At 35.2% G+C, this 57,671-nt stretch carries 48 protein-coding genes and 1 riboswitch (2 of these 49 cut by a window edge); of the genes, 23 read left to right on the top strand and 25 right to left on the bottom strand.

Annotated elements, in window-relative coordinates:
- The 5 genes from P700755_RS06050 to P700755_RS06070 all read right to left on the bottom strand — a co-directional run.
- On the bottom strand, window positions 1–468 hold the 5' end (the start) of the coding sequence (locus P700755_RS06050) for a vanadium-dependent haloperoxidase (RefSeq protein ID WP_015023848.1). 876 nt of this gene lie to the left of the window's left edge; only the first 468 of its 1,344 coding nucleotides appear in the window; the start codon lies at window positions 466–468; its stop codon lies beyond the left edge, outside the window.
- Between the two features lie 3 nt (window positions 469–471).
- Entirely contained in the window at window positions 472–3,717 is a 3,246-nt protein-coding gene (locus P700755_RS06055; RefSeq protein WP_015023849.1) for a VCBS repeat-containing protein, read from the bottom strand.
- Window positions 3,710–7,063 carry a VCBS repeat-containing protein gene (locus P700755_RS06060; protein ID WP_041758174.1) on the bottom strand — a complete coding sequence of 1,118 codons (3,354 nt, stop codon included), beginning with the start codon at window positions 7,061–7,063 and terminating at the stop codon, window positions 3,710–3,712. The genes P700755_RS06055 and P700755_RS06060 overlap by 8 nt, the downstream gene beginning before the upstream one ends.
- A gap of 406 nt (window positions 7,064–7,469) precedes the next feature.
- Window positions 7,470–9,059, bottom strand: a complete 1,590-nt coding sequence (locus tag P700755_RS06065; RefSeq protein ID WP_015023851.1) for a RagB/SusD family nutrient uptake outer membrane protein — start codon at window positions 9,057–9,059, stop codon at window positions 7,470–7,472.
- A gap of 17 nt (window positions 9,060–9,076) precedes the next feature.
- Window positions 9,077–12,133: a SusC/RagA family TonB-linked outer membrane protein gene (locus P700755_RS06070; RefSeq protein WP_015023852.1), complete on the bottom strand. Its 3,057-nt coding sequence runs from the start codon at window positions 12,131–12,133 to the stop codon at window positions 9,077–9,079.
- Window positions 12,134–12,687: 554 nt separating this feature from the next.
- On the opposite strand from P700755_RS06070, the gene P700755_RS21085 reads away from it, so the two are divergent.
- Both P700755_RS21085 and P700755_RS06075 read left to right on the top strand, forming a co-directional pair.
- Window positions 12,688–12,831 carry a hypothetical protein gene (locus P700755_RS21085; protein WP_342626346.1) on the top strand — a complete coding sequence of 48 codons (144 nt, stop codon included), beginning with the start codon at window positions 12,688–12,690 and terminating at the stop codon, window positions 12,829–12,831.
- A gap of 170 nt (window positions 12,832–13,001) precedes the next feature.
- The gene (locus tag P700755_RS06075) at window positions 13,002–14,003 is read left to right on the top strand and encodes an NADP-dependent oxidoreductase (protein ID WP_015023853.1); all 1,002 of its coding nucleotides are present in this window, start codon (window positions 13,002–13,004) and stop codon (window positions 14,001–14,003) included.
- A 505-nt stretch (window positions 14,004–14,508) separates the two neighbouring features.
- On the opposite strand, the gene P700755_RS06080 is transcribed toward P700755_RS06075, so the two are convergent.
- Together P700755_RS06080 and P700755_RS06085 are read right to left on the bottom strand one after the other, a co-directional pair.
- Entirely contained in the window at window positions 14,509–14,982 is a 474-nt protein-coding gene (locus P700755_RS06080; RefSeq protein ID WP_015023854.1) for a CBS domain-containing protein, read from the bottom strand.
- A gap of 159 nt (window positions 14,983–15,141) precedes the next feature.
- Complete coding sequence (locus P700755_RS06085; protein WP_041758651.1) at window positions 15,142–16,722, bottom strand: amidohydrolase family protein; 1,581 nt, start codon at window positions 16,720–16,722, stop codon at window positions 15,142–15,144.
- A gap of 412 nt (window positions 16,723–17,134) precedes the next feature.
- On the opposite strand from P700755_RS06085, the gene P700755_RS06090 reads away from it, so the two are divergent.
- On the top strand, window positions 17,135–18,913 hold the full coding sequence (locus P700755_RS06090) for an ABC transporter ATP-binding protein (protein WP_015023857.1): 1,779 nt from the start codon (window positions 17,135–17,137) through the stop codon (window positions 18,911–18,913).
- 106 nt (window positions 18,914–19,019) lie between these two features.
- On the top strand, window positions 19,020–20,255 hold the full coding sequence (gene serA, locus P700755_RS06095; protein ID WP_015023858.1) for a phosphoglycerate dehydrogenase: 1,236 nt from the start codon (window positions 19,020–19,022) through the stop codon (window positions 20,253–20,255).
- A gap of 144 nt (window positions 20,256–20,399) precedes the next feature.
- Here serA and P700755_RS06100 read toward each other — a convergent pair whose 3' ends face one another.
- Window positions 20,400–21,041: a 2OG-Fe(II) oxygenase gene (locus P700755_RS06100; RefSeq protein WP_015023859.1), complete on the bottom strand. Its 642-nt coding sequence runs from the start codon at window positions 21,039–21,041 to the stop codon at window positions 20,400–20,402.
- Between the two features lie 290 nt (window positions 21,042–21,331).
- On the opposite strand from P700755_RS06100, the gene P700755_RS06105 reads away from it, so the two are divergent.
- Window positions 21,332–21,784 carry a 6-pyruvoyl trahydropterin synthase family protein gene (locus P700755_RS06105; RefSeq protein WP_015023860.1) on the top strand — a complete coding sequence of 151 codons (453 nt, stop codon included), beginning with the start codon at window positions 21,332–21,334 and terminating at the stop codon, window positions 21,782–21,784.
- Here the strand turns inward: P700755_RS06105 and P700755_RS06110 are convergent.
- From P700755_RS06110 to P700755_RS06120, 3 genes are read right to left on the bottom strand one after another with little or no spacing between them, the layout of a single operon-like run.
- Window positions 21,781–24,108, bottom strand: a complete 2,328-nt coding sequence (locus P700755_RS06110) for a transglycosylase domain-containing protein (RefSeq protein ID WP_015023861.1) — start codon at window positions 24,106–24,108, stop codon at window positions 21,781–21,783. The genes P700755_RS06105 and P700755_RS06110 overlap by 4 nt on opposite strands.
- A 16-nt stretch (window positions 24,109–24,124) precedes the next feature.
- Entirely contained in the window at window positions 24,125–24,622 is a 498-nt protein-coding gene (locus P700755_RS06115; protein WP_041758175.1) for a gliding motility lipoprotein GldH, read from the bottom strand.
- Window positions 24,609–25,772, bottom strand: coding sequence for a PSP1 domain-containing protein (locus P700755_RS06120; RefSeq protein ID WP_015023863.1), 1,164 nt, complete (start codon window positions 25,770–25,772; stop codon window positions 24,609–24,611). The genes P700755_RS06115 and P700755_RS06120 overlap by 14 nt, the downstream gene beginning before the upstream one ends.
- Before the next feature lie 176 nt (window positions 25,773–25,948).
- Between P700755_RS06120 and P700755_RS06125 the strand changes: the two genes are divergently transcribed.
- The 3 genes from P700755_RS06125 (at window position 25,949) to P700755_RS06135 (ending at window position 29,248) form a co-directional block, all read left to right on the top strand.
- Window positions 25,949–27,109, top strand: coding sequence for a beta-ketoacyl synthase N-terminal-like domain-containing protein (locus tag P700755_RS06125; protein ID WP_015023864.1), 1,161 nt, complete (start codon window positions 25,949–25,951; stop codon window positions 27,107–27,109).
- A gap of 74 nt (window positions 27,110–27,183) precedes the next feature.
- The gene (bioB, locus tag P700755_RS06130) at window positions 27,184–28,272 is read left to right on the top strand and encodes a biotin synthase BioB (protein ID WP_015023865.1); all 1,089 of its coding nucleotides are present in this window, start codon (window positions 27,184–27,186) and stop codon (window positions 28,270–28,272) included.
- Between the two features lie 79 nt (window positions 28,273–28,351).
- Window positions 28,352–29,248: a cupin-like domain-containing protein gene (locus P700755_RS06135; protein WP_015023866.1), complete on the top strand. Its 897-nt coding sequence runs from the start codon at window positions 28,352–28,354 to the stop codon at window positions 29,246–29,248.
- Here the strand turns inward: P700755_RS06135 and P700755_RS06140 are convergent.
- The 3 genes from P700755_RS06140 to P700755_RS06150 all read right to left on the bottom strand — a co-directional run bounded on the left by P700755_RS06140 (window position 29,234) and on the right by P700755_RS06150 (window position 31,929).
- Window positions 29,234–29,725 carry a regulatory protein RecX gene (locus P700755_RS06140; RefSeq protein WP_015023867.1) on the bottom strand — a complete coding sequence of 164 codons (492 nt, stop codon included), beginning with the start codon at window positions 29,723–29,725 and terminating at the stop codon, window positions 29,234–29,236. The genes P700755_RS06135 and P700755_RS06140 overlap by 15 nt on opposite strands.
- A gap of 93 nt (window positions 29,726–29,818) precedes the next feature.
- Window positions 29,819–31,360, bottom strand: a complete 1,542-nt coding sequence (locus P700755_RS06145) for an Rne/Rng family ribonuclease (protein WP_015023868.1) — start codon at window positions 31,358–31,360, stop codon at window positions 29,819–29,821.
- A gap of 278 nt (window positions 31,361–31,638) precedes the next feature.
- Window positions 31,639–31,929, bottom strand: a complete 291-nt coding sequence (locus tag P700755_RS06150) for an HU family DNA-binding protein (protein ID WP_015023869.1) — start codon at window positions 31,927–31,929, stop codon at window positions 31,639–31,641.
- Window positions 31,930–32,063: 134 nt separating this feature from the next.
- Between P700755_RS06150 and mutY the strand changes: the two genes are divergently transcribed.
- From mutY to P700755_RS06180, 6 genes are all read left to right on the top strand, one after another.
- Window positions 32,064–33,134: an A/G-specific adenine glycosylase gene (mutY, locus tag P700755_RS06155; protein ID WP_015023870.1), complete on the top strand. Its 1,071-nt coding sequence runs from the start codon at window positions 32,064–32,066 to the stop codon at window positions 33,132–33,134.
- Between the two features lie 34 nt (window positions 33,135–33,168).
- Window positions 33,169–33,624: a single-stranded DNA-binding protein gene (ssb, locus tag P700755_RS06160; RefSeq protein ID WP_015023871.1), complete on the top strand. Its 456-nt coding sequence runs from the start codon at window positions 33,169–33,171 to the stop codon at window positions 33,622–33,624.
- Window positions 33,625–33,642: 18 nt separating this feature from the next.
- Complete coding sequence (locus tag P700755_RS06165) at window positions 33,643–34,977, top strand: gliding motility-associated protein GldE (RefSeq protein WP_015023872.1); 1,335 nt, start codon at window positions 33,643–33,645, stop codon at window positions 34,975–34,977.
- 1 nt (window position 34,978) lies between these two features.
- Window positions 34,979–35,536 carry a gliding motility lipoprotein GldD gene (gene gldD, locus P700755_RS06170; RefSeq protein WP_015023873.1) on the top strand — a complete coding sequence of 186 codons (558 nt, stop codon included), beginning with the start codon at window positions 34,979–34,981 and terminating at the stop codon, window positions 35,534–35,536.
- Window positions 35,537–35,639: 103 nt separating this feature from the next.
- Entirely contained in the window at window positions 35,640–36,434 is a 795-nt protein-coding gene (locus P700755_RS06175) for an MBL fold metallo-hydrolase (protein ID WP_015023874.1), read from the top strand.
- A 137-nt stretch (window positions 36,435–36,571) separates the two neighbouring features.
- Complete coding sequence (locus P700755_RS06180) at window positions 36,572–37,483, top strand: DMT family transporter (protein WP_015023875.1); 912 nt, start codon at window positions 36,572–36,574, stop codon at window positions 37,481–37,483.
- Between the two features lie 200 nt (window positions 37,484–37,683).
- On the opposite strand, the gene trhO is transcribed toward P700755_RS06180, so the two are convergent.
- From trhO to P700755_RS06205, 5 genes are all read right to left on the bottom strand, one after another.
- The gene (trhO, locus tag P700755_RS06185) at window positions 37,684–38,712 is read right to left on the bottom strand and encodes an oxygen-dependent tRNA uridine(34) hydroxylase TrhO (RefSeq protein ID WP_015023876.1); all 1,029 of its coding nucleotides are present in this window, start codon (window positions 38,710–38,712) and stop codon (window positions 37,684–37,686) included.
- 454 nt (window positions 38,713–39,166) lie between these two features.
- Window positions 39,167–40,345 (bottom strand): homoserine dehydrogenase, encoded by a 1,179-nt coding sequence (locus P700755_RS06190; protein ID WP_015023877.1) that lies wholly within the window; start codon window positions 40,343–40,345, stop codon window positions 39,167–39,169.
- 3 nt (window positions 40,346–40,348) lie between these two features.
- Window positions 40,349–41,359: a homoserine O-acetyltransferase MetX gene (gene metX / locus P700755_RS06195; protein ID WP_015023878.1), complete on the bottom strand. Its 1,011-nt coding sequence runs from the start codon at window positions 41,357–41,359 to the stop codon at window positions 40,349–40,351.
- Window positions 41,352–41,816 (bottom strand): OsmC family protein, encoded by a 465-nt coding sequence (locus P700755_RS06200; protein ID WP_015023879.1) that lies wholly within the window; start codon window positions 41,814–41,816, stop codon window positions 41,352–41,354. The genes metX and P700755_RS06200 overlap by 8 nt, the downstream gene beginning before the upstream one ends.
- A gap of 11 nt (window positions 41,817–41,827) precedes the next feature.
- The gene (locus P700755_RS06205; RefSeq protein WP_015023880.1) at window positions 41,828–43,132 is read right to left on the bottom strand and encodes an O-acetylhomoserine aminocarboxypropyltransferase/cysteine synthase family protein; all 1,305 of its coding nucleotides are present in this window, start codon (window positions 43,130–43,132) and stop codon (window positions 41,828–41,830) included.
- Window positions 43,133–43,371: 239 nt separating this feature from the next.
- Window positions 43,372–43,472, bottom strand: a riboswitch (SAM riboswitch).
- 421 nt (window positions 43,473–43,893) lie between these two features.
- Between P700755_RS06205 and recA the strand changes: the two genes are divergently transcribed.
- From recA to P700755_RS06240, 7 genes are all read left to right on the top strand, one after another.
- Window positions 43,894–44,916 (top strand): recombinase RecA, encoded by a 1,023-nt coding sequence (recA, locus tag P700755_RS06210; protein ID WP_015023881.1) that lies wholly within the window; start codon window positions 43,894–43,896, stop codon window positions 44,914–44,916.
- A 131-nt stretch (window positions 44,917–45,047) separates the two neighbouring features.
- Window positions 45,048–45,470, top strand: coding sequence for a hypothetical protein (locus tag P700755_RS06215; protein ID WP_015023882.1), 423 nt, complete (start codon window positions 45,048–45,050; stop codon window positions 45,468–45,470).
- Complete coding sequence (locus P700755_RS06220; RefSeq protein ID WP_015023883.1) at window positions 45,471–46,022, top strand: RNA polymerase sigma factor; 552 nt, start codon at window positions 45,471–45,473, stop codon at window positions 46,020–46,022.
- Window positions 46,023–46,025: 3 nt separating this feature from the next.
- Window positions 46,026–47,390, top strand: coding sequence for an outer membrane beta-barrel protein (locus tag P700755_RS06225; RefSeq protein WP_015023884.1), 1,365 nt, complete (start codon window positions 46,026–46,028; stop codon window positions 47,388–47,390).
- Window positions 47,391–47,466: 76 nt separating this feature from the next.
- Window positions 47,467–48,423 (top strand): HU domain-containing protein, encoded by a 957-nt coding sequence (locus P700755_RS06230; protein ID WP_015023885.1) that lies wholly within the window; start codon window positions 47,467–47,469, stop codon window positions 48,421–48,423.
- A 44-nt stretch (window positions 48,424–48,467) separates the two neighbouring features.
- On the top strand, window positions 48,468–48,986 hold the full coding sequence (locus tag P700755_RS06235; protein WP_015023886.1) for an acyl-CoA thioesterase: 519 nt from the start codon (window positions 48,468–48,470) through the stop codon (window positions 48,984–48,986).
- A 5-nt stretch (window positions 48,987–48,991) separates the two neighbouring features.
- Complete coding sequence (locus P700755_RS06240) at window positions 48,992–49,429, top strand: hypothetical protein (RefSeq protein ID WP_015023887.1); 438 nt, start codon at window positions 48,992–48,994, stop codon at window positions 49,427–49,429.
- A gap of 607 nt (window positions 49,430–50,036) precedes the next feature.
- On the opposite strand, the gene rpmA is transcribed toward P700755_RS06240, so the two are convergent.
- The 3 genes from rpmA to P700755_RS06255 form a co-directional block, all read right to left on the bottom strand.
- Window positions 50,037–50,297, bottom strand: coding sequence for a 50S ribosomal protein L27 (gene rpmA, locus P700755_RS06245; protein ID WP_015023888.1), 261 nt, complete (start codon window positions 50,295–50,297; stop codon window positions 50,037–50,039).
- A gap of 23 nt (window positions 50,298–50,320) precedes the next feature.
- Window positions 50,321–50,818, bottom strand: a complete 498-nt coding sequence (rplU, locus tag P700755_RS06250; protein ID WP_015023889.1) for a 50S ribosomal protein L21 — start codon at window positions 50,816–50,818, stop codon at window positions 50,321–50,323.
- Between the two features lie 88 nt (window positions 50,819–50,906).
- Window positions 50,907–51,347 carry a DUF4199 domain-containing protein gene (locus tag P700755_RS06255; RefSeq protein WP_015023890.1) on the bottom strand — a complete coding sequence of 147 codons (441 nt, stop codon included), beginning with the start codon at window positions 51,345–51,347 and terminating at the stop codon, window positions 50,907–50,909.
- A 161-nt stretch (window positions 51,348–51,508) separates the two neighbouring features.
- Between P700755_RS06255 and P700755_RS06260 the strand changes: the two genes are divergently transcribed.
- Both P700755_RS06260 and P700755_RS06265 read left to right on the top strand, forming a co-directional pair.
- Complete coding sequence (locus P700755_RS06260; protein WP_041758176.1) at window positions 51,509–52,828, top strand: M16 family metallopeptidase; 1,320 nt, start codon at window positions 51,509–51,511, stop codon at window positions 52,826–52,828.
- 11 nt (window positions 52,829–52,839) lie between these two features.
- Entirely contained in the window at window positions 52,840–54,900 is a 2,061-nt protein-coding gene (locus P700755_RS06265; protein ID WP_015023892.1) for a M16 family metallopeptidase, read from the top strand.
- A 49-nt stretch (window positions 54,901–54,949) separates the two neighbouring features.
- Here the strand turns inward: P700755_RS06265 and P700755_RS06270 are convergent, their stop codons facing one another.
- The 3 genes in view from P700755_RS06270 to hemA are tightly spaced (at most 40 nt apart) and all read right to left on the bottom strand, a layout consistent with a single transcriptional unit that may run on beyond the window.
- Complete coding sequence (locus P700755_RS06270; protein WP_015023893.1) at window positions 54,950–55,600, bottom strand: uroporphyrinogen-III synthase; 651 nt, start codon at window positions 55,598–55,600, stop codon at window positions 54,950–54,952.
- A gap of 1 nt (window position 55,601) precedes the next feature.
- Window positions 55,602–56,510 (bottom strand): hydroxymethylbilane synthase, encoded by a 909-nt coding sequence (gene hemC, locus P700755_RS06275; RefSeq protein WP_015023894.1) that lies wholly within the window; start codon window positions 56,508–56,510, stop codon window positions 55,602–55,604.
- A 40-nt stretch (window positions 56,511–56,550) separates the two neighbouring features.
- On the bottom strand, window positions 56,551–57,671 hold the 3' portion of the coding sequence (gene hemA, locus P700755_RS06280; protein WP_015023895.1) for a glutamyl-tRNA reductase. 130 nt of this gene lie beyond the right edge of the window; only the last 1,121 of its 1,251 coding nucleotides appear in the window; the start codon falls outside the window, past its right edge; the stop codon is at window positions 56,551–56,553.

Here is a 57,671-nt window from a genome sequence, read left to right on the forward strand (position 1 = left end):
TGTAGAGACTGCTAAGCCATATTCCTTAGAATCTTCAAATTCTCTTGGATTTTTAGCTTCCCATACGCTGTATAAACTATCTCTGTGCTTTTCGATTTTGTCTTCAGAGAAAATTAACTGCTTGCTTAAATTTATATGTGCAATGATTGCCGCAAGTGGATAGTTTATTAATTTTTGTGGATCTGCTTTTGGAATCCCTTTTAAATGTTTTATTTGATTTTTTAAAGAGTGATAAAGCGTGTCTTTTTGTGCTATAATTTCGTAAGCAGCAATATTTGGATATACAAAAACTCTACTTGCCACAGGTGGCGAAAAGATATCATGAACCATCACTTCCATCACCTTATCTACAGATGAATGAAAATCTTCAGTGGTGACTATAATAGGTTCTGATGTATCCTTACAAGAGAACACTAAAAATAAAATCATAAGTAACACTAAAGAGGATTTGTACGTTTTTCTTACCATCTTCTATTTTATTAATTTATATACTTGCGCACTATCATTATTAATAGTTGTTAATAAATATGATACTCCTTTTAAAGTGATAATATTTAAATTTTTAATCGCTTTTTGACTGAAATCTAACCCAATAGTGCTCCCTAAATCAATGTGAGTCTCGTTATAAATTAATGCGCCAGGAAATGAATCGAATCTTCCGTGAAATGGAATAACACCGAAATAATTTCCAGCAGCTAATACTTCTTGCTTTTCATCTCCATTAAAATCATATTTTAAAAAGGTCGAAATAGGCGAAACTTGTAATTCATTTTTGAAGGGTATAAACTCATATATATTATTTTCATTTTTTAAATATCCAGAGGCCAAGGTATGTACCTCTAAAACAGTCGCATTTTGTAAAACGGATTTCTCAAAAATATCTTCAATCGGTATTCCTGCAAAGCTTTTATAGGTTGTAAATTTCTTTTTTAAACTTACGATCTGGCTTGCTAATTCATCCAACCCTAGTACCGGATAATAATTACCGTTTTTATAGTTGCATACAATAGTTTCTGTACTTCCATTTCCATCAAAATCTGCATAATACATTTTTAATGGATAGTCTTTAGAGGCTTTAAATTTAGTATTTGTTCCCCAATTTCCCAGCAAATAATCTGTGTCTCCGTCGGCATCAATATCAAAAGGTATAATTTGTTGCCACAATCCGTTTAATTTGGAATCCGTAAGTTTTTCTTCGATGAACCTACCATTGGTATTTTTAAAAAATTTAGGCGACATCCATTCTCCTACAAGAATTAAGTCTGTAAAACCATCTGCATCATAATCTTCCCAAATGGCATCTGTAATCATCCCCATATTTTGGAACAGTTGGTTTTTTAAAATTGAAAACTTACCATTCTCATTTTTTAAAATATATGAATTAGGAATTTTACCAAAGTCGTTAGAGACAGCATTGTTTCCAATAAAAACATCCAAATCTCCATCACTATCATAATCATTTGCTTTTATAACTGATGCGTTTTCAAAGTATTTTGGAAGTTCTTGTTTTATAAAACCAGTATCAATTTGGGTGTAATAGGTGTCTAATAAAGGAGTGCTTTTATTATAAAAATCCGCGCCTCCTGTACCAATAATCAAGTCATTTTTTGCATCGTTATCAAAATCTGCAATAAGCGCAACAACGTCCTCATTTCTGTTATCTTTAGCAAAGGTTTTTATTTCTCTTTCTACAAACATACTATCTGTTTGCATAAAAATTCTAGACGATTCAAATTTAGAACCACCAAAATACACATCTTTTTTCCCGTCGTTATTTAAATCACCTACAGCCGTTGCAGGTCCTAGATCCGACACTTGATAAGGAATTAATTTTTGTCGATTAAAATCTATGTAATTATCTTCTTCATGTGTAAAATTGATACCCAAATTGTCATCTACTTTTTTAAACACTGCTTTTGTTTTTGAGACTAAGGAGGTATACTTGAAAGGCTTTGTATCTTCTGGGCTGATCACTAATCTTTGATTTAGAGCTACATCATTTATAACTTGCTCGGTTTTATCAGGCCAAACAATTTTTAAAGAATCTATTTTCAAAATATCGCCAAAACCAAAATGAACCATCGGTTCTGACGAGGCTTGGAAACCTCTCACAGTGTACAATTCTTTGTATTGTAAGGTTCCTTGATAATAGGCATAAACTTTAGTCCCAATACCAAACGTATTGGGTTTAGGATATTTGAATTCTAGCTGGAGATAACTTGCCTTTTCATCGGTTTGATTTACATACACGGATACCTCTTCATTGATGTTATTCACCACCAAATCCAAATCACCATCATTATCTAAATCTCCCATTGCCGTAGCACCCGAAATCCCCTTTTTATCATCTAGCCAAGTACTAGATTTATCTTCAAATTCTAAATTTTTGGTGCCTTTAAAAATATAGTTGTGCGCCTCTCCAGAAGGCATTAGTTGTAATGCTTGTTGATCTACTAATTTTGTATTGTCTATTTTATTCTGAATTTGATCACTGGAAACAAAGTTGATGTAATCTAAATCGTTGGGTCTTTTGTTAATGCCATTAGAGATAAAAAGATCTTGTTCTCCATCTTGATTATAATCCGCAAATAAACTGCTCCAACTCCAATCTGTTGATGCTATACCGCTTAATAAAGCGGTTTCTAAATATCCTGAATTCTGTTGATTTATATAGAGCATGTTTCTACTATACTGATAATGATACCCGTATTTCTCGATCTTCATTTTTTGAATTTGGATATTTTCATCTCCCTGAGATCTTTTTAAAACGTCTTCATCTTCAGCTAACATATCCAAAGAAATAATATCTGGCAATCCATCATGATTGATATCAGCGGCATCATTCCCCATAGAAAAACGAGAGGTATGTCCAAAATATTCTTTTAATTGGTTGGTAAATGTACCATCTCTATTATTTATATAGTAGTAGTCATCCTCATGAAAATCGTTACCCACATACATATCTGGATATCCATCCTGATTAAAATCGCCTACGGAAATAGCTAAGCCGTAGCCATTTATACCTCCGAAAATTCCTGCGGTTTCGCTTACATCTGAAAAGGTTCCGCCATCATTTCTAAGTAATTTATCACCAGTCTGATCATTGCGCTTGTTTCTTAAATCCGCTTTTCCAAATGATTCTTGAGTATGAATTGCATGGTTAAGAAGATAGATATCTAAATCTCCATCAAGATCATAATCTAAAAATGCAGCAGATGAACTATAAGAACCAAAGTCTAACTTATATTTTTTAGCAGATTCTGTAAATGTTTCATCTCCATTATTAATGTACAATTCATTATGACCATAAAAACCATTAATACCCACCACTGCACAGACATAAATATCTAGAAGACCGTCACCATTTACATCTCCCATTACCGCGCCTGTATTCCATGAGCTATTCCCTTCAACACTTGCTTTTTGGGTAATCTCTTCAAATTTTAAGTTTCCTTTGTTTATAAAAAGTTTGTTTTTAACTTGATTTCCTGAAAGAAAAACATCTAACAATCCATCATTATTAATATCGCCTAAAGCGACACCACCTCCATTGTAATAGTATAGATAATCTAGAATATTCAGCTCGTTAGACTCGCTAATGGTATTGCTAAAGGCTAGTCCTGTGATCTTAGAAGAAGTGGTTTTAAATAACAAATCATTGTCACAACTTATAAATAAAACCGCTAAGCATAGTATGATATATTTATTATTAGTCATTGATAGCGAATAGTTTTGGTGCCTGATTGTTAATTGCACTAATTACATAGGTTTTACCATCTTTGTCTTTGATGGTCTTTAAGTGTTTTACTTCGTTTTTAATTACAAAACCTGACGTATTGTAGTCTTGCCAAGTAAAACCTAATTTTCCATCGCCCAATAAAACGGATCCATAATTGGCATCTAAACGAGAATATTGAGGTTTAAATTCGAAATTATTTCCAGCCATTATAAGGTCTAAATTTCCATCTTTATTTATATCGGCACAAATGATCCCACAAACACATGAAAACTGAACTCTACTTGGTAATTTTTTTACGGTAAAGTTATTATTGCCTTCATTAACAGCTATAATAGTTTCTGAAATGTTACTTTTTTTCATAATGGAGTTCTCTACTTTCTCTTTTGCAAATAATTCATCAATCGACTTTTTGGCATATACAGAAGCTTTTAAATTTTGTTTTTTCAAAGAAACCACTTGCCCTGTTAGTTCTTTTTTCATGTGGATTGGATAATCTTTTCCTTCCTGATGGTTGGTTGTGATTTGTTCAATAGTCCCATTGTTGTCAAAATCATTCATCCACATTTTTATAGGGTTTTCCTCAGATGTTTTATGAGCTGTATTGTTTCCTTGGTTTCCAAAAATAAAGTCGATGTCTCCATCTTTGTCCAAATCAGCTGCTTCTACGACGTTCCACATGCCGTGTAATTTATCTAAAGAAGAAGATTGTTTGATGAGTCTTCGCCCATTATTTTTATAAATTTTAGGCGTATCCCATTCCGATGTTGTGATTAAGTCTTTTACCGAGTCATTATCAATATCTACCCAAATGGCATCAGTAATCATTCCTGCGTCTTTTAGTTCATAGGTCACTTTTTCGGTTGAGTCTTCAAAAGTTCCATCTCCATTATTTTCTAAAAATTGATGTGAAGGATTAATTCCATAGGCTCCTACTACAGATCTAGCCCCCACAAAAACATCGATATCCCCATCATTATCAAAATCATACGGAGCAACTACTGCTATATTTTTTCTAAGAGAGGGGAAGTTTTGTTTCGACAGTTCAAAATCACCTTTTCCATTGTTAAAGTATAATCTTACTGTATAGTTTATTTGTTCGCTATTTTCATTACCCCCTGTTCCTATTAACAAATCAAGGCTACCGTTCCCATTAGCATCAAAAAAAGAAGCGGTCGTATCTTCATAAAAATCATCTTTTAAAAAAGCTTTTTGGTCTGATTTTTCTATTTCACCATTTCCAAAATTTAAGTACAATACCCCAGCTTGATCTTTGGCACCACCAATATAAAAATCTTCATTTCCATCATTATTAACATCACCAACAGCAAGTGCAGGTCCTTCTTGCGATACCATTTTAGCAATCAATCCCTCATAATCAAAATCTGAATGACTGTTTTCCTCGTGTTTATTAAATTTATTTTCTTTGATTTCTGTTAGTAAGGTTTTATTTTTTTTGAATTGATAGGGCTTTTGAGTTTCGGTTGCTTTGGATTGCTGTAGTGTTAGTGTCGCATTTGTTTTGATATTAGTTAATTTCTGTGTTTTATCATCTGGCCAAATAACTCGTAAAGAGTCAATGATTTTTGTGCTGCCTAAGCCTATCGTCATCACATAATCCATAGAGGATTGAAACCCTCTAGATGGTATTTGCTCTTGTACATACACTTTGTTATCATAATAGATTTTCACAGTACTCCCAATGGCAAATTTGTTCTTTTTTTCTCCTTCTAATTTTATTTTTAAATAGGTGTTGTTTGTCAAAGAATCTGTATTGTTTTGATATACAAAGGGCTTCATATTCACATTATTGATCACCAAATCTAAGTCGCCGTCATTATCTAAATCACCATATGCAACTCCGTTGGATAAACTCGGAATTTCAAAACCCCATTCTTTATTGGCATTTTTAAAAGTAAGGTCTCCGTTGTTTTTATAGGCATAATTAGGTTGTGGTTTTACAGGCATCTTACTGATAATAGAATCAATGGCTTGTTTTTTCCCTGTTAATGCCATTTTTTGAATGATTTCATTAGCAAAAAAATCTACAAAGTCTAAGTCGGTTAAATCGTGATTTATACCATTGGTGACAAAAATGTCTCTGTAACCGTCATTATCCATATCAAAGAGCAAACCTGCCCAACTCCAATCTGTTTTAGCAACGCCACTAAAATAGGCGATTTCAGAAAAAGTGTTGTTTCCATTATTTAACTGAAGTGTATTTTGTATGTATTGCTGAGAAAAACCTTTGCTTTGTTTTAATTTAAATACGTTATAATTTTCAAATTCCATTATAGATTTTACGCGTTGGTCTGCTTCTGGTAACATATCTGTAATAAATATGTCTGCATTCCCATCGTTATTGATATCGGCTATATCCACACCCATAGCAGAAAGGCTAAGGTGAGAAGTCCATTTTTGGATCTCTTCTTTAAAGGTGCCATCTTGATTGTTTATGTACAAATAATCGCGTTCGTAAAAATCATTGGACACATATATATCCGGATACAAATCTCCGTTGATGTCGGTGACCATGACGCCCAAACCGAAGCCAATCAAACTTCCATATATCCCTGCTTCTTCGCTAACATCTACAAATTTCCCGTTGTCATTTCTGAGTAACATATCTCCAACACCTCTAAATATTTCAGGCACATTTCCCCAATCTTGAGCTCGCTTATCCCTTTGTTCTGCATAGCCTAAACTACTTACAGGAATATTACTATTGTTTAAAATATAAGCGTCTAGATCGCCATCTTTATCATAATCAAAAAAGGAAGCATGTGTTGAGAAGCCAGTTTTATCGAGGTTATATTCTGCTGCTTTTTCTGTGAAGGTTAAATCTCCATTGTTGATATACAAATCATTGTCATGGTTATTTCCTTTCATATTACCTGCATTACTAACGTAGATGTCCAGTAATCCATCAGTATTAATATCTACCATCACAACCCCTGTAGACCAAGGTTTGTTACCCTCAATACCAGCATTTTTAGAAATATCCTCAAATTCTAAATCTCCTTTATTTAAATACAATTTGTTAGCAACCATATTACCAGTTAAGTAAATATCTGCTAAACCATCATTATTGATATCTCCTATAGCAACGCCACCACCGTTATAAAAATTACGATATTTAAAGATGTTAAAGTTCTTTTGGTTTTTAACCTTGTTGAAGAAATCGATACCTGTTTTTTCTGAATTTAATAAGGTGAATAGAGTTTCAACTTCATCTGAAGTGGGCGTTATTTCTTGTTCTTTTTTACAAGCGTTGAGAAGAAAAGAAATCATTAATACTGGTAAAATCCTTTTTAATATAAATTGCATGCGTGTAAAATTATATAAACAATGAACTAAATACATTAAAGTTTTACTCCTCTACAAGTTTGAAAATTTGGAGAAAAATTAGTCAAAATCCCTTTATTGACAAGTAATAAATTGAGATTTATTTAAAAAAAAGAGATTGGTTTTGGAATGCTCGATATAAGTTATTTTTTAGGTTTTCAAAAAAATATATGCTAATATGAAGTTGTTTAAATAGATGACTTCATCAAAATTAAAAGCTTAATACACAATGATACTATTTTTTAAATAACTAATTATAGATAACTAGGATAGATTCATATACAAATTTAAAGTAAATAAATAGCAGTGTTATTAACTCCTAAAAATAATAAAGAGGGTGTTTAAAACACCCTCTTTGACTCAAATAAACAAAAAAATATACAAAGTTTTAGTAGCCTTCGTTCTGTACCAAATTTGGATTGGCAAGGACATCAGATATCGGTATTGGAAAAACAATTGACGTTGGACTTGATGCCTCTTTAAGATTCCAAGCTTTTGTGTATTGGCCAAACCTTATCAAGTCTTGTCTTCTTACTAATTCAGCGTACATCTCTCTACCTCTTTCAGCTAATAATTCTGCTTCACCAAAAGTCGTCAATGGGGAAGCACCTCTTATAGTTCTTAACTCATTAATCATAACTGTGGCATCGTTACCCATTCTAAACATCGCTTCTGCCTTCATTAAATAGGAGTCTGCATATCTATAATTAATAACATGCGTTCTGTTGGCTCCACCTACTTCATTAGGATGGTACTTTAACATTCTAGTTCCATCAGTTTCTAATATCGCATTATCAGCAGGAGCCGTATATTCTGCTTTGGTTACTTCTTTGGTAAAGACTAAAGGAATACCACCTACATTATCTCTTGCATTTAGCGGTGTACCATCTTCTTCGTATTGTTGTCCAATTAAGAAACCATAGCCTATTCCTAGATTATCAGCATTTGCTGTAGTTGCATCTGGCACAAAACCTCTTCGTTCCTCTTGCCCATCGCCCACATAATTTGTGTCAGGGTCTCCTTCAAATAATTGATAAAATTCTGATAGCGTTGTAAAGCCATTCCATCCACCTCCACCATTATCAGGAGAATTAAGATTGTAATGTAAGGTAAGCCATGTTCTCCATCCTGCATCTGCTGGAGACCACCATAAGGTTTCTACATCATTACTAGGTCTAAATATATCAAAAAAGTCACCAGAAGCAGCTAAAGCGTAGCCGTCTGCCGTAATTGCATCTACTGCGCTTATGACAACCTGCATATCTGCATCAGCCGCGTTTGTTCCTAAATAAATGTGTTTGTTCAAATGAAGCTTTGCCAATAAATGATTGGCAGATGCTTTTGTAGGCGATGATTTCAAATCTATACCACTACCAGCAGTCACTGTTGGTAGGCCTGCAATAGCATCGTTTAAATCTGCTACTATAAAATCAATTGCTTCTTGACCTGTAAACACCGTTGGAATTGTACTATTTGGTAAATCTACATCTCTAAAAGGAACTTGTCGCCACATATCCAAAACCCAGGACATTGCCCAAGCTCTGTAAAAGCTAGCTTCTGCTTTAAGTTGAACGATTTCTCCACCTGAGGTAGTTATGCTTTTCTCGTTAAGAACACGTGTTGCATTAATGGTAACGCTGTTAAGTTGTTCCCAGCAGAATCTTATATCCTGTAAGTCAGCATCCCATGTGTGTCTATGAATCGCTAACCATCTACCATTATCTCCCCAATCTGTTCCCCTAGTAGCCACTACATATTCATCTGAAGAGACCTCGTTTAAAGCATACAGCCCATTTTGACTTCCCAAATCTCCTGTAGCAATAGTGTTCCTAATATTAGCCACTTCACCTTGAATATCTGAAACACCTGCAAAACCATCTGTTATCAGTGAATCTGTGCCTTCAATTTCCAAATCTGTGCAAGAAAAAGCGACTGGAAGTAAAAGCGTTAAATAAAAATATTTTTTAATTTTTTTCATGAGTATCAATTTTTTTTTTAAAATGTAACATTAACGCCAAGAGAAAAGGTTCTTGGTCTTGGAAAAGCTAGATAATCTATAGAAGCGGATGGCAATCCATTAGCTGGAATATTAGTAGTGCTTACCTCAGGATCTAATCCACTGTAACCTGTAATTAAGAATAGATTTTGACCACTAGCACTTACACGTAAACTTTGAATGTCTCCTTCACCACTAAGCGGAAAATTATAGGAAATCTGAGCTGACTGCAATCTTACAAAATCACCTTTTTCTAAAAAGAAGGTACTAGGGTTGGTTGAAGATAAAACGATACCATCATCAACAACGCTTTGTAAATTGTTTCTACTTCCTATCTGAGGAGTTGCAAAAAGGGCATTAGCGGTATTGTTATACACGTAGTGTCCAAACTGTCCTGCGAAAAATACGGAAGCATCCCAATTCTTGTATTGAACACTTGTCGATAATCCAGCGTTAAAATCGGGTAATCCAGATTTATCGAGTATGGTAGGGTCTGCAGCTACTTCAGTTCCATCTACCTCACGTAAATTATAGGTAAATAATGACCGACCATTCGTTAATACTTGCGTAGTAGCACCAGTTAGACCTTGACCAAACAAATTACCCGCTTGAAGATCTGGACCCGTATATTCTGTCAATTCATTTCTGTTGTAGGCGATGTTAAAGTTTGCATTCCATATAAGAATGTCAGAGCGCACAATGTCATAATCTATGGCAAGTTCTAAACCTTCATTGATAAGTACGGCGTCAATATTGTCAAAAACAAAAGGCTGAATTGCCGGTTGAATTGACGGTGAATTTAACAAGAGATCTCTCGTCTCTTTCCGGTAGAAATCAAAGCTACCTGATAAGCGGTCATTTTTAAAACCAAAATCGATTCCAAAACCAAATTGCGTCGTTTCTTCCCATCTAAGATCTGGTTGTGCATCTGCGACAGCAACATTGGCTGGTGCAGTAAGTTGTGAATTTTGCGTAATACCTAAAGTATTCCATCTCGTTCTGTTTACAAAACTGCCATAACCGAGCCCATCTTGATTACCTGTAAGACCCCAGTTTAATCTCATTTTTAGTGTAGAAAACATATCTTCACTAATAAAATCTTCCTGATTTAACTTCCAAGCAAAAGCAGCGGAAGGAAAATACCCGTATTGATTCTCAGGTCCAAACCTTGAAGATCCATCTGCTCTAAGTGTCGCAGTAAATAAATATTTATCCTGTATCGAATAGTTTACACGTCCAAAAAAGGATTGTAATTCATCTGTATTGTCAAAAGTATCAACCGAAAGCGCATCAATAGGTATACTCGGCAAACCTGCAGTTGATTGGTTAAGGGAAGGAAACAAATTAAGTATTCTAAATTCATCTGCTGTACCACCTTCAAAAGTTCCTATACCATAGGCCTGATAATTTCTAGCGAGATTTCTAGTATTACTGTATGCCGTCTCAGTGATAGCTCTTATATCACTCAAGCTACTAGAATTATACCCTTGGCCCAGAATATTTTGCCCGTTTCTATTAAAATCTTGGTATGAGAAACCCACAAGGGCATCTAACCTAGAATTTTCAAACTCTTTCTTATAATTTACTGTAAATTCTAACAGTTGGCTCTGTGTATCTAAATTACTAATCGCGGCGCGACCGTTGCCTATTGCACCATTATCTACAGCAAGAATTTGTGGGCCTAAAACTTGACCTCTTTCAGAAGTAGAATTGTCTAATCCCAAAGTCAATTTTGCAGAAAACTCATTTGTGATTTCATAATCTAAAGATAAATTACCCAAAAATCTGTTGGTGTTTGTATTGTCATCATAATATTCCAGAAGGTTGGCCGGATTTCTATCTGGGGCCGTATCAAAATCTGGATTATTAGTTAAGGTCGGGTTTGAGTAATAAGCAGCGGCCAATAAATCCCCTGTACTACCTGAATTCCTACTTATAAACGGTACTTGGTCATTTATTCTAGAAAACGTTCCTTGAAAAGAAACTTTTAATTTGTCCTTTAGAAAACGATGGTTTGCATTTACTCTAGCTGTAATACGCTCCAACTGCGTGTCTTCTATAATACCTAGTTGATCTGAATAGTTTACGGTTGCTCTTACATTTCCTTTTCCATAACTCCTAGAGTACGATAAGTTCGTATCTGTTGATACGACAGTTCTAAATATAAAATCTTGCCAGTCAATAGCACCACCAAGATCTGCACCACCTCTTTGAACAAACTCATCCGTAGATAAAAGGTCAAACCTATTCCTAGTTTCAGACATAGTTACATTAGAGGAAAAATTAAATTGCCCTTCTGTGCCTGCAGATCTTCCTGATTTGGTGGTAATAATTACTACCCCATTCGCTCCTCTAGACCCATAAATAGCAGTAGAAGAAGCATCTTTTAAAATACTCATACTTTCTATATCATTCGGATTCAAGAAGTTCAATGGATTTCTAGAACCACTAGACCCTACACCAATGTCAGCTCCCGATGCAGAAACACTTTCATTTGAAACTGGTACACCATCAATAACAAATAAAGGACTGTTATTTGCTCTAGCAGAGCCTGTTCCTCTAATTCGCACTACAATTCCCGCACCTGGCTCACCACTTGACTGTGTAATTTGAACACCGGCAGATTTACCTTGGATTAACTGTTCAGGAGAACTAATAGCACCTTGATTAAAATCTTTTGCTGAAACTGTGGAGACAGCACCTGTTGCATCTTTAACTGTTGTAGTACCGTAGCCAATAACTACGATCTCATCTAATTTAGAAGCATCTTCAAGTAGTGTTATATCGAGGACAAGTTGTCCAGAATAAATCACCTCCTGTGTTTTATAGCCTAAGTAACTAAATACAATAATATCGTCAATAGACACGTCATTAAGCGTGTAACTACCATCCATGTCAGTTTGAACACCATTATTTGTGCCTTTAACCGATATATTAACTCCCGGTAATGTATCGACCTTATCGTTAACAGTACCTGAAATGCTTTGAGAGTGAAGTAATCCTCCTAAGAAAAGGAACATAACACAAATAATTTTCGTTAATAAATTTTGTTTCATAATTAAATTAATTAGTTAGGGTTTAGAGAATTATAAAACAAACATAATATATTTAACAGATTTATCAAAACTTTTTGAAAAAATAACGATAAGGTTTTCGTAAAATCCATATAAACCCCTAAATTATAGATATATCAAATTAAATAATAGGTTATATGTGAAAAATTGTAAGTCTTTTATGAATATATATAAAATAATTTATGTTGCCAATCTCATATTTTGGTTTTCAGAAGTATGAATACCGTTGCAAGGTAAAATGTAATAAATAGAGTTTTAAATCAGCTTAATCATATGTATAGGGTCATTAAGTCTTATTTTTAATATATGAAACTACAGAAACAGCCTACATTAGCAGACACGATTTGTGATTTGCAATCAAAGAAGATAAAAAGGCAAAAGGTGTAGTTATCGGTGATAAAATTAAGGACACTGGTGTTAAGGCTATAAAATAAATTTAAGCTAAAGGCATTGCTATCGTTATGTAGACAGAAGATAATCAAGACACTGCTCAAACATTAGGATTTGGAATTCATCTCACCAACTTTAAAGCCAGTATGTTACCAGAAGATAAATTGAAAAAAGTTAAAGCGCTACAAGACCAAGGCAAAGAAGGTGCTGTGTCAGGTGATGGTTTAAATGATGCTTCAGCATTAGCTAATATTGCGATAAGTAAAGAACGGATATACTATAACGATTGACTAGAAAAAATAAAAGCCTAAACAAATGCTTTTATTTAGGCTCCAGAAGTCCGTTCCGTATGTATTTGCTAAATTTGAACTTTAGAGCAACAATCCATAAATTTTGGACATATACTTTATGTGCAAACCAAGCTATTCTAAGCTTGGATTAACTATAAAATTAAAACAGAATGAATACGACTAGAACGATTAATCTAAAAAGCAGACCCAAAGGGACCCCCAACTTATCAGATTTCGATTTTACTACTTCAGAAGTAAAAGAACTACAGAAAGGAGAAGTGTTACTTCAGACAACCTATGTTTCTGTAGATCCCTATTTAAGAGGGAGAATGAGCGATGCCAAGTCTTATATTGAACCTTTTGAGCTCAATAAACCGATTGTTTCTGGGGTTATTGCTAAAATCATAGACTCCAAGAGTGATAATTTTAGTGTCGGTGATTTCGTCTCTGGGGTTTTAGAGTGGAAAGAAACTCAAGTCGCCAAAGAAGATAGTTTAAAAAAAGTAGATCCTAGCAAAGCTCCGCTTTCTGCTTATTTAGGTATTTTGGGAATGACAGGATTGACGGCTTACCTTGGACTTACAGAGATAGGAAAACCGAAAGAAGGAGAGACTCTGGTCGTATCTGGCGCCGCAGGAGCGGTTGGAAGCATCGTAGGACAAATTGGAAAAATCCTCGGCTTACACGTCGTAGGAATTGCTGGAAGTGACGAAAAGGTGGATATGATTAAATCTGACTTTGGTTTTGATAAAGGCATCAATTACAATACCACCGAAAACATGACTCAAGCCATCGCAAAAGCTTGTCCTAATGGAGTAGATGTTTATTTTGATAACGTTGGAGGTGAGATCTCGGAGGCGGTCCTCTTTAAGATTAATAAATTTTCAAGAACAGTTAATTGTGGAGCCATCTCTGTCTACAATAACACAGAGTTGCCAAAAAGCACTAGTGTTCAACCTTTTCTAATTAAGAATAGCTCTTTGATGCAAGGCTTTGTTATCTTCGATTATGCAGATAAACATCCTGCTGGAATTAAGCAATTAGCGAAGTGGTTGCAAGAAGGTAAGCTCGAGTATACCGAAACGATTCAAGAAGGATTTGAAACTATACCACAAGCCTTTTTGGACCTTTTCGAAGGGAAAAATAAAGGGAAAATGGTGGTGAAACTTTAAACCATACTGTCAACAAGTTTAAAATGAATCGTGTATAAAAATAGACCTTCATCAATGTGATGAAATCAAGAACGTTAATGAATAAAATAATTTTGATCAATAATACCAAATTAGACCTATAATGACGCAATAAATCGTTTCTTTTTCGCCTGCTTTTCATCAAAAATAATTACCGTAGCTAAGGCTATGCTAATTATTTTTGATTTCAATCAATCAAAAAATAATTCAATTTATTCATACGGCATTATAAATATAATTTGGTATAAAAAGAGCCTCGGAAATCGAGGCTCTTTTTGGTAGTGTTGGATTGTTTTTAAAAACATTTTAAATAAAACTTTAAGTACAGCTGATTTTGAGTCGGTTAATAGGATTGATAAAAAAGTATAATATTGAACAAAAAAACATACTACTACCAGAGGCGATTTGTACCAATTTATACTATTAAAATACCCAGATTCCTATTTGGGATGAAAAAAGAAAACACTTATTAAGCATAAAAAAGGATTCACTTTTTATGCTTCCAGCTAAACCCTTTTAGCATCAAAGCAGCTCTTAAGATGTCTTTCTGACTTACAATACCTATAATTCTATCATTTTCTACCACAGGGAAACGGCGTCTTTTAGATTTTAAGAAGAGGTTTGCAGCATCAAACAGACTGACGTCTGGAGAAATGGTATTCACTTCTTTAGACATGTATTTTTCAACACTCACATCTTCCATCGGCATATTGTAATATCGACTTTCAGAAATTTGCTTAACGCAATCGCCTTCAGAAATAATTCCTATAACGCGCTTTTGGTCATCAACAACGGGACCACCAGAAACTCTAAACTTTATGAGTATCTCTACCACTTCGATAATACTTTGAGCTTTATTGAAAAGTATCATGTTTTGAGACATACAGTCTCTAACTGTTATTTTTTCTGCTTGTTTATTAACCTCTCCAACTTGTTGACCTTGAAAACTTTTAATGCCCATGATATATAATTTAATATTAAATTAATCATAAATATGACAATACAGCAATTTAAAAGGTTAAAAAAAATTAATAATATAAAATATATTCTGTTTTTTTATGGATTTTAGAGTGTTCGTTTCAATTAAACAAGAGTTTCCTAATACTTTTTAGCAAAAATATTATTTCATACCGGGTTGTTTAATTTCATAACCTGTTTTGTCTTTGTTTTGTTTTACCATTTTTTTGACATCTTTAAGTAATTGTTGGGCATCATAAATGATTCCATCCTTAATGGTGTATTTTACACCTCCCACTCTAGTCACTTCGTTATCTTCTGTTAATTTGATGGTACCAGTTCCATAGAGAACCTTTAAGTTTTCCAATGGATTTTCTTCTACGATAACAAAATCGGCTAATTTACCAATTTCAACTGATCCAATTTTATCTTCCATACCCAAAGCTTCAGCTCCATTTAGTGTAGCAGACATCATGACTTCCAATGGATGAAAACCAGCTTCTCTAAGTAATTCCAATTCGCGGATATAAGCGAATCCATAAAGTTGAAAAATAAAACCAGAATCGGATCCAGCGGTCACTCTTCCTCCCCTGTTTTTATATTCGTTCACAAAAGTCATCCATAATTGATAGTTTTTTCTCCAGTCCGTTTCTTGTTCTGTTCCCCAAGAATGCCAGTAAGACCCATGCGATATTTTACTAGGTTGGTAGAATTCCCAAAGCGATGGCATGGTATAGTCTTCGTGCCATTCTGCACGTCTGGTTCGCATTAAGTCACGACTCGCTTCATAAATATTAAAGGTAGGATCTATGGTAAAATCAAGCTCAATCAATTCGTTCATCACTTCATTCCACCTCTCAGAATAAGGTGGTGCAGCCTGTTCCCATAATTTTCCAGCTTCAGAAAATCGATCCTGCTCATTGTTATAATTATAGTCTAATTTGTAATGCTGAACGGTTCTATCGGTAAATAGGGCTTCTGGTAGTCCATACCAATGTTCCATACTCGTCAACCCTGCTCTGGCAGAATTTATTACATTCCACCTGGCGACGTCCATTTGAGCATGGTGCATAGCAGAACGCAAGCCCAGACTTTTATTTTCCTCTAAAGCGGCTTGCATGATTTCTGGCTTTGCTCCAAAAAATTTAATGCCATCAGCACCTTTCTCAGCGTTATCCTGAACCCATTCCTTAGCTGCTTCAACTGAACTTATCTTTGATTTACTGCCCTGACCGAAAGCGGTATATGCTAAAATTCTTGGAGCTGTTATTTTATTTTTGGCAGATTTTGCTTTGTGTTCCAGCACCCAGTCCAACCCATTACCAGCCGAAGGATCTCGTATGGTCGTTACCCCATGACCCATCCATAATTTGAAAACATATTCTGCAGTAACACCTTGGGCTTCTCCTCCAATATGTCCGTGCATATCTATAAAACCAGGCATGAGATACATACCAGAAGCATCCAATTCCTTTCCGCCAGGTTTAAGTTTTGGTCTATTGCTATCCTGTATTTCTACACCAGGATATCCCACTGTTTTAATTTCCGCAATTTTATTCTCTTCCACAACAATATCTACTGGTCCTAATGGAGGCGCCCCATTTCCGTTGATTAATGTGACTCCCCGAATAATCAATTGCGACCAAGGTCCTTCGCCTTCAGTTCTTTCTGGAGCACTTTCAATTTGTGCCCAAGCTGTGAGCTGAATACATAAAACAAATACCGATAGTAATAGCTTTTTCATAATTTTCATTTTCAAAAAAATGTAAGGTAAGAAAGTTTGTCAAGAAGGACTCAACTTTCAATAAGCTTGTTTTTTAGTTTGTACTGTTTGTTTTCTGTTGAATTTGTAACTGCCCTAGTTTTTGCTTTAATACCAAATTAGACCTATAATGAAGCAATAAATCGTTTTACCGATACGAATTCGGCACAGGCTTTTTTCGCCTGCTTTTCATCAAAAATAATTACCGTAGCTAAGGCTATGCTAGTTATTTTTGATTTCAATCAATCAATCAAAAAATAATTCAATTTATTCATACGGCATTATAAATATAATTTGGCATAAGACAAATTTTAAGATTTTTAAGTTAAGTTAGGAGGTTTAGTTAAGGCTTAAAGTTAACTTTGCAAAGTATTGAAAAGAAGAATAAAAACGAATGGCGAAAAGAAAAAAAGAATCTGACCTTCCTAAGGTTAAACTCAATAAACAAAATCTCAAAAAATCTCTCCGTTTATTTTCTTACATCGGTCCACACAAGTGGAAGTTGATTGTAGGAATAATTTTCCTTGCTTTTACTGGGGTTACGGCGTTGCTGTTTCCTAAGCTTATGGGAGATTTAATTGAGACTGCAGATTTCACTTCAGAGGATATCAATAGAATGGGACTTATCCTTTTAGGGCTGTTTACAGCCCAGGCTATTTTTTCTTTCTTTCGTGTCGTTCTTTTTGTGGATGTAACCGAAAATATGCTTTCTGCCATACGCCAAGACACCTACAACACCTTGGTCAAAATGCCGATGCAGTTTTTTTCTTCCAGACGTGTTAGTGAACTCAATAGCCGAGTGGCTGCAGATATTTCCCAAATACAAGACACTTTTACTACAGGAATCGCAGAATTTTTAAGGCAAATGATCATTGTGATTGGGGGTATTTCAGCCTTATTTTTTACTTCGGTAAAGCTCTCTTTATTGATGTTGGCTACCATTCCTATTTTCGCAATCGTAGCTGTGATTTTTGGAAAATTTATAAAAAAATTATCTAAAGAAGCTCAAGATAAAGTAGCCGACTCCAATACAATTGTTGGGGAAAGCTTGCAAGGAATTGCCAATGTGAAAGCATTTACTAACGAAGCTTTTGAGATGTTGAGGTATAAATTTGCTGTCAACGATATCAAGAAAATCGCTATCAAGGGGGGTCTTGCTCGTGGAGCGTTCTCCTCGTTTATTATATTTTGCATTTTTGGAGCCATCGTCCTTTTGGTCTGGTATGCCGTAAAGCTTCAAAACATTGGAGAACTCACCCAATCCGAATTGATCACTTTTATACTTTATACTATTTTTGTAGGAGCATCTATAGGAGGTTTACCTATACAGTATGCTCAAATTCAAAAAGCAATTGGCGCTACAGAACGCGTATTTGATATTATAGATGAAGAACCAGAAGTAATTGAAGAAAACCAGTCACCAAAGCTAATTAAAGGTGAATTGAGTTTCGAAAATCTTAAGTTCTCCTACCCTACACGTCAAGAAATAACAGTTTTAAAAAGCATCAATTTTAAAGCCAAACAGGGAGAGTCCATAGCTATTGTTGGGCCTAGTGGTGCAGGAAAATCGACTATTGCTTCTCTTATTTTGAGATTCTACGAACCTCAAGAAGGTCAAATGCTATTGGATGGTATTCCAGCTTCCAACTTTACGTTGCACGATTTACGAAGTCAAATGGCGATTGTACCTCAAGATATTTTATTATTTGGAGGAAGTATAAAGGAAAACATAGCTTATGGTAAGCCAGAGGCTACTAACGAAGAAATTATGGAAGCTGCCAAAAAAGCAAATGCTCATGATTTTATTATGTCATTTCCCGAACAGTATGAAACTATTGTTGGAGAAAGAGGTGTTCAGCTTTCTGGTGGACAGCGTCAACGAGTCGCCATAGCTCGGGCAGTTCTTAAAAACCCTGTCATTTTGATTTTGGACGAAGCGACGAGTTCTTTGGATTCTGAGTCTGAAAGGCTTGTACAGGATGCTTTAGAAAAACTCATGGTAGGTAGAACCTCTTTTGTTATCGCTCATCGACTTTCTACCATCAAAAATGCGGACCAAATCTTGGTCCTAGAGAACGGAGAAATTATTGAAAAAGGAACACATCTGGATTTAATAGAAAAAGAAAACGGACTCTACCATAAGCTGATTCAGTTGCAGATGGAACTGAATTAATTTAAGGGTAACTGACTTTAATTATAACAGAAAAATCAAAAGCATATTTACCCATCTTCACTGTAATTTTCATACTTTTGAGGCTTAATTTTTTTAAAGTTAGAATATGTCACCACTCAAAACATCGTTTCCAAAGGACAAAATGAAAATAGTTCTTTTGGAAAACATCAGTCAATCTGCTGTAGATAGCTTTAAAAAAGCGGGTTATACACAAATAGAACAGCATACAGGTGCTTTATCTGGGGAACAACTGGATACCGTTTTAAAAGAGGCTAAGGTGGTTTGTGTGAGATCCAAGACTCAATTGACGGAGGAAGTCATTACAAAAGCCAAAAAACTCGTGGCAATAGGTTGTTTTTGTATAGGCACTAACCAAGTAGACCTTGAAGCGGCCAATAAAGCTGGTGTTTGTGTCTTTAATGCTCCGTTTAGCAATACGCGCTCTGTAGCAGAATTGGTAATTGCATCTGCTATTATGCTTATTAGAAAAATTCCAGATAAAAACAGAGCTGCTCATGCTGGAGAATGGGACAAAGATTCTACCAATGCACATGAAATTAGAGGGAAACGCCTAGGGGTCGTAGGCTATGGCCACATTGGGTCTCAAGTTTCTATCTTAGCAGAAGCTATGGGATTACGCGTATTTTATTATGATGTTGAAAACAAGTTGCCACTTGGAAATGCTGAAGAAATAAGCGACTTAAAGTCTCTAATAGAACATTGCGATATCATCACCCTTCATGTTCCTGGAACAAAACAGACTCAAAATTTATTTGATAAACAGGTGCTAAATTGGTTTCAAAAAGGGCAATTATTAGTCAACATGAGTCGAGGCGATGTCGTTGATATTTCAGCTTTAAAAGAGGCTTTAGAGGAAAAACGCATTAGCGGTGCAGCAGTAGATGTGTTCCCAGAAGAACCTAAGAATAAAGATGAAAAGTTTTCCTCTCCCTTACAAAATATCTCTAATGTCATTTTAACGCCACATATTGGTGGATCTACGGAAGAAGCACAATGGAATATCGGCTTAGATGTTTCATCCAAATTGATAAAGTATATAGAGAATGGAGCAAGTCTTGGTAGCAAGTCTATCCCAGAATTATCATTGCCAAAAATAGAAGATACACATAGGATTTTGCATATTCATAAAAATGTCTCTGGTGTTCTTTCGGAAATAAACTCTAAAATTTCAAAACTAGACGTCAACATTTTAGGACAGTATTTAAGCACTAATCTTGAAGTTGGCTATGTGGTTCTTGATATTTCCAAAAGCGACTCTCTGGACACCTTAAAAGAATTTAAAAGAATAGACCACACCATTAAAGTGAGAATCCTTTACTAGGATATTAATGTGATGCTTTAAAATTGACTATTTTCTTCTGAAAGCATTGTTTAATAATTTTAGAATTGATTTTTTCTTTAGCCAATCGGTCTGATACCAAAAAGATTCAGATTTATTAAAGCACCTTTTGAAGTCTATAAGACACTATCTTGTTTTAAACCATCCGGTAATACTTAGGCGTAAATCATTCAATACAGGTCTTACTTCATGCTCTAAAAGTTGACTTTCAAAAATAACTACTCTTCCTGGTAGAGGATGAATAATCACCTCATCAGAATTCTCTGGATAAATGACAAGCTCTCCTCCGTTGGTCTTGTTCCACGAGTCATCATTAAGGTAACAAACCATAGATAATTTTCGTCTATCATCGTTTTGAAATGTATCCAAATGCCTTTTGTAAAAAGTGCCTACAGGATACACCGCATAATGGAACTCTTGGTGCAGGATTCCCATAAAACACGTCATATTTAAATAGTTCTTGAAGGTATTAAAGGCTTCAAAAAAAAGATGTTCTGCAGAATCGGCTTGTTGCTCATCGATCCATTGAATATAATCTCCTCGAATAGCTTTGCTGATGGATTCATTTACTTTATTTCCAATCGCTGCTTTTTTTAGTTCACTATGGTTATGCAGCGTTTTAAGTCGCTCCCTCAAGCTATCGACAAGCTTAAGCTCAAAGAAATTATCACATATGGAATAGTTTTGCTTTATCAAGTCAGAAATTAGTTGTTCAAAAAGAGGATTTTCTTTAAAAGAAAGATCTTCAGTAAGAAGAGTATGAGCCATTAAAAAGGAGTTAGACCAAATTAAATTTATAATGTCGTACGACTAAATTGAATTATTTTTTTGATTGATTGAAATTAAAAATAATTAGCATATCCTAAGTTACGGTAATTATTTTTGATAAAAAGCAGGCAAAAAAGAAACGATTTATGGCGACATTATAGGTTTAAATTGGTATTAGTCTATCGGTGTAAAATTAGCAGAAAAGGGGGTCACTTGTTGTTTATATTTTTAGACCCAATTCCCCTAGTAAATTTCTTAAATCTATTATATTTGCGGTAATTTATTAGACCATGGCAAAAATCAGAATTACCAAGCAATTTACTTTTGAAACCGCTCATGCTTTGTATGGCTATGATGGCAAATGCAGAAATATTCACGGTCATAGTTATAAACTGGATGTAACCGTTATCGGAGAACCTATCACAGATATGGATAATGTAAAATGCGGGATGGTCATAGACTTTGGAGATTTAAAATACATTGTAAAATCTCAAGTGGTCGATAAAATGGACCATGCTATCATTCTTAATAAAGAAACACCACATATAGAGCTAGCGCAAACTTTAAAATCCTCTGGTCATGATGTTATTCTTGTAGATTATCAACCCACAAGTGAAAATATGGTGATAGATTTTGCTAAAAGCATACAGAGTAAATTAGATCCAACAATTAAATTACACTCTTTAAAACTTAGAGAAACAGGGACGGCATTTGCGGAATGGTTTGCCAGTGATAATGTTTAGAAATCAATTTCAAATTCTGTAGTCTCTTTATTTTCTCCCTCTCCATTTTCGAGTTCATCGGTATCTTCATCACAATCGATCTGGATATTTAAGTTATCAGGCCTTTCAAATTCATCTCTAGAGATGTCCAAAGTACCGTCATTATAGATGTCTGTCATGTACATTCCCCAAATAGGTAAAGCTAGAGTTGCCCCTTGTCCATAAGTAATTGTCGGGAACCTTACACTTCTATCTTCGCCTCCTACCCAAACTCCAGTCGCTAAATTTGGTACCATACCAATAAACCAACCATCGCTTTGATTCTGAGTCGTTCCCGTTTTACCAGCAATATCATTTTCTAGAGCATAAGGATAGCCAGTAACTGCTCTTTTATAAAGTTCAGTTCCCTTGGCATAATCTGAATTGGTTCTTAACCTTCGTCCAGAACCAAACCGAGTGACACCTTCCAAAAGTTTAATGGTCACAAAAGCAGATTCTTCGCTTAAGACATCACTACTTTGTGGCTGATGTTGATATAGAATAGTTTCATTTTTATCCTCTATACGTTGGATGGCATAAGGTTTTACATGAACCCCTTTATTGGCAAAAGTGCTGTAGGCAGAGACCATATCATAAACACTTATATCTGGGGTGCCCAAAGCTATAGCTGCTACAGGAAGTATATTTGAGGTATCAACACCTAATTTATCAATGAGGTTGATGACACTTTCAGGACCTGTTTTATTAATAACACGAGCCGTAATGGTGTTTATAGACTCCGCCAAAGCTTGTTTAAGGGTTTTCATCCCCCCGTATTCCCCGCCACCGCTGTTGTCTGGCGTCCAATCTTCGGTAACACCGTGTCGTCCTTTTGGTATTGTAAAAGGTGTATTTGGAAATTCATCACAGGGTGATAAGTGCAATTGATCTATGGCAGTTGCATAGACAAAAGGTTTAAAGGTAGACCCTACTTGACGCTTCGCTTGTTTAACATGCTCATATTTAAAAAATTTATAGTTAACGCCTCCTACCCAGGCTTTTATTTCTCCTGTTTGTGGAGTCATAGACATCATACCCGTGTTCAAAAAGGATTTGTAATACCTTATGGAATCTTTGGGAGTCATTAGAGTATCAATAGGGCCTTCCCAAGAAAATAAACGCATCTCTCGTTTTCTATTAAAAGTCGCCATGATGGAATCTTTATCAATTCCTTTTCTACGCATGGTTTTATAGCGATCAGAATTTTTGATTCCTTTATTAAGGATACTCTCAATTTCTGAAGGACTTATGCTTCTGAAGGGAGCTGTTTTGTTCTCTTTATTTTGAGCGTCAAACTCTTTTTGAAGATTCTTGAGGTGCTTTTCTACGGCAGTTTCAGCATAACCCTGCATTTTGAAATCCAAAGTCGTATAGATCTTCAGACCATCTCTATACATACTGTAAGAACTTCCGTCTGGTTTTGGATTGTCATCAATCCAGTCTTTCATGAACTCTTGGACATACGCTCTAAAGTATGTGGCCATCCCGTCATCGTGCTGTTCTGGAGAAAAGTATGTTCCCAATGGAAGTTTTTGCAAAGAATCTTTAACTATCGTGGTTAAAAATCCGTTTTTTTCCATTTGTTTTAGAACTTGATTTCGTCGTTCTATAGAATTCTTTTTAAACTGATCTTTAACTGGATTATAGAGGATCGGATTTTTCAGCATAGCTACCAATGTAGCAGACTCTTCAATCGTTAACTCTATTGGCTCTTTAGAAAAATAAATTCTAGAGGCTGAACGGATTCCCACCGCTTGATATAAAAAATCAAACTTATTGAGGTACATCGTGATAATTTCGTTTTTAGCATACTGCTCTTCTAGTCTTACCGCAATAACCCATTCCTTTACCTTTTGTATAATTCTATTGAAGGTTCCACTTTTATTAGGATCTGTAAACAAAAGCTTGGACAGTTGCTGGGTAATGGTACTCGCCCCGCCTTTTGAGCCCAGATAAATAGCAGCTCTTAGCGTTCCACGAGCATCTATACCTGAATGACTGTAGAATCTTTCGTCTTCGGTAGAGACTAAAGCGTTGACAAGGTGATCTGGAAGATCCCCATAATTGATGGGCGTCCTATTTTCCTTAAAATACTTTCCTAGAGTTTCTCCATCTATGGATATAACCTCTGTAGCTAAATTGGTTTCTGGATTTTCCAGCTCTTCAAAGGTGGGCATGGTTCCCAAAGCTCCCCAACTGGCTAATAAAAAGATTAAAGCAATTCCTAAAACACCAAATAGAAATAAAATCCAGAATCCTAAAATATACTTTTTGAAACTTGTTTTTGATGATGTGTTCTCTCCCATATTTTTTTTGAAAGAATTAATTTTCTTGTTTTGGTATGGTTTCTATATGGATTCCAAAATCCATGATTCCTTTTAAGGTATCTAAGGCTTCAACCTTTCCAAATTTTCTCATGACTTGGTTAATCTTTACGATGTAAGTCCCTTGCTCTGAAAAAGTAACACCCGCTTTGTACCACAATTTACTTTCTTTAACGCTTCCAAACCCCTCACCCATTAACTTACCGTTTGGGTAAGCCATTTTATATTCTAGCGTATCTCCAATTTGCATTCCATTAGGAAATTGAATATTAGCAATGAGAAATAGATTATCAAATTCATAGTCTTGGTTTACCCTTGTGTTAAAAAACAAATGGTAAGGATTAACAGTATCTGGCGCTTCAAATGAATATTCCAAAGTATCTGTGTTTTTCCATCCATTAGAAAAACTCCTGTAGTCTGAAAACGCCAGCTGGTCATCACACCCTAAAAAGCTAAAACAAAGAATAAAAAGAAGTAATAAATTACGAGTTAGCATTATTTCTTTTAGACTTCTTGTGTTTACTAGATTTTCTTTTGTTGCGAGGATTTTGTTGTTTTGGTTTATCAAAACGAGTTAAACTATCTTGACCTACAGTATTCTCAAATGCTGTCTTTTCTGGAACAATTTCGCTGGTAAATTCTTCTAAACTAGCTACCGGGCTTTTATCGCGTTGAGCTTTCAAAATAATCTTTATCGCATCAGTATCTAGCTCTATCCAGTTGTTGTACTCTTTCTCATAAGCATACCAAAGCTTCCCTTTAAAAATATCTATTTTTTGACAAACGGCATCGCCCTTTTGAGTGGTTAATTTTTGATCTTGTCTTGGGAAGTCCTTCAACGCTTCAAGATAAGTATCCAATTCGTAGTTAAGACAACATTTCAATTTCCCACACTGCCCAGCTAGCTTTAAGGGATTAAGAGAGAGTTGTTGATACCTAGCTGCGGAAGTTTTTACAGTTCTAAAATCTGTTAACCAAGTTGAACAACACAACTCACGACCACAAGAACCTATACCTCCAAGCCTAGCAGCCTCTTGTCTAAAGCCAATTTGGCGCATTTCTATTCTTGTCTTGAACTCGTAAGCAAATTCCTTGATGAGTTGTCTAAAATCTACACGTTCCTCTGCTGTATAGTAAAACACGGCTTTGGAGCCATCTCCTTGAAATTCAATATCGCTTATTTTCATTTTAAGCTTCAATCGAATTGCAATTTGCCTGGCTTTTACCTTCATGGCATCTTCCCGCTCTCTTGCAATTTGCCAAACATCAATATCCTTTTGAGAAGCTTTCCTATAAATTTTAGGGATTTCGTCGGACTCAGAGTCTATTTTTTTCTTTTTCATCTGCACTCTTACAAGTTCACCTGTAAGGGTAACGATACCTATATCATGACCTGGGGAAGATTCAGTAGCTACAATATCTCCTATGGAAAACGTTAACTTTTTAGTGTTTCTAAAAAACTCTTTTCTGCTATTTTTAAATCTTACCTCTGCGCAATCGAAAGCTTCTTGACCTCTAGGAAGTTCTACATCCGATAACCAATCAAAAACTGTAAGTTTATTACATCCATCTGTTCCGCAAGTTCCGTTGTTTTGACAGCCTTTAGGTTGGCCATCTTTTCCGGTCGAGCAACTGGTACATCCCATAAATTATATATATTGAAGCGTTCTTAAGTTAGAACGCTGAAGATTAAAATTTCGTATTTAGAAACAAATATACCAAATAATTACTAGAGCTCTTCTATTAACTCTTTGGAGTTATAATATTGAATTTGATAGTACCAAACTTAAGTTTTTTCGATCTTTGCAAAAAAACTATAGACTTGAAATACCCTATATACATCAATGGTTTTAGCGCAATATCTGCTTTAGGCCACGATCAGCATACAATTAATAAAAAATATGAAAATGCATCTACTCATTTTTCAACACTTAAATTGAATTCATCTTCCGTGATGGCTGCAGCTCTTCCCTCAGATTCACTTGAGGAATTGATCAAACTATCTCAAGAAAATCCAAAATATAAAGACTTAGATAAGTCGGTGTTAATGGCACTATATACAGCTAGACGAGCTATGTCTGGTCTTGACTTCAAAGCTGAATCTACAGGAATCAATATTGGCTCTTCAAGAGGAGCAACAAGCTTATTTGAAAAATATCACAAAGCATTCCTTCAAGGTGAGCCCTTGTCTCCACTGTCTTCGCCTACTACTACTTTAGGAAATATCTCCTCATGGGTAGCTCAGGATTTGGGCGTCGATGGCCCAAACATAAGCCATTCGATTACCTGTTCTACAGCCTTGCATGCGATGCTTAATGCGAAAGCATGGTTGGAAGCAGGGATGAGCGACTTGTTTCTTGTAGGAGGAGCGGAAGCTCCACTTACAGAATTTACAATTGCCCAAATGCAAGCTTTAAAATTATACTCCAGACTAGATACATCAAAGCCTTGTGAAAGTTTAAAAATGGATAAAATCCAAAACTCTCTAGTCCTCGGGGAAGGATCGGCCTCCGCTGTTATGTCTCGATCTAGTGAAAAAGCCATTGCTGAAATCACTGGATTTGGATATGCTACAGAACAAATTAGACATAATATTTCTATTTCTTCTGACGCTCAATGCTTTCAGAAGTCTATGAAAATGGCTTTAAATGAAGCAGAGCGTTTAGAAGTTGATGCTATCGTTCTTCATGCGCCTGGAACTGTAAAGGGAGACCAAGCAGAATTAGCTGCTATCGAAAAAAGCTTTACTGAAACGCCTTTATTAACGACCAATAAATGGAAGCTAGGCCATACGTTTGGTGCCTCTGGTATGCTTAGTATTGAAATGGCCCTACAAATGCTTAGCCACGGAAAGTTCTATGAAAATCCCTTTTATAAGCAACAAAACTCCTCCAAACTTGTTAAATCTGTTTTGGTAAACGCTGTTGGTTTTGGTGGAAATGCGGTGAGCATTTTATTGGAGAAGCCTAAACATCAGAAATAAATTTGACTCAAACTTCATTCAAAATAGAATATGCTCAGAGTTTTTTCTATTTTTGAATCATCAAATTTACTACCATGACAAGAAACGATTGGACCAAAGAAGAAATATTAGCAATTTACAATAAGCCTTTGATGGAATTGCTTTACGAAGCAGCAACTGTACATAGAATACATCATGATCCTAACAAGGTTCAAGTTTCTACTTTGCTTTCTATTAAAACTGGGGGTTGCCCAGAAGATTGCGGATATTGTCCTCAAGCGGCTAGATACCACACCGATATTGAAGGGAATGATTTAATGAGTGTTTCTCAAGTGAAAGCTCAAGCTCTAAGAGCAAAGTCTTCAGGAAGCTCTAGAGTTTGTATGGGAGCAGCTTGGAGAAATGTAAAAGATGGTAAAGAGTTTGATAACGTTTTGGAAATGGTAAGAACCATCAATAAACTGGATATGGAAGTTTGCTGTACCTTAGGTATGGTGACAGAAAACCAAGCCAAACGTTTAGCTGAAGCAGGACTTTATGCCTACAACCATAATCTGGATTCATCTGAAGAATATTATAAAGAGGTGATTTCTACACGCGGTTACCAAGACAGATTAGACACCATAAGCAATGTTCGTAAAAGCAAGGTTACGGTATGTAGTGGTGGGATTATAGGAATGGGAGAATCTCTTGAAGACAGGGCTGGCATGCTTGTAGCTCTAGCAACATTAAATCCGCAACCAGAATCTACACCTATCAATGCCTTAGTGCCTGTAGAAGGAACTCCTCTGGAAGAACAACAGAAAATATCTATTTGGGAAATGTTGCGTATGATAGCTACTACAAGAATTGTGATGCCAGAAACTCAGGTAAGGTTATCTGCTGGACGAACAGACATGAGTAGAGAAGGACAAGCCATGTGCTTTTTTGCAGGGGCTAATTCTATTTTTGCAGGAGATAAATTATTAACTACTCCAAATCCAAATGTGGATGACGACATGGAGATGTTTAAGTTATTGGGTCTAAAACCGCAGAAAGCTTTCGAGAAAAAGTCTCAACCTCAATCTGTTTCTGCCGAAGAGTCTAAATACAAACACTTAGGTGAAAAGCCAAAATGGTCTCGTCCAGGACACACCATAGAGCGTAACGTAGAAGCCAAAGCTAAATCAAAAACTAAGGTATAAGGACTTCACTTTTTATTGTAAAATGACAAAGCAAAAGCTTCATTTTGGTATCATTCCAGAATGAAGCTTATTTTTATTTATGATAGACTCCACAAAAAATCTAAACTTAGAACAGGTTGAAAGGATCAAAACAATTTCACCAAAAGACTTTGTCGAGAACTATGTTAAGCCTCAAAAGCCTTTAGTTATAGAACAACTTACTCACGACTGGAAGGCCTATCACAAGTGGTCACTAACCTACCTAAGCAGTGTAGCGGGTGAGGTAGATGTCCCTCTATACGATAGCAGGCCTGCTTCTGCCAAAGATAAATTCAATCAGGCACATGCTAAAATGAAACTCAAAGATTATGTAGATCTTTTGCAAAAAGGGCCAACAGATTTTAGAATTTTTCTTTTCAATTTAATTAAAGAAGTTCCTGAGCTTAAGCGTCATTTTACAATGCCAGATCTAGGATTGAAGTTTCTAGACCGACTTCCCTTTTTATTCTTTGGAGCCCAAAATACTTCTGTGTTTATGCATTACGATATAGACCTTGCAAACATCCTTCATATTCATTTTGAAGGGAAAAAGCGCTGTATTATCTATCCTCCTTCTCAAACAAAATACTTATATAAAGTTCCTAACGCTCTTATAAGTCTCAATGAAATCGATTTTAATAACCCAGATTTAGATAAATTCCCAGCGCTTACTTTAGCCCAAGGTTATGAGGCTTATTTGGAGCATGGTGAAGCTCTATATATGCCTGGAGGCTATTGGCACAATATGACGTATCTCACCCCCGGATTTTCTATGAGTTTAAGAACCTTACCTAGAGGAACCAAAAATATAAGCAAAGCTCTTTACAACCTTGCAATCATGCGTGGGGTCGAAAATCTCATGCGCAGATTAAAAGGTGATAGGTGGATTAACTATAAAAATGAGTTTGCCTATAAGCGACAAAACAGGTATATGGAGAAAGAATTACACAGGAAGTAGGTCATTGATGACATCGTAAATCAATTCTGTTTCATAGCCTTTATAGGCAAGATGCTGAAAGATTTTTTGTCGTTTTTTATAAGCATTGCTTTCTTTGGTAATGCTTAATTTATGGTGGGCAAGGTCTCGCAAAGTCTTTACATAATCATCCTCATCAATTTCAGAAAGTCCAGCTTTTAAATTGTAAGCAGAAATAGCTCTAGATTTTAACTCTCGAGTAATTCGTATACGGCCGTATTTTTTTATTCTGAATTTACCTCTAGCATAGCTTCTAGCAAAGCGTTCTTCATTAAGAAAATCTTCTTCAAGTAGCTTTATAATAATGTGGCTTTTTGCATCCTCATACATGTCTAAGGCCTCCAGTTTTTTCTCAACTTCTTGGTGGCAACGGTCTTGATACACACAATAGTTCATCATCTTCAGTAAAGCTTCATCTACTGTAAGCGATTTTTTGGAATGAAAAGTGTTATTAGCCATGGTTTAAAAAGAGAATTGAGACTGCAAAAGTATAAAAACAAAAAACCCCGTACTCTATAATAGAGTACGGGGTTTTAAAATTTTTGATAATAACTAAACTTTGATAAGAGTGCCATCATGATCATAAAAATGATACTCTAAGTAATTGTAAGCATCTCGTGGTTGGATTTTAACCCACTTTTTGGAATCAAAAAACCACTTGCTTCTCGGAGAAGGGAAGCCCTTCATGAGATAGGCAGCAATAAAAGGATGCGCAGTAAGCGTAATTTTTTTAGTGCCTTTCTTTAAGATCTTTTGCAGATCTATATTAATTTTATTTACAATTACAATAGGAGCCTCTATTTCACCATCAGCATTGGGATCTTTTTCTCGAGTTTTGATGTTCATTTCTGGTCGAACTCGTTGCCTCGTGATTTGGATTAATCCGAATTTACTTGGGGGTAAAATTTTATGTTTGGCTCTATCGTCACTCATCTCATCTTTGAGATGTTCGTAAAGTTTTCTTCTGTTATCTGGGTTGTTCATGTCGATAAAATCCACGACTATGATTCCTCCCATGTCTCTTAATCTCAACTGACGTGCTATCTCTGTAGCACTTATCATGTTGACTTCGAGCGCTGTATCTTCTTGATTTTTGGCCTTATTACTTCTGTTTCCACTGTTAACGTCTATAACGTGCATAGCTTCTGTATGCTCAATGACTAGATAAGCTCCTTTTTTCATAGTTACGGTTTTCCCAAAAGACGTTTTTATTTGTCTTTCGATGCCGTATTTTTCAAAAATTGGAACTTTAGAGTCATAATTGGAAACTATAGATTCTTTATCTGGAGAAATTTTTCCGACATAATCTTTTATCTGTGTGTAAATAACATCATCGTCTATACAAATTGAGGTAAACGAATCGTTGAAAATATCTCTTAATATTGATGAAGCTTTATTAAGCTCACCCAAAACTTTCGAGGGTTGATGTGCTTTACTAAGTTTTCTGCACATATTCTCCCATCGTTTCATCAAATTTTGAAGGTCTTTGTCAATATCAGCTACTTTTTTGCCTTCGGCAACTGTTCTGATGATGACACTAAAACCTTTGGGTTTAATACTTTTTACCAGTCGCTTTAGTCTGCTTTTTTCTTCTTTACTTTCAATTTTCTGTGAAACTGAAACTCTATCCGAAAATGGGACTAAAACAATATAGCGGCCTGCAAGAGAAAGCTCACTGCTCAATCTTGGGCCTTTTGTAGAGATGGGTTCTTTTACAACTTGTACAAGAATAGATTGGTTGGAGTGTAGCGTATCTGCTATGGATCCATTTTTATCTATCTCTTGTTCAAATGGATAATCTCTTAATGAGAAATTTTTCATTTGATTGGATGTTGCTTTTTTAACAAACTTCAACATGGTTTTGACGTTTGGTCCTAGGTCATGATAGTGTAAAAAACCATCTTTCTCGTAGCCAACATTTACAAATGCGGCGTTGAGTCCAGGTAAAGCTTTTCTAATTTTAGCTAGAAAAATATCCCCAACAGAAAAATCAAATCCTTCTGTTTCTTTATGAAGCTCTATGAGTCTTCCATCTTTTAATAAGGCAAAATCTACAGCGTCGGAACTAGAACGTACTATTAATTCCTTATCCACGCGTATTAGATTTAAGAGTCTGTAATTTTATTACAGACAAAATTATACATAAGTAACCGTAGCCTTGCTGAGGTTAGGGTTACAATTTTAGGGTACAAAAATTTAAATTATAAATTTCGAAGTCAAAGAACGTTTTTAATGAGAAAAAGTAGTTTTTAACTACTTTTTCTTGTGACGGTTAGCTCTACTTCTTTTCTTTCTTTTGTGAGTAGCTACCTTATGTCTTTTTCTCTTTTTACCGCTTGGCATAAGCTTTATTTTTTATTGATTATTAAAATTTATTTTACTTCAACATTCTGTTTGACTCCTTCTACAAATATTTTGGCAGGCTTAAATGCTGGAATATTGTGCGCAGGAATCTTAATTGTTGTGTTTTTCGAGATATTCCTACCTGTCTTTTCTGCTCTAGTCTTTACGATAAAACTTCCAAAACCCCTGAGATACACATTATCTCCACCTTCTAAAGAATTCTTAACTTCATCCATAAAGGTTTCTACAGTAGCTTGGACCTCACCTTTTTCCAAACCGAGTTTGTCTGAAATGTTAGCTACAATATCTGCTTTCGTCATAATTCAAAATTATTTATTTAGGATTAATCCTAGATTTTTTTGAGCCTGCAAATATAACTAATTAATCTGCAATAATTAAACACAATGCCCTAAATAGTAGGCGGATATGAATTATACTTGCAAAAAAGTAAATAATGGATTTCTCTAAGCGTTTACTAGATTGGTATGAAACCGAAAAAAGGGATTTGCCTTGGCGACATACAAAAGATCCTTATGTGATATGGTTGAGTGAAATTATTCTGCAACAAACCCAGGTTAAGCAAGGCCTGCCTTACTTTGAAAAATTTATAGAACGTTTCCCTACAGTTCACAATCTTGCCAAAGCTAAAGAGGATGAAGTGATGAAATTATGGCAAGGTTTAGGGTATTATTCCAGAGCAAGAAATCTTCACTTTACCGCAAAGTATGTTAGCGAAACCTTAAAAGGGAAGTTCCCGGATAATTTTAAAGACCTTAAAACCTTAAAGGGAGTTGGCGATTATACCGCTGCAGCCATTGCTTCTTTTGCTTTTGATGAATCTGTGGCGGTAGTCGACGGGAATGTACAACGCGTTGTTTCAAGATTTCTAGGAATTCACACGCCCATTAATTCTTCTGAAGGCATCAAGGAATTCAAAACCAAAGCTCAGCAACTTATGGATACCTCCAACCCTGCAACCTACAATCAAGCTATCATGGAGTTTGGGGCTTTACATTGTCGACCCAAATCTCCAAAATGTATGTTTTGTGTATTTCAGCAGGACTGTGCCGCCTATCAACTTGGGAAAGTCGAAGAACTTCCCGTAAAACTCAAGAAGACAATCGTTAAGAAACGCTACTTTAATTATTTGATTTTTAAAGATCAAGATAACGTAACCCTTGTTCAGAAGAGACGAGGAGCAGGAATATGGAGAGGTCTTTATCAATTTCCTTTATTAGAATCTGAAGAGCCCTCAGAAACACCTTCTTCAGAAGACATAAAGTCTCTCCTAGATACAGGTGATTTCCATATAGATCGTATTGAAAAATTGAATGAGACCCCTGTAGTTCATTTGCTTTCTCATCGAAAAATTATGGCGACGTTTATTCAAGTTTCTTGTGTTGATAGCCTATCTAAACTAAAACTTTCAAAAGGAATAGAAACCTATAATTTAAAGGAGTTACAGAAACTTCCAGTTCCTGTTCTTATTCAAAATTTTATAGAATCTGAATTTTCTTTAGCATAATTCTTTTTCTTACATTTACATTAAATTAGAGATCATGGCAGGAACACTCAATAAAGTTATGCTCATAGGCCATACTGGTGATGAGGTAAAGATGCATTATTTTGAAGGTGGGAATTGTATTGGGCGCTTTCCTTTGGCCACAAATGAAGAGTACATTAATAAAGCTACCAACGAAAAAGTAAGCAATACAGAATGGCACACTATAGTTGTGAGAAATAAGGCTGCTGAAGTTTGTGAAAAATACCTCAAAAAAGGGGATAAAGTATATATTGAAGGACGTATTAAAACCAAAAAATGGCAGGATGATAAAGGAATGGATAGATATTCTACAGAGATACAGTGTTTAGAATTTACATTTTTAACACCAAAGGATCCAGTTACTCCTCAACCACCAACTCAAGTCCCCTCAGCTCCGCAACAACAAACTGCTTCAAAACCATCTACAAAGCCTCAGGCTATAGAAGAGGAGGAAGATGATCTACCCTTTTAAACAAAAATCAATTCAATTTTGGAACCCGGCCCCTCGTGTCTCATCTTTTTTTCAGCAATAGAAATTATTGATGTAGTCAAAATCATACTTTTCTTTATACTCCTCATTGCATCCGCCCTTATTTCTGGGTCAGAAGTGGCTTTATTTTCATTAAAGCCATCAGATTTTGATGTGAAAGAAGGCAATGTGTCTAAACAAGAACAAATTATTATCGATTTGTTGGATAGACCCAAAAAGTTATTGGCTACAATTCTTATTGCTAATAATTTTATAAACATCTCTATAGTCTTGCTATATGCTTCTGTAAGTGATGCGTTTTATGGAGAATCAACTACTTTGTTTTTTGGGATTAGCCTCAGATTCATCATAGATGTAGGCGTAGTGACTTTCCTTATTTTGATGTTTGGAGAAATCTTACCTAAGGTATATGCCAATCGAAATAACATAGAATTTGCGCATTTCATGGCTTTGCCGCTAAGTATTCTAGACCGCTTACTTACTCCACTTAGTCTTCCAATGCGGTCAATTACCAATACCATACAAAGCAAGTTTGGTAAGCAAAGGACCAACCTAAGCGTAGATCAATTATCTCAAGCTCTAGAATTGACGAATGAGGAAGATACCTCCAAAGATGAAAAGAAAATCTTGCAGGGTATTGTTTCTTTTGGAAACACGGATACAAAGCAAGTCATGAAACCAAGACTAGACATTTTTGCATTGAATGTAGAGCAGCATTTCTCTGAAGTTATCGCTGAAATTATAGAACATGGTTACTCTAGAATTCCAGTGTATGAGGACAATGTAGATAATATTACAGGAATACTTTATATCAAAGACTTGTTGCCTCATCTTCAGCAAAAAGATTTCAACTGGCAGTCCTTGGTTAGAGAACCTTATTTTGTCCCAGAGAATAAAAAACTAGATGATTTATTAACAGACTTCCAAGAGCAAAAAAATCATTTAGCCATCGTCGTAGATGAATATGGAGGAACTAGTGGATTGATTTCTTTGGAAGATATTATAGAGGAAATTGTTGGAGACATCAGCGATGAGTTTGATGATGATGATGTTATTTATTCTAAAATAAACGATTCAACCTATGTTTTTGAAGGTAAAATACAACTAAAAGACCTTTATAAAATATTGAAGTTAAGCGATGTTAAAATTGATGAATTCGAACATAATAAAGGCGAAGCAGAAACACTTGCTGGGTTTGTACTGGAATCGTCAAAAGGCTTTCCAAAGAAAGAACAGCTAATCAAGTTCAATAACTTCGACTTTACTGTAGAAGCTTTAGATAGTAAGCGAATTGTTCAACTTAAAGTGAAAATTAACCCAGAAGAAACCGAATAAGATGAGCAAGTCAGTTTTAGTTTTACTCCTTGTCTTTATCGCATCTTGTAGGGAATCGCCACAACCAAAACCCTCTGGATTTTTAGCCTTAACTTACGAGACTTCAAGTTTTAAACAAGTAGAATTTGATTGCCCTTTCTCTTTTGAAAAAAATTCAGCAGCAGAAGTTGACATAAAAAATCCAAACCGGCCTTGTTGGATAAACTTGAACTATCCAAAAATGAACGCAAAAATCTATTTGACGTACTCCCCTGTCGATAATAATTTAAGAGAGTTACTTATAGACGCACAAAAATTACCAGAAAAACACACCATAAAAGCAGATCTCATCAAAGCAAGTATTTATCAAAATGAGAAAAACAAAACCTCGGGTAACTTTTATGAAGTAGAAGGCGATGCTGCTTCACAAGCTCAGTTTTATTTAACAGATAGTACGTCTCATTTTCTTACGGGAGCCATATACTTTGAGGCTAAACCCAATTATGACTCTATTCTTCCTGCAGCGCATTATCTTAAAAGAGATATAAGGCATTTAATGGAAACCTTGAAATGGAAATAAGAAGTTTCACCGCTTTTCAGGCTTTTTCTATTCAGTAAAAAAAATACAAAGCTTCTTTTGTATAAATTTACTTATATGAAGTGCACAGCAAAAATTTAAATTTATGATGAAATCAATAGTACTAGTTGTATTAACTTTAGTAACCCTAATCGGATGTAAAAAGGATACAGCCCAAAAGGAGAATACTGCTAAGAACGAAGAGCAAGCTATTTCCATAGAAAAGGAAATACCTGATTTTAGTATTACGCCAATCTCACATGCAACAGCAGTATTTACACTGAACTCTACAATTTTTTATATAGACCCTGTGGGTGGAAAAGAGGCTTTTGAGAATCAGCCAGAGCCCAGTATTATTTTGGTGACCGATATTCATGGGGACCACTTCAATCTAGAGACTTTAAAAGCTGTTTCAACTTCAGCAACAAAAATAGTTCTTCCAAAAGCAGTTGCAGATAGGATTGGTGGAGAGCTTTCTGGTCAATTGGTTATTTTAGGTAACGAAGAGTCAATAGACGTGAATGGATTTACTATTGAAGGAATAGCGATGTATAATCAAGGGGATGCAAGTGAAGTTTACCATGTAAAGGGGAGAGGAAATGGATACGTGGTCGAAAAAGACGGCTTTAGAGTCTATTTTTCTGGAGATACTGAAGATGTGGACGAAATGCGCAATTTAAAAGAGATCGACAAAGCTTTTATTTGTATGAATTTACCTTACACTATGGATGTAGAGTCAGCTTCAGAAGGTGTCCTAGCTTTTGAGCCTAAAGAAGTCTACCCTTACCATTATCGTGGCCAAGGTGGACTTTCTGATGTTGAAAGGTTTAAGGCTTTGGTCAATGCAAAAAATCCATCTATTAACGTAGAGCTATTGGACTGGTATCCACAAATGGATTAATAGTCTTTAGAAATTTACAAAAAACCAGCTTTTAAAAAGCTGGTTTTTTGTTTCCACTTAAAATACCCTCATTTTTTTAACCCGAATTTATTAATTGGATTCATATATAAAATACACTTTTGCAAAAAATATAAGATTTGAATTCAAATTATTTAAAGTGGATTTTTCTTTTCTCTTTAGCCTTACTTTGGGGAAGTTCGTTTATACTCATAAAGAAAGGTCTAGACGGTTTTTCTCCACTTCAGCTAACGGCTTTAAGGGTTTTAATTACGGGGATATTTCTTGCAATTATCGGTTTCAAAAAAGTTAAGCAAATCAAGAAAAGTCAGTGGAAATGGATTATTATTTCAGGGTTTATCGGCACTATGTTTCCGACCTTATTATTTTCTTATGCTGAAACTGAGATTGATAGTACTATCGCTTCTATTTTGAATTCTACAGTTCCTTTGCTAGCTCTTATTACAGGTGTTTTATTTTTCAGCAAGCAATTTTTTAAAAAACAATTCACTGGAGTGATAGTAGGCTTGGCAGGATCCGTTCTTCTTATTTTGGCAGGGGCCTCTTTAAACCCTAATCAAAATTACTGGTTTGGCGTCTTACCTGTGATTGCTTCTTTGATGTATGCCTTCAATGCTAACATTTTAAAAACTTACTTAGATGACATTTCTGCATTAGGTATAGCAACTGGATCCTTTTTAGTATTGATTCCGCCAGCGTTTGTAATTCTGATCTTTACCAATTTTTTCGATGTAGAGTTTTTAACTCAAGAGACAGTACAGACTTCCTTAGGCTATATTGTTTTATTAGCTTTATTTGGAACAGCGCTAGCCAAGATACTTTTCAATAGGTTAATTCAGCTTTCAGATCCTGTATTTTCTACATCAGTGACGTATCTTATTCCAGTCGTTGCTTTGTTTTGGGGATTTTTGGATGGAGAGAAATTCAACCTTTATCAGTTAGCAGCGGGAGTCGTTATCTTGTTTGGAGTTTATATTTCCAATCGCAAGAAAAAGCCGAAAAAGGATAAAGCTAAATCTGTAGAAGCTTAGTTTATTTCGCTTTTATACCAATTTAGTTTTTATGTGTTATATCAAAAATTTGAATTATACTACGACGTAACTCAGCACATATTTTTTACTTTGTTGAGGAAAAAAATATAGGCATAGCACTAGTTACAGTTCTATTTATATGACGATTATTAAGTGAAAAAGAAACTGATGTTATACCGCATTATAGGTTTAAATTGATATTATTTAAACTTTAAAACTGGCGATCGCCCTTTCTTAAACTCTTTCTTCCAAGCGAGTCTACCAGATCTCAATTTCTTTTGCTCTTCATAGGGTAAGTGAACAATATCTTGGCATACATCAGAACAACACCCATCCCTTTTCTTCGCACATTCCTCGCATTGAATAAATAAAAGATGGCAACCATCATTAGCACAATTCACATGGATATCACATGTTTTTCCACATTGATGGCACTTTGAAATCACATCTTCAGAGATTTTCTCACTTCGGCGATCGTCGAACACAAAATTTTTTCCAAAGAATTTATTGTCTAGGCTATTGTCTTTTACCTGCCTTGCATACTCTATAATTCCACCTTCTAATTGATAGACTTTTTTAAAGCCTTTGTGCTTGTAATAAGCACTAGCTTTCTCGCAGCGAATACCTCCTGTACAGTACATAACTAGGTTCTTATCTTCTTTATGATCTTTTAAATCTTCCTCTATAATATCAAGAGATTGTCTAAAGGTATCCACATCTGGAGTCACTGCATTTTTAAAATGGCCGATTTCACTTTCGTAATGATTTCTCATGTCTACCAAAACAGTGTTTGGATCTTCAATCAATTCATTGAATTTTTTGGCATCTACGTGAATTCCTTTGTCAGTGACATCAAAGGTTGAGTCGTTAAGCCCATCTGTTACTATTTTAGGCCTAACCTTGATTTTAAGTTTTAGGAATGATTTATCGTAGTGCTCTATAGCAATATTCAGACGAACATCTTTTAAGAAATCGATGCCGTCTAGTAAGTGTTTAAATTGATCAAAATTCTTAGCAGGCACAGAAAGTTGAGCATTTATACCCTCCTTTGCGATATTAATTCTACCTAAAACATCCAATGCATTCCAATTAATAAATAGGTGGTCTCGAAATTCCTTAGGGTTTTCAAGATGATGATACTTGTAGAAAGAAAGGGTGAAACGTTCTTCGCCAGCTTGTTCAATAAGCTCCTCCCTTTCTTTTGAACTTAGTTTATTATACAGTTGCATGCTAAACTGATGTTTTGGTTAAAAAAATAATTGTGAATGCAAAAGTAATTGTTTTGGATTTACAAAAGAAGCAGTCTTGAAACTAAGTCTTGTCTCCCTTATACCAAATTAGACCTATAATATCGCCATAAATCGTTTTACCGATACGAATTCGGCACAGGCTTTTTCGCCTGCTTTTTATCAAAACGAATTACCTTAGCTGTGGCTATGCTAATTAGTTTTAATTTCAATCCATCAAAAAACCTGTGCTGAGCTACGCCGTAGTATAATTCAATTTATTCATACGGCATTATAAATATAATTTGGTATTACTTGTTTAGGAGTCTAAAATTAAATTGACTTCCAAATTATTTTTAATTCTGAAATAAACCTGTCTGATTGAAGCATTCAGTAAGGTTCAAAAGGACACTTGGCGGCTTCTCAAAGCTAAATATCCTAGGCTAAAAAAGTGAGTTTAATCTGGAAATACAGCTATAAAGAGTTCAGAGGAAAGTTCAGCAACCTGTTGTTGTAGGCTTTTAACTGATATTTTTCCAATTTTATACTGAAGGTTCTTTTGGGTTCCACAAAGAATTTCTGTTTTAAATTTTATAGGCTGTAGGTCTTCGCGATGGTATGAAGACAGATAAACCTTAACAAGCTTTTCACTATTAAATTCAGCAGGGTTTTGACTGGCTTTAGAATAGCCATAGGAGTAATCTTCAAATAGTGAAACTAAGTCGGAAAGGACAGCGCTTGCTGTTGGAATACTACCTGCACCCTTCCCCTTTAAAAGGTGTTCATGAGCAAATTCAGCATTGACTTGGACTGCATTATTTTCAAAGTCTACAGAAGTTAATGCTTCGGTTGTTGGTATAAATTGCGGTGCAACGTATGTCGTTAATCCTTTATCATCTAGGTTAGAATGGCCAATTAATTTTATGCTGAAATTCTTCTCTTTTGCAAATTCAATGTCCTCTGGTTTTACATATCTTATACCAAGGTTTAAAATTTCTTCAGGTGTATTCAACACTCCAAAAGCATGGTAATTACTTATGATAAGCTTAAACTTGGAATCCCATCCGTCTATATCCAAGGTAGGGTCCGATTCTGCAAAACCATGTTTTTGAGCATCTGTGATAATGTTTTTAAAAGGTTGCGGTTTCTGAAATAAGCGGGTAAGCACATAATTACTCGTACCATTGCTTATGACTTTTAAGGATTTTAAATTGTCGTAAGCAAAAGACGTTTCCAAAGTCCTTAAAACAGGAATACTCCCACAAACTGAAGCTTCGTAAAGTAAACTTACACCTTGGTTTTGAGCAAGACTAACGAGCTCTTTAAAATGATTAGCCAGCATTTTCTTGTTGGCAGTGACCACATGTTTTTTACTCTTTAAGGCCTCTTTTACGATATGGTAGGCTGCTTCAGCATCGTCAATTAGCTCAAGCACGACATTGATTGAATCATCTTTCAAAATGTCTTCAGCCTTATAGCTCAATAATGAAGAGTCTATAGACCTAGGTTTATTTGGGTTTTTAACGACGATGGTTTTAAGATGAATCTTCGAAATGGACTTTCTCTTTAAGACGTGGTAAATTCCTGAACCTACACTCCCAAACCCAAAAAGTCCAATAGTTATTTGTTGTGGCATTGGTTATAGTTTAAAATGTTTGTGTACTAATGATTTTATCTTTTCTACTTCAATCAAAAATCCGTCATGGCCGTAGATAGAGTCAATAATTTCTAGTTTTCCTTTCGGGATATATTGAGCCAAGAATCTTTGCTCTTCCACAGGAAATAAAAGATCACTTTGGACAGCTATGACCAAAGTTTCAGCTTTAATTTTTGCTAGAGCTTTTTTACAATCACCTCTGTTTCTCCCAACATTATGGCTGTCCATAGCTTTGGATAAATACCAATAACACTTAGCATTAAATCGCTTCGAAAGTTTTTCTCCTTGATATTTCTGATAAGTGGAAGCTCTAAAATGATCTGCTGTATGTTCTTGGTCTACTTGAGTATGTCTATAGGTGTTATAATTTCTATAACTTAATAAGGCTATAGCTCTTGCAGCCTCAAGACCTTTTTTACCAGAATTTGTTTCCTTTTTATAAAAAGTAGAATCAGCTTCTATAGCCATACGTTGAGTTTCATTTAAGGCGATTCCCCAAGAGGAATGCTTTGCATTAGTTGCTAATAGAATTAGATTTTTAATTTTATCTGGCTTTTCGATGGCCCATTCCATAGCCTGCATTCCACCCATGGAACCTCCAATCAGAAATTGTATGTGTTCAATTTCCAAGGCTTCACTCAATAGCTCCAGACTTTTAGTGACGTCTCTTATGCTAAATAGAGGAAAATTTAATCCATAGACTTCTCCTGTTTCTGGATTAATACTTTTAGGGTTGGTACTTCCATAGCAAGAACCGATAATATTGGCGCACACTATAAAATACTTTTCCGTATCAATTCCTTTTTCATTTCCAATAAGACCCCTCCACCAGTCTTCTGGTTGCGCATTTGCCGTTAACGCATGACAGACCCAAATAACGTTGGACTTTTCTTTGTTTAGTTTCCCGAGGGTGCTGTAAGAGACTTCAAGTTCCGGAAGGACTTCACCGTTTTCCAATTGAAAGGGGTCTTGGTATTTAAAAATTTCAGGCATGAACTTCTTCCTTATAAGATGATTTATGGATATGGTAATGAATAGGCGTTTCGTTACTCAAGTTATCGTTGATAGGGCATCTTTTCTTTACGTTTTTCAAAAGGAAGTCGATACTCTCTTGAGTTGCATTGGTCACAAAGTTTATATCTACATCCAAAGATTGGAAACCTGCTCTGGTCTCGTCGCTATGACCTAAAAATTTTGCAGCATCTATATTTCCGTTGATGTTGATTTTCATGTCATAAATCTTTACACCAAGTTCTTTGGCGACTAGATTTATAACAACATTGAGGCATCCTGCGTAGCCTGCTAATAAATATTCTACAGGGTTTGAAGCTAAATCTTGCCCGCCTAGTTCATGAGGTTCATCTACAAGAAAGTTGAACTGTCTTGAACGTCCTTGGTATAGTGTTGCGTTGATACTAGACCCGTTGATTGAAAAATTTGAAATACTCATAGTTTTAGATGTTATAGGTTAGACAAGGCTTGGTCTAAGTCGTTAATGATATCGTCTATATGTTCTATGCCTACAGATATTCGGAGGAGTCCTGGAAAGACACCAGATGCTTTTTGCTCTTCTTCATCTAGCTGTTGGTGTGTGGTAGATGCCGGATGAATTATTAATGTTTTAGCATCTCCAACGTTGGCAGTATGGATAATCAACTGAAGAGAATCTACCAGTTGGTCTGCTTCTTCTAAAGTGCCTTTAAGTTTGAAAGACAAAACAGCTCCAAAACCTCTTTGTAAATATTTTTTGGCATTTTCATGATAGGGAGAACTTTCTAAACCAGGATAATTGACATAATCCACTTTTGGATGTTCATTGAGATAATGAGCAAGTTTTAAGGCATTATCAGAATGTCGCTCGATTCTTAGAGATAAAGTTTCTAAGCCTTGAAGCAGAAGAAAGGAGTTGAAAGGACTTATTGCTTGTCCAAAATCCCGTAGGCTTTCCACTCTCGCTTTGATGGCAAAAGCAACATTTGGCAGACCAAGTTCATTACCTTCACCAAAAACTTCCCAAAATTTAAGTCCGTGGTAACTTTCAGAAGGCTCTGTAAACCCAAGAAATTTTCCATTGGCCCAATTGAAGTTACCTGCATCAACAAGTATTCCTCCAATACTGTTTCCATGCCCACCAATCCATTTGGTTGCTGAACTAGTCACGATATTAGCACCGTGTTTTATAGGCTGTGCAATAGCGCCTCCAGCTCCAAAGGTATTATCAACAATAAGAGGGATTTGGTGTTTCTGTGCGATCTGAGCTATAGCTTCAAAATCTGGAATGTTGAATTCTGGATTGCCTATAGTTTCAAGATAGATCGCTTTTGTTTTATCATCGATAAGGGCTTCAAACGAGCTAGGCTCATCACCATTGGCAAACCGAGCATCGATACCTAGCTTCTTAAAGGTGACATTGAATTGATTGAAAGTTCCTCCATAAACATAAGAAGTAGAGACGAAATTTTCACCGGTTTGTAAGATGGTAATCAGTGCTAGAAATTGAGCGGCAATTCCAGATGAAGTCGCTACTGCAGACACGCCACCTTCCAATGCGGCTACGCGTTTTTCAAAAACGTCTGTAGTGGGATTCATAATCCTTGTGTAAATATTCCCAAATTCCTTTAACCCAAAAAGCCTTGCAGCGTGCTTTGAATTTTGAAATTGATAAGAGGAAGTTTGATGAATTGGCACGGCTATAGAACCTGTAGTTGGATCTGCTTGTTGACCTGCATGAAGTTGTAAACTTTCAAATTTTAATGATGTAGACATAAATAAACGTTTATAATTTTTAAAATGGGAATGCTCATTTGGCCTCCAGAATTGAAAGCACTGAGCTTGATTAGGAATCGTAGAAAGCCTATGCGCACATAGAAACAATACATGGCATAGGCTTAAGCATTCGCATATAAAGCAAGCTTAAAATACCTGATAAAATGCAGTGCGACGTACTATTCAAATTGAATAGAAAATGTAAAGTTGTTTTGGGAAAAGAGTAATTCATTTTTTTTAATTTATATGTCCCTTGTCGGGCAGGAATTAGCACCTTTCAACACTTTGTTGAGGTTGCCGAGGGTCGCGGAGCCTGTCTCTCGCCTCTTCTTTATAAATCACACACCAGTTAGTGGTCAATGATATAGCAAATATAAAATAGGATTTTTGTTCTACCTATTCAAAAAAAGCCTAATACGTTAAAAATAAGTTAATAATATTGCGGGGGTTTCTTCAATGAAAAAAGCCCTGAATTTCAGGGCTTTTTTAAAATGTTGTCAAAAACAACAAAGTTTGGCTAATTCGTTGTTATACATTTTTATAATAGTCAAAATATAACAACGTCAGCCCCCATCGATTTTACAACTACACACGGTGGTAAATGAGAATGATACCCCGTGTACATTAGTTATAGATGTTTTAATTAGAAATTTCAAATTCTATCTTTACCATTTAGATACACAATAAACGAATGGTTGCGTGAATAACAACAATATTAAAAAGAAATACTATTTTTACAAAAACGAATTCAAATAAAAAACATGGCAAAAGAGAATAGCGAGAAAGATGCAAAGTTGAAAGCCCTTCAATTGACTTTAGACAAGCTAGACAAGACTTACGGTAAGGGAACAGTGATGAAGATGAGTGACCAAGCTGTTCAAGATATAGAGGCGATTTCTTCCGGCTCTTTAGGTCTGAATTTGGCTTTGGGTGTTGGAGGTTATCCTAGGGGAAGAGTTGTTGAAATATATGGACCAGAATCATCAGGAAAAACAACTTTGGCACTGCACGCCATTGCAGAAGCTCAAAAAGCAGGAGGTATTGCTGCATTTATTGATGCAGAACATGCCTTTGACAGAACCTATGCAAAGAATTTAAACATTGATATTGATAACCTAATTATCTCTCAACCAGACCACGGTGAGCAAGCTTTAGAGATTACTGAAAACTTAATCCGTTCAGGAGCGATAGATATTATTGTTATTGACTCTGTTGCAGCTTTGACTCCAAAAAGTGAAATAGAAGGAGAGATGGGAGATTCCAAAATGGGCCTTCATGCAAGATTGATGTCTCAGGCATTAAGGAAAATGACCTCTACAATTAGCAAAACCAATTGTACGGTGATCTTCATTAACCAATTGAGGGAGAAAATTGGGGTAATGTTTGGGAATCCAGAAACAACTACAGGGGGTAATGCACTTAAATTTTATGCTTCTGTAAGGTTGGATATAAGACGATCTACTCAAATTAAAAATTCCAATAGTGATGTTTTGGGAAACAAAACCCGTGTGAAGGTGGTAAAAAACAAAGTGGCTCCACCTTTCAAAATGGCAGAATTTGATATCATGTATGGAACTGGGGTTTCAAAGATAGGTGAGATCATAGACATTGGTGTTGATTATGAAATTATCAAGAAAGCGGGGTCTTGGTTTAGCTATGAAGAGACAAAGCTAGGGCAAGGTAGAGATGCAGTAAAAACATTACTTCTCGATAACCCTGAGCTTATGGAAGAATTAGAAGTGAAGATTATAAAAGCCATTAAGGTGGCCAAAGAAGTTAATTAAATTCAAGCTTTGATAAAAAGATTTGTGAAAAAACCGGGTTTTAAGCCTCGGTTTTTTTTGTGCTATAAGTTTATTATATTTAACCACGCAACCTTTATGTAAATAGATCGTCTATTAATAAACAATTATTAATGAAATTACAAAGCATAATTCTTATTGTCTTAATTTTTAGCACGGTTGTATTGATGGGCTGTGATGTAGAAGGTAATAGTTTTTTTCAAAGTACTCAAGTCTCTCCTGTTTTAAGTGTTAATGTACCCGACACGATGGTTATTGGGGAATCTTATTCTCTAGAGGTTACTTACCAAAAGGACTCTGACTGCCACATCTTTTCAAACTTTGAAGTTCAACCACAAGGGGATAGTTTGGTTTTCGTTAGAGCGATTACATTATTTACACAAGCCTCAAATTGTAGCCAAGATGCGTTAGCTGAATTAAAAGGACTGGAATTTGACAATACATTTGAAACTAATTTCATTTTTAAATTTTTAAAGGATGTTGATAATGAGGGTGATCCTGTTTATATAGATAAAGAAGTTATTGTTATAGAATAAATGGAGTTAAAAAAACTAATAAAGCGCTGTAAAGAACAGGATATCTCGTCACAAAAACTTTTGTATGAGATGTTCTCAAGTGTGCTATTTAGTATTTCATTAAAATATTCAAGAAATTATGCAGAGGCAGAAGATAATCTTCAAGATGCCTTTATTCAAATTTTCGAAAAGATACATCAGTTTGAACATAAGGGATCCTTTGAAGGGTGGTTAAAACGGATTACGGTTAATATTTGCTTGCAACGCTATAGAAGTCAGAAGGTTTTTGAACTTGTAAATGAGGATGCTTTACAAGCAGATGACGCTTATATAGTTGATGAAGACTACTCTCTATCTTTTCTGTTGAACTGTATCCAAAATTTACCAAACCGATATAGACTTGTATTTAACCTATATGTCCTTGATGGATTTTCGCATAATGAAATTGCATTAAAACTCAAGATATCGGAAGGCACCTCAAAATCTAACCTTTCTAGAGCCAAAGATATTTTACGTAAAAAAATAAACGCAATCAACGAAGAAGGAATGTATTCTTATAAAATTGATAATTAAGTTATGAGACCTTCAAAACATATCGACCGACTGTTTCAAGAAAGTTTTAAAGACTTTCAAGAATCTCCTTCTCCAAAAGTTTGGAAGGGTATTGAGAAAAAACTGTCTGAAAAAAAACGCAGAAATAAAATTATTCCATTTTGGTGGAGAGCGGCTTCCATTGCAGCAATGCTTACTTTGTTTTTTTCGATAGGGTTTTTCTATCAGAATAAAATTAATACGCAAAAACCTATTTTGACGACTAGATCGCTCGAAAATCTAAAGATAGGAGGAACAGGTTTGTTGGAAACTCTCACAAAACAGGAGTATGGTTTTAGCTCGGTCAACAATCGGTTAACAAAATATGAGAATAATTTAGAATCACTTTTTACTTTCCAAACCATTATAGAAATTGAAGAAACGGTAAAAGAGGTTGAGCAAAACAAATTGAATTCTTCAAGGTTGGCTCAAACTTCAGTTAATGCTAATAGTATGCCTTTTACATCGTTAGTATCTAATTCAATGTCAAATTTTGAAGTCTCTAAAACCATAGCAAATGAGACGTTAAAGTCTGAAAATAGAAAGAAAAAGTCCATATTTGATGTCATAAAAGAGCAAAATAAAAACATTGTTATAGAAGAAACAAAACTCCCTCATCAATGGGAGATTCAACCAAATATTGCTCCAGTATTCATGAATTCATTTAATGGAGGAAATGCTATAAATGAGGAGTTACAAGGAAAAACCAGCAGCAATGCAAATGTATCTTATGGTATAAACGTAGCTTATGCTATTAACAGAAAGGTTAAAATAAGAGCGGGAGTTAACCAAGTTGCCATGGGGTATAATACTCAGAATGTTATTTTATCTACTACTTCCTCTTCCTTTAGAGATCAAGGGGTTCAGTCGGATAACTTTGTCTCTAAAGCTTCTATAGGGAATGTTTCGTTTATCAATGGAAATTCAAGAACTAATCCCTCAAACCAAGCGTCCTCTAACTTCCCAAGACCTTCTTCTGGATTCAGTTCGACTGGAAGACTAAGCCATGAGTTAGGGTTTTTAGAGGTTCCCTTAGAAATAGAATACGCCTTATTAGATTCAAAACTTGGGATTCATATTTTAGGAGGTGGTAGTACATTTCTGCTCAATAACAATGAAATCTTTTTTGAAGAAGGTGGAACATCCTCAAACATCGGTGAAGCAGATAATCTTAACGACTTTAGTTTTAGTGCTAATTTTGGAATTGGGTTTGACTATTCTATTTCAAAAAAATTATCTCTCAATTTAGAACCAAAACTTATGTATCAGATCAACACCTTCCAAAGTAATACAACAGATTTTCAGCCTTATTTTTTCGGAGTATATTCAGGCATAAAACTGAAGTTTTAAGTTAATAAAGCAGTCTTATTGGAAAACTTTTTAGAGCAATGTTAATTATGTTAGTAAAAAAATTAACTTTGTTTATATGAAGGTTGAAAACTATATAAAGCAATTACTTTACAGGTACGAATGCGTTATTGTTCCTGGTTTCGGGGCGTTTGTAACTCAAAAGAGATCATCGGTTTACGATGACGAAGGGCATAGATTTACGCCTCCTTCCAATCATGTTACTTTTAATAAAGCTATACAGAACCAAGATGGGCTTTTAGCAGAAACAATTGCTAAAGCTGAATCTATGGACTTTGAGAGTGCAAAGTTTAAAATTAAGCTTTTTGTGGATGATTTTTTAACTGCTTTGTACCAAGACAAAACCCTTAAGCTATCTAAATTAGGGATATTTTCCTTAGACACAGAATTTAAGATTTCCTTCGAACCTGAGGAAACTGAAAATTATTTTGTAGACTCTTTTGGGTTGGAGGCTTTCGGTTTAATAGGCTTGGCAAAATCTGAATTAAGTTTAGATAAAGCTGAAAAAGAGGATCCTTCTGAACTCACGCTAGCAGAGTTAACTTCAGAAGAAAAACACATTTCAAAAACAAAACTATATTTTAAGTATGCAGCCATAGGAATTCTAGCTATAGGCTTGGCGAGTTTTATTGGTTTGTACCAATACAACGACTATGTGATTTCGCATAACTATACCGAATCTCAAAAGGCTGAAACTCTCTTACAGGAAAGAATACAAGCCGCTGAATTTAATTTTACGCTTTCCAATTTAGACCTAGAAACCAATAGGGTAGAAACTATCTTACCCAAATACCATATCATAGCCGGAGCGTTTAGAGTTAAAGCTAATGCTGAACGGAAAGTTAAGCTTTTACAACAAGAAGGCTATTCTGCTACATTGATTGGTAAGAACGCTTATGGATTACATCAAGTGGCCTTTGCGAGTTATTCCGATCAGGAATCGGCTTTAAATTCTCTTGAAAAGATAAAATCCATAGAGAATCCAAATGCTTGGCTATTTGTTAAGCAACTTTAAGATTCCATTTACACTACAAACCTTATCTTTGCAAAAAAGTAGTAATGGAAGTTAAATATCCTGAAGATTCAAAGACTATACTAACCGATTTGGTTTTACCTAGTGAAACCAATCCACTCAACAACTTGTTTGGTGGAGAGTTGTTAGCTAGGATGGATCGAGCAGCAAGTATTGCGGCAAGGAGGCATTCTAGGCGTATAGTGGTGACAGCATCTGTTAATCACGTTGCATTTAACAAAGCCATTCCTTTAGGTAGTGTTGTGACTGTTGAAGCTAAAGTCACTAGAAGTTTCAAAACGTCTATGGAGATTTTTCTAGATGTATGGATAGAAGATAGAGAAAGCGGTAAGCGCTCTAAAGCTAACGAAGCCATTTATACCTTTGTTGCTGTGGATGATACTGGCAACCCAGTTCAAGTCCCAAGGCTGGAGCCGCAAACAGAACTCGAAAAAGAGAGATATGATGCCGCCCTTAGGCGTAAACAACTTAGCTTAGTCCTAGCTGGTAAAATGAAACCAAAAGACGCTACCGAATTAAAAGCCTTATTTGAAAACGATAAATAAATAATATGTACCAAGCTTTACAAACTGTTCATTCATACTGGGCTTATCTAGTCCTTTTAGTACTTACCCTCGCTACCTTCAACGCTATTATTAAGACGTTAGGGAAAAAATATTTTGGGCCTCCAGATTTTAGAATTTCACTTTTTACATTGATTGTGTCTCACATTCAACTGCTTATAGGTCTTATAATTTATTTTGTAAGTCCTTACTTCTCCGCTTTTTCTGAAGTAGGTATGAAAGGGGTTATGGCAGATAGTGTGTTGAGATTGTATCTCATTGAGCACCCTTTAACTATGATAATTGCTATTATTCTTATAACAGCAGGCTATAGCAAACACAAAAAGAAATTAGCTTCCAATAAGAAATTTAGGACGATTGCAATTTTTTATGCCTTAGCCCTATTGTTGATACTTTCTAGGATACCCTGGAATGCTTGGTTCTAAACTTTACTAGTTAATACCAATTTATAATTCAAATGTCGTATAAAATTAGTTTCTTTTTCACTTACTAATCGTCATAAAATAGAACCGTAACTATTGCTATGCTTATATTTTTTCCCTCAACTAAGTAAAAAACCTGTGCTGAGCTACGTCGTAGTATAATTCAAATCTTTAATGCATCCTTTAAAAACTAAATTGGTATAAGTCGTATGTTTTATTAAATAGGGCTTGCTGATTTTCTTATAATTATAATCTATTAAATTAAGCATCAGTGTTTTATACAATTGAACTTTTACTAGCAAAAGTTAGAAGGCTATTTTAAAAAAAAAGAATTATAAGTACAATTTAAATTAATGTTTTTAAATAATACCAAATTATATTTATAATGCCGTATGAATAAATTGAATTATTTTTTGATTGATTGAAATCAAAAATAACTAGCATAGCCTTAGCTACGGTAATTATTTTTGATGAAAAGCAGGCGAAAAAGAAACGATTTATTGCGTCATTATAGGTCTAATTTGGTATAAGTTAATGCTGATATATACATTATAAAAAAAGCCCTTTAAATATGATTTAAAGGGCTTTTTTTAATGAAATGATTACTTAGTTATGCTTCAAACGGTTGAATATGAACAAAAGATTTATCATTTTTTGTTTTCTTGAAATGTACGATTCCATCAACTCTAGCATGTAATGTATGGTCTTTTCCAGCATATACATTATCACCAGGATTATGAGCAGTACCTCTTTGTCTCAAGATAATATTACCTGAGATAGCAGGCTGTCCACCAAAAATCTTGACGCCTAGACGTTTTGATTGTGATTCTCTTCCGTTTTTTGAACTTCCAACACCTTTCTTATGTGCCATGATGTTTAATTTTTAAGTTTAATTTACTTTTTACTTAATAACTCAATGAGTTCTGCTTTTTTCAAAGCAGAGTATCCTTCTAAGCCTTTTTCTTTAGCCATTTCTTTTAGTTCAGCAACAGTGTGCTCACTAAAGTCTGGATTAGCTTCATTGGCCTCAACTTTCTTCTCCTCTTTTTTAGGTGAAGCAGTGACATTCTTTTTTCCTCCAGAAACAGAAATACCTTCGATGTGAATTTCAGTAAGATACTGGCGATGGCCATTTTTCTTACGGTATCCTTTTCTTCTTTTCTTTTTAAAGACAATAACTTTGTCTCCTTTCAAGTGCTTGACGACTTTAGCGTCAACAGAAGCACCATCTATAGCTGGGGCGCCAAGAGTAATGTTGTCTCCGTCTGAATGTAAAAGAACTTTATCGAAAGATACGTTAGTACCTTCATCTTCTTTTAAACGGTGGACAAACACTTTCTGATCTTTCGCAACTTTAAATTGCTGCCCTGCTATCTCTACAATTGCATACATAGTGTTTATTTGTTTAGTTTTACTAAAAATAGTTTGCAAATATAGTACTTTAAAAATAAACGAGCAATAAAAATAACCGAAGCCTTAATTACTCTTTAATCTTGTTTTTAAAGAGTTGCATAAAGGAAAGAGTTAAGACTATAGTAGTTGCTAAGCCTGATAAAAGTACTGTAAAAGCAAAAACACCAACACCGGTATTGTAAGAATTAAAAAAATTCTCTGCAATTTTACTTATAAAGTCAGGGTCAACTTCAGTAGCATAAACAGCCATAAAAAACGTAAAAATAATAGTCGCCAAAAACCCAGTGACAATCCCAGCTTGAAAACCAGTGGTGTAATTGTATTCGGATTTCTTCTCTATTCTTTTATAACGGATGGACTCAAAAATAGCAAAACCAGTAATAACTCCATTAAATATACTAAATAAAGGATTAATATGGAGGTTGAACAATGACAGCACTAAGAAATAAGCAATTAATGACGAAGTCAACGCTATGCCAAATCTTACGGATAATACAAATCGATTCATGAATATGTTTTATCTGCTAATATATTAAAATTACTTGTAGATAGGAATTTACTGTTAAATTGATAAAGTCTTAAGGATTTATTAATTAGTTCATAAATCCTCAATGTTGTAACTTTTTGTCTATTTTTATACCAACTATTTATAACCAAAACAATAAAAAAATGACTAAAACTATTATGTTATCTTTTTTTGTATTTTTCATCACTTTAGCCCACGCACAAAAGGTTGAATTTACAGAATATGATTTAGACAACGGTTTAAATGTTATCTTACATCAAGATAATACCGCCCCAGTAGTAACCGTAGGAGTTATGTACCATGTGGGTGCAAAAGATGAGCAACCAGGTCGAACAGGATTCGCTCACTTTTTTGAACATTTACTTTTTGAGGGTACAGAAAATATTGAGAGAGGAGAATGGTTTAATGTAGTTTCTGCCAATGGAGGCAGTAATAATGCCAACACTACTCAAGACAGAACTTATTACTACGAAACCTTTCCTTCTAATGCTTTGGAGCTTGGGTTATGGATGGAATCTGAACGCATGCTTCACCCTGTCATTAATAAAATAGGTGTAGATACTCAAAATGAAGTTGTAAAAGAGGAAAAAAGATCAAGAATTGATAACTCACCTTATGGAAGAGTTATTTACTCTACGGGAATCAATCCTTACATGTTCGATAAGCACCCTTATAAAAATTCAGTTATTGGAACGATGGAAGATCTTGATGCAGCCGAGCTTGACGAATTCAAAGCCTTTTTCAACAAATATTATAATCCAAATAATGCTACTTTAGTAGTCGCAGGAGACATAGATGTTCCTAAAACTAAAAAAATGATCGAAGATTACTTTCAAACTATTCCTTCTGGAGATGAGGTAGAGAGAGTGAACATAACAGAAGATTTTATTGAAGAGAAAATAATAGCTACAGAGTACGATAGCAACATTCAGATTCCTTTAACCGCTTTGGTTTATAGAACTCCTTCTATGAAAAATAGAGAGGCATATGTGCTAGATATGATTTCATCTGTTTTAACAGACGGAAAAAGCTCAAGGATGTACAAAAGAATGGTAGATGAGGACAAAATTGCTCTCCAAGTTCTTGCTTTTGCTAGAAGCCAAGAAGATTATGGAACTTACCTAATAGGAGCTTTACCTCTAGGTGAAGTAGATTTATCTAAACTTAGGGATGTAATGGACGAAGAGATTGAGAAATTACAAACTGAATTAATTTCTAAAAGAGAGTATCAAAAACTTCAGAATAAATTTGAAAATAGATTTGTCAATTCTAATTCTAGTATCCAAGGTATAGCTTCTTCGTTAGCAACTTATCAAATGCTTTATGGAAATACTAATTTGATCAACGAAGAAATTGAAATTTATAGAAGTATTACCAGAGAGGAAATAAAAGAAGTGGCAAATAAATACTTGCAAGAAAACCAAAGACTTGAATTGGATTATTTACCAGAACCAACCGAATAAAACACAAACAAATGAAAAAGATATTTGCATTATTAATAATATGCTTAGTAAGCACCAGTATAACTGCTCAAATTGACAGATCACAAATGCCTAAATCTGGACCTGCACCAACAGTAAATATTGGTGAGCCAGAAACTTTCAGTTTAAGCAATGGCTTAAAAGTTCTAGTCGTTGAAAACGATAAGTTACCTCGGGTTTCCGCAAGCCTTATTATAGATAATACTCCTTTCACTGAAATGAAACCAGGAACTCAGGCTATGGTAGCCAGTTTGCTAGGAACAGGAACAGAGAAAACTAGCAAGGAAGAGTTTAATGAAGAAATTGACTTTTTGGGAGCCAACATAAGCTTTGGTTCAGAAAGTGCAACAGCAAGCTCATTATCCAAATTTTTTCCACGAGTAATGGAATTAATGGCTGAAGGTGCTTTAATTCCAAACTTCACTGAAGAAGAATTCGAAAGTGAAAAAAATAAACTCATGGAAGGATTAAAATCTGGCCAAAAGGATGTGGGAACAATAGCGAATAGACTAAGTACTAGTTTATCTTATGGTTCTGATCATCCTTATGGACAATATGTTTCTGTAGAGTCTGTGGAGGGAATTGTTCTTAAAGATGTCAAAAACGTCTATAGGAATTATTTTGTGCCAGAAAATGCTTATTTAGTCATCGTTGGGGATATTACCAAAAAGGATGCTAAAAAAATAGTAAAGAAAACGTTTGGTGATTGGAAAAAAGCTAAACCACCTAGTACTTCTATTCCTCCAGTAAAACCAGCACAGTATACTCAAATTGACTTTGTAGACATGCCCAATGCTGTACAAAGTGAGATTATAGCTCAAAATACAGTAGACCTAAAAAAGTCGGATCCAGACTATTTCCCAGTATTAGTTATGAATCAAATTTTAGGAGGAAGTTTTGGAAGTTACCTCAACATGAATTTAAGAGAAGACAAAGGCTATACTTATGGCGCAAGATCAAGCGTAGGCGCTAGTCGTTATGCTTCAAGATTCGTAGCCTCTGTAGGGGTCAGAAATGCTGTAACAGATTCTGCAGTTGTAGAAATCTTTAAAGAAGTAGACAGAATCAGAAATGAAGAAGTTGATGCAGGAAAGCTTGAGGATACAAAGAAAAAATTTGCAGGTTCTTTCGTTATGAGACTAGAGCAGCCCTCTACGGTTGCTAGTTATGCTTTGGATATTGAAACAGATAACTTGAGCAAAGATTTTTATGAGACCTACTTAGAAAAAATCAACGCAGTGACTCAAGAAGACATCAAAAGAGTGGCTAACAAGTATCTGAAAACTGATCAAATGCAAGTCGTTATCGCTGGAAAAGGATCTGAGGTGGTTGAAAATCTGGAAAAAATAGAATATAAGGGTAAAATTATTCCTGTCCTTTACTTCAATAAAGAAACTGAAAGGGTTGAAAAACCTGAATTTAAGAAAGAATTGCCTGAAGGCGTCACTGTAAGTTCAGTTTACGACAGCTATATAAAAGCTATAGGAGGAAATGATGTTGTTTCTAAATTTAATGACATGATGATGAAAGGGAATGCCTCTGTGCAAGGGATGAGTATCTCTTTTACCCGAAAACTGACCAAGGATGGAAAGATGCTAGAGCTTGTTCAAATGAATGGAAATACATTATCAAAACAAGTTTTTGATGGTAAAAAAGGCTTTACTGCTGCTCAAGGTCAAAAAACAGACTATACAGAGCAACAAGTAAAAGATGCTAAAATCATGTCTGGCTTATTTTCTGAACAAAAAGTTTCAGAGTCTGCAGAGCTTACTGGCATAGAGTCTTTAAATGGTGAAGATGCTTATGTAATCAGATTAACTGAAAACGTAAGAGAGTTTTACAGCGTAGATTCTGGGCTAAAACTAGCTACAGAAACTACAGCAGAACAGATGGGTCAAAAAATGACGTCTAAACTTATGTATAGCGATTATACAGATAAAAACGGAGTTATGGTTCCTATGATGTTAAGTCAAGATTTAGGACCACAAACTATTGACATTAAAATAGAAGAGGTGAAATTTAATGATGGAGTTACAGCTTCTGATTTCGAATAACCTCTTATCTTTTAAAATTAAAATCCCGCCAAACAGCGGGATTTTTTAGTTAAGATCGTAAAAGCTGAACAGCTTTTACGATAAGGCTTTCTACAGAGGTTTTACTCGAAACATAAACACGTTTGGAATGTTCTCTAGCCTGAGTTGCTGTCGTATTACCAATACAAATTAGATTAGAGTCTAATGAGGCATTCAACTTAAATAGGCTGTCTACACCAGAGGGACTAAAACATAAAACAGCATCAAAGGATCTATTGAACTGCTTAGGAATTAAGTGTGTCTTATACACGAAAAATTCCTTGAGATCGATACCCGATTCTCGAAACATGTCTGAGAGTTCTGGTCTGCGCTGTTGACTTCCAAAAAAAGTGAAAGAGTTCTTGTGATAATTAGTGAGGATTTTCTCGGCAAGTTCTTTGGTGTTGTTGGCTTTGGCTTCAACTAAAAAGCCATAATTTTTAAGGCTTAAGGCTGTTTTATCTCCTACACAATAGCATTTCTCGATGGAAAAGTGTTTTATCAATTCTACCGCTTTTTGGCTAGTAACAACAGCATGAGGATAGTGATATTTATACCTCTCCTGAGGAAGTTCCAATACTTCTATTTGGATAGCGTTATACTCAATAAGACTTAGGCCGGCATTAATTAATAAATTCTTTTGGGGTGGAGTTAATATTTTAGTAGAAAGAACAGAAGGCATATTATAAGATTTCACGAAGGCTTTTCATAAGTTTTCCCCCGCCTTGTTTTAAAACATGTTCTGCACAACGTTTACCAAAACCTTCAACATCGTCTATAGAGATCACTTCATGAATAGTAAACGTCTGCTTGCCGTCTAAGCTAAACAGCCCGGCTCGAAAATTAATTTCTCTATCTTTTATAGTGGCTAGAGCACCAATAGGAGCTGTACAACCTCCCTCGAGTGTTTTTAAAAATTCGCGTTCTACTCTTACAGCTAGGGCCGTATCTGTATGATTGAGTTTTTCTAAAGCTTTTCTACACACCGTATTATGTTCCATAGTAACGACAAGCATAGCCCCTTGAGCAGGGGCAGGAATCATCCAATCTAATTCTATGTGATTATCTGGCTTTAGATTAATACGCTCCAAACCTGCAGCTGCAAATATGGCTCCATTCCAATCGTGATTTTGAAGCTTTTGAAGGCGAGTATTTACATTACCTCGTAAATTTTCTACTTTGTGTTGAGGATATTTCCTCAGCCATTGTGCTTTTCTTCGTAAACTTCCGGTAGCAATAGTTCCTTTATTTTCCAAAAACGATAAGCCTTTGTGAAGAAGAATATCACTTGTATTGGCTCTTGGCAAAACAGCCCCCTGTACAACGCCTTTTGGAAGGGCTGTCGGTACATCTTTCATCGAGTGGACTGCTATGTCGATTTCTCCTTTTACAAGCGCTACATCAAGTGTTTTTGTAAAGATTCCAGTAATGCCCATTTCGTAAAGCGGTTGATCAAGATTGAGATCTCCAGTAGATTTTACGGGCTTAAGAATAGTGGAATATCCTTGATTTTCTAACAGTGTTTTAACTTTATGGGCTTGCCACATGGCTAACTCACTGTCGCGAGTACCTATAGATATAGTTTTTGACATGGTAGAGTTGAGTTATTTTGAATACGAAAGCAATAAAGAGTTAGTCGGAATCCAATTCAAATACTTTTTTAAGTAAAGCGATACTGTCTTCCGTGGAACCGTTAGCATTTCTGAGATGACTTGCAAAACTTCGAGTAATCTTGTGTATAACACGATCACTGATAATTTCAGCCTGCTCTTTATCGAATTTTAAATTCTTTTTACTTTGGTAATCTAGTTCTTCTTCCTTAAAATTATTAAATTTTTCTTTCAGTGCTTTGATGGTAGGTGCAAACTTTCGAGTGTCGAGCCATTCATCAAATTCAAATCTCACTTCTTTTATAATCGCTTCAGCTTCTGGAATATATTGTTTCCTTTTAGAAAGTGTTTCATCCGTAATTTGAGACAGATAATCCAAGTGGAGTAATTTTACATTGTCCATGCCTTTAACGTCTTCAGCAACATTTTTAGGAATAGAAAGATCTAGAACAAGAAGTTCTTTTTTGGGGTAGATCAATTCCTTTGTAATTGTTGGAGTTTGAGCACCTGTGGCAACAATAAGGATATCTGTAGATCTTATTTCTGACTGTAATTCTGAAAAATCTTTAACAATAAGGTTGAATTTACCTGCGATTTCTTCAGCCTTATCTTTCGTCCTATTAATTAAGGTGATATTCTTATTGCTGGTATGTTTAACTAGGTTTTCACACGTATTTCTACCGATTTTACCAGTCCCGAACAGCAATATCTTTTTGTCTGAAACACGACCAATATTGTCTAAAATATACTGTACTGAAGCAAAGGATACAGAAGTTGCTCCAGAGGATATTTTTGTTTCATTTTTGATTCTTCGACTTGCTTGTATGACTGAATTTACAAGACGCTCCATAAAATGGTTGACCATTCCTTGCTTTTTCGATAAAATAAAAGAAGATTTTATCTGACTTATAATTTCAAAATCACCAAGAATTTGACTATCTAAACCACTTCCGACTTTAAACATATGGTCTATCGCCAATTCGTTTTCGAGCACATACCCATTTTCAGAAAATGTTTCTTGATCCCCAAGGCTAAATTCACAAAGCAGATCGATCAAGATTTTTTCTTGATTTGCAAAGGCGTAGATCTCGGTTCTATTACAGGTGGATGAGGTGACTATAGATTCAAGACCAAGCGATTTAG

This window comes from Psychroflexus torquis ATCC 700755 (assembly GCF_000153485.2).
GTDB classification, from domain to species: Bacteria; Bacteroidota; Bacteroidia; order Flavobacteriales; family Flavobacteriaceae; genus Psychroflexus; species Psychroflexus torquis.

Coding starts and splice junctions, on each gene's coding strand:
- P700755_RS21085 (WP_342626346.1), top strand. CDS start 12,688: ATGTTACCAGAAGATAAATTGAAAAAAGTTAAAGCGCTACAAGACCAA.
- mutY (WP_015023870.1), top strand. CDS start 32,064: ATGGATTTCTCTAAGCGTTTACTAGATTGGTATGAAACCGAAAAAAGG.
- P700755_RS06240 (WP_015023887.1), top strand. CDS start 48,992: ATGTACCAAGCTTTACAAACTGTTCATTCATACTGGGCTTATCTAGTC.
- bioB (WP_015023865.1), top strand. CDS start 27,184: ATGACAAGAAACGATTGGACCAAAGAAGAAATATTAGCAATTTACAAT.
- P700755_RS06065 (WP_015023851.1), bottom strand. CDS start 9,059: ATGAAAAAAATTAAAAAATATTTTTATTTAACGCTTTTACTTCCAGTC.
- P700755_RS06055 (WP_015023849.1), bottom strand. CDS start 3,717: ATGACTAATAATAAATATATCATACTATGCTTAGCGGTTTTATTTATA.
- P700755_RS06120 (WP_015023863.1), bottom strand. CDS start 25,772: ATGGGATGTACCAGTTGCTCGACCGGAAAAGATGGCCAACCTAAAGGC.
- P700755_RS06100 (WP_015023859.1), bottom strand. CDS start 21,041: ATGGCTCATACTCTTCTTACTGAAGATCTTTCTTTTAAAGAAAATCCT.
- hemC (WP_015023894.1), bottom strand. CDS start 56,510: ATGTCAAAAACTATATCTATAGGTACTCGCGACAGTGAGTTAGCCATG.
- rpmA (WP_015023888.1), bottom strand. CDS start 50,297: ATGGCACATAAGAAAGGTGTTGGAAGTTCAAAAAACGGAAGAGAATCA.
- P700755_RS06255 (WP_015023890.1), bottom strand. CDS start 51,347: ATGAATCGATTTGTATTATCCGTAAGATTTGGCATAGCGTTGACTTCG.
- P700755_RS06265 (WP_015023892.1), top strand. CDS start 52,840: ATGAAAAAGATATTTGCATTATTAATAATATGCTTAGTAAGCACCAGT.
- P700755_RS06150 (WP_015023869.1), bottom strand. CDS start 31,929: ATGACGAAAGCAGATATTGTAGCTAACATTTCAGACAAACTCGGTTTG.
- recA (WP_015023881.1), top strand. CDS start 43,894: ATGGCAAAAGAGAATAGCGAGAAAGATGCAAAGTTGAAAGCCCTTCAA.
- rplU (WP_015023889.1), bottom strand. CDS start 50,818: ATGTATGCAATTGTAGAGATAGCAGGGCAGCAATTTAAAGTTGCGAAA.
- P700755_RS06060 (WP_041758174.1), bottom strand. CDS start 7,063: ATGCAATTTATATTAAAAAGGATTTTACCAGTATTAATGATTTCTTTT.
- P700755_RS06075 (WP_015023853.1), top strand. CDS start 13,002: ATGAATACGACTAGAACGATTAATCTAAAAAGCAGACCCAAAGGGACC.
- P700755_RS06070 (WP_015023852.1), bottom strand. CDS start 12,133: ATGAAACAAAATTTATTAACGAAAATTATTTGTGTTATGTTCCTTTTC.
- P700755_RS06085 (WP_041758651.1), bottom strand. CDS start 16,722: ATGAAAAAGCTATTACTATCGGTATTTGTTTTATGTATTCAGCTCACA.
- P700755_RS06110 (WP_015023861.1), bottom strand. CDS start 24,108: ATGGGAGAGAACACATCATCAAAAACAAGTTTCAAAAAGTATATTTTA.
- P700755_RS06220 (WP_015023883.1), top strand. CDS start 45,471: ATGGAGTTAAAAAAACTAATAAAGCGCTGTAAAGAACAGGATATCTCG.
- P700755_RS06200 (WP_015023879.1), bottom strand. CDS start 41,816: ATGAGTATTTCAAATTTTTCAATCAACGGGTCTAGTATCAACGCAACA.
- P700755_RS06140 (WP_015023867.1), bottom strand. CDS start 29,725: ATGGCTAATAACACTTTTCATTCCAAAAAATCGCTTACAGTAGATGAA.
- P700755_RS06090 (WP_015023857.1), top strand. CDS start 17,135: ATGGCGAAAAGAAAAAAAGAATCTGACCTTCCTAAGGTTAAACTCAAT.
- P700755_RS06115 (WP_041758175.1), bottom strand. CDS start 24,622: ATGCTAACTCGTAATTTATTACTTCTTTTTATTCTTTGTTTTAGCTTT.
- P700755_RS06230 (WP_015023885.1), top strand. CDS start 47,467: ATGAAGGTTGAAAACTATATAAAGCAATTACTTTACAGGTACGAATGC.
- P700755_RS06260 (WP_041758176.1), top strand. CDS start 51,509: ATGACTAAAACTATTATGTTATCTTTTTTTGTATTTTTCATCACTTTA.
- trhO (WP_015023876.1), bottom strand. CDS start 38,712: ATGCAACTGTATAATAAACTAAGTTCAAAAGAAAGGGAGGAGCTTATT.
- serA (WP_015023858.1), top strand. CDS start 19,020: ATGTCACCACTCAAAACATCGTTTCCAAAGGACAAAATGAAAATAGTT.
- metX (WP_015023878.1), bottom strand. CDS start 41,359: ATGCCTGAAATTTTTAAATACCAAGACCCCTTTCAATTGGAAAACGGT.
- P700755_RS06175 (WP_015023874.1), top strand. CDS start 35,640: ATGATGAAATCAATAGTACTAGTTGTATTAACTTTAGTAACCCTAATC.
- P700755_RS06235 (WP_015023886.1), top strand. CDS start 48,468: ATGGAAGTTAAATATCCTGAAGATTCAAAGACTATACTAACCGATTTG.
- P700755_RS06205 (WP_015023880.1), bottom strand. CDS start 43,132: ATGTCTACATCATTAAAATTTGAAAGTTTACAACTTCATGCAGGTCAA.
- P700755_RS06225 (WP_015023884.1), top strand. CDS start 46,026: ATGAGACCTTCAAAACATATCGACCGACTGTTTCAAGAAAGTTTTAAA.
- ssb (WP_015023871.1), top strand. CDS start 33,169: ATGGCAGGAACACTCAATAAAGTTATGCTCATAGGCCATACTGGTGAT.
- P700755_RS06270 (WP_015023893.1), bottom strand. CDS start 55,600: ATGCCTTCTGTTCTTTCTACTAAAATATTAACTCCACCCCAAAAGAAT.
- P700755_RS06105 (WP_015023860.1), top strand. CDS start 21,332: ATGGCAAAAATCAGAATTACCAAGCAATTTACTTTTGAAACCGCTCAT.
- gldD (WP_015023873.1), top strand. CDS start 34,979: ATGAGCAAGTCAGTTTTAGTTTTACTCCTTGTCTTTATCGCATCTTGT.
- P700755_RS06190 (WP_015023877.1), bottom strand. CDS start 40,345: ATGCCACAACAAATAACTATTGGACTTTTTGGGTTTGGGAGTGTAGGT.
- P700755_RS06215 (WP_015023882.1), top strand. CDS start 45,048: ATGAAATTACAAAGCATAATTCTTATTGTCTTAATTTTTAGCACGGTT.
- P700755_RS06080 (WP_015023854.1), bottom strand. CDS start 14,982: ATGGGCATTAAAAGTTTTCAAGGTCAACAAGTTGGAGAGGTTAATAAA.
- P700755_RS06135 (WP_015023866.1), top strand. CDS start 28,352: ATGATAGACTCCACAAAAAATCTAAACTTAGAACAGGTTGAAAGGATC.